Here is a 57671-nt window from a genome sequence, read left to right as displayed (position 1 = left end):
TGACTATATTGTTAAGTAGAATACCAAGAAGCTTCACTGAAGCAGAAAAGTTTGTAAAAATATTTTCAATTTATTCGCTTAGTATTGATGGTTTCGTTGTTGTTTGTCTTGTTATTTCTATTATTAAAGATAAATTACTTAAAAATAAAAGTAACCCCATAGGGAGGAATAAATGAAAGGTGAAAAAGTCATTTAAAATAATAGCAAGTATCATGTGTGTGTTTATACTAACAGGCTGTTGGGATCGAAAGATATTTGAAAGAATTGGATTTGTATTAGAAGTAGGCTTTGATAAGGGAGTAAGAAGGGATTTGTTAATAACATCTGTAATTCCTGTAATTGATGCTAATAAAAAAGGTGGCACAGATCTTTTAATAGTTGATGCGAGTTCTATGATGCAGGCTATTGATACGAATAATAGATTGTCTTCAAAGTTGTTACTTGGTGGTAAAATACAACAACTTCTTTTTTCTGATGAAATTGCAGAAAAGGGTATAATTAATTTAATGAATGTAATGAGCAGAGAACCTGAAAATTCTTTGCTCGCTTATGTGGCGGTGGTAGATGGAAGCACAAAAGACCTAATGAAAGCGGAGTTGCAATTTAAAAATAAGCCAAGACCAGGAATATACGTTAATCAACTTATAAAAGCAGCTGTTGAACACTCATATATACCAAATACAAGAATATATGATTTTCACATAGATTATTTTACACCGGGTAAGGATCCTGTAGCTCCTCTCTTGAAGCTGAGAAGAGATGGAATTGAGGCTATGGGAAGTGCATTATTTTCTGGAGATAAAATGGTTGGGAAAATGGGGATAAGAGAAACTATGATGCTAATTGCCATGCAAAATAAGCAAATACAAGATTTAAGAGCTCATTTTGAGAATATTGATAAGGCTGGAAGCGAGGGTAATGGAGAACATACTTTAACAGCAGCACTTAAAGTTAAAAAGAGAAAAATCAAGGTTGTAATTAAAAACAATAAACCAGTAGTTAATATATATATAGATTTTAGCGCAGTAATTGATGAATACAAATGGGATAAAAGTGATGATCCAATTGGGAAAAAAAGCTTGAGGAGATTATTAATAATGAAGTAAAAGGTAGTTCATACCAGACATTAAAGTACATGCAGAAGGTTGGCAGCGACCCTATAGGAATAGGTGAAATAGTTAGGAGCAAGTATAATTCATACTGGAAAAGCGTGGATTGGAAAAAAGCATATAAGAATGCCGAAATGCACTTTGATTCTAATGTAACAATTAAAGATATAGGAGACATCAAATAAGGTACAGAGTACAATGAATGATGATTTATCTTCCTTCACCCTGTGCTCTCTACTGTGTCTAAAAATTAAGTGTAGTTAAATGTAGTTTAGTCAGTTATTCCAAGGTATTCTTCTAGTGTTAAGCCCTTTTGCATTATATCTTGTGCAGCTGCTGTGCCAACATAGCGTATATGCCATGGTTCGAAGTCATATTTTGTAATTGATATTTTTTCCTTTGGATAGCGTATTATAAAACCATATTTAGCACAGTTTTGTTTTAACCATTCGTAAGCTTTTGTTTTCGCAAAGCCATCATCTAAATCAGTATATTCAGTTGAAAGTAAGTCCATAGCGAGACCACTTTGATGTTCGCTGCTTCCTGGTTCAGCTACATATTTATCAGCTTCGGTTTTACCGTCTTTTTTAACTTTTGCAGTATAGACTTCCTCCTGATAAGAATATGGTCTATAGCAAGATACACCTAAAAGAGTTATTCCATCAGTTTTGGCGGCACTGAATAACCCTTCAGCAGCATTGGCAGCATTTGCCCTCATCTTTCTAACATTTGAAGCGGCATAAGATGCGAATTTTACTTTTACAGTACGGAGATCTGATGGTATATAATTTTTAGATAGCTTATGAGTTTTATTAACAAGAACTACATCAGAGGAAGTGTCAGGTAAACTTTTTTGTGGTGTAGTAGTTTGTGAATTATCATTTTTGACTGAGGATTTTTTTGTGATTTTATTTTTCGATGAGATTTTAGGGTCACTGTAGGTTTTAAGAAAAAGTTTTGTCAGTTAAATATGTAGCACCAGACAATAAAATTATTGTGATTATCACAAAAAATATTTTTTCATTATATATGTATTCTCCTTCCAAATGTATAAAAAGCATATATGTTCAATATAAGATATTGTTTTAGAGTTTTATGTACCAAAGCTTATTATAACATAAAATAAATTTATTTTAGCTTGACAATCATTTTGTAAATGTGAATTTTCTTTAAAGATTACAATATAATGAAAAAATATTTTAGACTATATAAAACCTAAATGCTGTAAAAGGGTTTTAGTTCCTATTAATATTAGTATTATGCCACCAGCAATTTCAGCTTTGTTTTTGTATTTTTGCGCCAAAATAATTTCCAATAATAACTGCTATAAGAGATAAAGTAAATGTAGTACAGCCAATTAAAATTATAGAAGGCAAAATAGATACTTTTAAAAATGCAAAAGTAATGCCTATTGCGAGTGCATCAATGCTAGTTGCAACAGACATAAGAGTAAGTTCTTTTAAATCTAATTTTTCTGAAGAAACAGGACAAGAATCTCCTTCATTGCTGAGACCTTCTTTTATCATGTTACCTCCAATTATGGCAAGTAAGGCAAATATGATCCAGTGATCTACGCTTGAAATATACTTTTGAAATTGTTTTCCAAGTAGCCAGCCGATTAGGGGCATTAAAGCTTGAAAACCTCCAAAAAATAAAGCTATGATTATTGTATGTATATAATTAATTTTTTTCATGTTCAAGCCTTTACAGACAGCAACAGCAAAGGCATCCATTGATAAGCTTATGCCTATCATAAATACTTCAATAAGACTCATATTTATATTATTCTCCTTTGTTATTTATTATCATTTTATAATAAGTTATTGATAAAAAGATGTCAATACACATATAGAGGCTTGGGCGAAGCCCATTAGAATCCTGAACCATAAATTAGCACTTACTATAATATAGAGGCTTGGGCGAAGCCCATTAGAATCCTGAACCATAAATTAGCGCTTACTATAATATAGAGGCTTGGGCGAAGCCCATTAGAATCCTGAACCATAAATTAGCGCTTACTTATAATATAGAGGCTTGGGGATGTTGCACTAAATAGAAATATTGCGAAGTAACAGTGACTTATAACATTAAAAAGAATCCATAAATCTAAGTGGTTATTTAAAAAAAGTGGTTGCTTTGAGTTCTAGAAGGATAATGGGCAGAGCCCCATAGCCATCAACCTAAGAAAAACAAAAATATGCATATATGATATAATTTTAGAAAAAAGTCTAACAAGGAAGGATGTTTAAAATACCATTATGCATACAAAAATTCAATTATTAAATAAACACTTAAAAGATTTATTTTTAATTGAAACAATAAATAAATTAGCACGCAAAAGTGGTTTTACTCTTTTTAATTCAATTAATTCATCCATTGTATACCCATGTAAATTTTCTACTGAAACCATTTTCCTACTCATAAAGTTATCTTCTCCTTAGTTTTTTATTAACTATAGTTTAAGTAGAAAAATACTAGAAAAATTCATCTTTTTAATTTTAATATTTCAGCTTGTTTATCTATAAACAAAAAAGTACAGGACCTCAATCCTGCACTTTTTACATGTATTCATATTCAAATAAATTTCATAGATAAAAATCAGACCAATAGCTTGTCTATCTTTCTACTCCACTGTATAAATTTCTTTTATCTCTGTACAAATCTGCAAATAAAATTAAAAATAGTATAGAAACAATAACCTTATATGCACCCATATTGTAGTAAGGCGACATAACATTCCAAACAAATGCTGCTATAATACAAAAATCTAACACACCAAGTACCTTTATATACAACTTTTCATAGTGCTTTCCTAAATCTTCATCCTTACCTTCATAATCTTTATTGACATGACTTCCATAAAATATTTCCAGTACAAATCCAACATTTATAATCAAGCTTAAAATTCCTAAATGGTTTATGATTGTAAAAGCAAGTGATAATAAACTTATTATTATAGTGAAACTTTTTACTAAAACAAGTTTTCTCATATCAAATTACTCCTATTTTTTATATATTACATTTATAATATCACTTTTTCACTACTATTTAAATATAATTTTCTTATTTTTTTGAATAATTATTTAAATTTATATATACTTATACCCTAAGTCTTATATAACATCATATTAACAATTATTTAGTATTAATGCAGCATCATCTTTATTAAAACTGATTTTTTATAAAACTACGAATTAATTCCCAATTCTATAAGCAAATTGCTCAGTCTCTTTTTTTCCTTTTCTGCTGCTTCAAAATTTATATTGTATAAATAGTGATGGAGTAAATCCGCATCTTTGAGAACTTCATCATAAGCACTGTCTACACTATGATGCGCTATAGAATTACAAATAATATCAATCTCCTACTCATAAAATCCCCTTCAAACTAAAAATCTACATATCAAACGCAAGTTTATAATATCTATCTATTTTATCATTTATTTCTTTCATATTTATATACCTTGCTTCTCTTATAAACTCTTTTCCATCAATAAATACCAAAATGGCTGGAAGTGTAAAAACATTATAAGAAGCAGATAGTTTTATATTATTTTCTACATCTACCTGAACACTTGTAATTTTCGGATATGCTTTAAGGATTTTTTCTAGTTCTGGTTTTATAACCTTACATATGCCGCAGTCTTTGCTTCCAAAATATATTAATAAAATCTTATTTTCATTTATTAATTTTTCTATAGTATCTTTTGAATAAACTCGGTTCAATTAGAACCACCTTCAAACCAAAGACATTCCTTGTGCCAAGAACAAGTACCACAAACTTCATTAGCTGAGTTTTTATTAGATATTTTTTTATTAACTAAATCAAAAATTTCTTTTGGCATCTTAATTTCACCACTTTTTAAATTAAGCTTTTCAAGAACTTTTTTATCCATAAAATCAACTTTACTTGAATCGGCACATTTTCCTCCCTTTCTATTGCTGCAAGGTCCACATATATCATCACAGCTATCTATAAGCTTTATTTTTAAATCTTTATTATCTTTTATATATTTTATTATCTTGTCCATATTTTTCACAAATTCTTCATTGTAGCCATAACCTTGAAATCCCTGCATACATAGAAAATGATGAGCTCTTATTCTTAACATAAATTATTCCTCCGCTTTACGTATTATAATTTTTTATTATCATTTCCTAAGCTTTAAACATATTAAATTTTTTATAAAAACCTACTAACATATATATTAGCACAATTAATTAAATTTTTCTTCAATTCATTTTCAAATATACCATATACAACTGCCGAAGATTTTATATACGCTTTAATTCCAAATGCAAAAACACATTTTTTCACACTTTACATACTTCATATATACTATATTGCTGCATAAAATATGTAATTATACTGCCAAAGTCAAAATGCTGAAAAGTTCCAGCATGAAAATGCATAAATGTTGCATTGTAGAGGTATATTCATACCTATTTGCTATAAGTTGAAAAAATAAATCACTATAACTTATTTTTTAAGTATACTTTCCTAATTTTCGTCATTTCTAAACTATAGGGTTAGTTTTGAGACTTTTTTACTTCCGCAACAAGTTCTTTTTGCTTTCTATTTAAAAAGCAAAAATCACAGCATTTATTTCCCATACCCAACGTTCCTGTTCGAATAAACTTTACTTTTTTCATTGAACCATAAATTACATGGTCTGTTTCACAGAAAATTTTGCAAAGTTCAAGACAAGCATTCTCTACACATGCATCATACCAGAGACATTTGGTTATGTTATATTCTACAGATGTTCTGTCATTTTTTATCACTTCAGTTATCCAATTATCACTCTTATTAACTACACCAACCATCATCTTTCTAAATATATAGAAGTATCCCGGTATGAATTCAAACATTGAATACTGCTTATTCAATTTTTGTCCTACAATAGTAAACATATACTTTTCAACCGTATCATACGCTCTTTTCTGCTCACCTAATTCCTCTTGCAATACCTTATATAATGAGATCCTTGGAAGAATTGTTTTAGTCAATGTTGCCATCTGATTATTACTTTTTCCTGTCGTCAACTCAAGTATTGTTTGTAATTTGCTCTGTTGTAAATCATAAATTTTATTGCCTAAGCTTTGACCAAATTCCTTTATCAAAAATTGTTGCATAATGCTTCCTCCTTATCTTTTACAATATTAGGTAGTATCTTTATTCCTTCCATATATAATATTTGAACGTGCCATAGTTATGCTCTCCTGCTATTGAATATGGTATAATTTAATACATTCACAAACTTCAATATTGATTTAAAATATAGCCTTAGCCTTAATAGTATTATAGAGGTTCAAGTCCTCATAGGTACTCTAAAAACCGGACGATTTTGGAAGGCTTGAAAGAATAGATGTAATGTTTCAATTCCTCATAGGTACTCTAAAAACTAAGGGATTATGATGGCAAAGATTTAACTGATTTAAGGTTTCAATTCCTCATAGGTACTCTAAAAACTTTAGTATTCCATTTATCTAAATCCACAGGATCACGGTTTCAATTCCTCATAGGTACTCTAAAAACAGTCCAGCATCACCATTACCAAAAGAAGTGTATATGGTTTCAATTCCTCATAGGTACTCTAAAAACGCAAGTCTTCTAGCATAGAAGTTGCATGTGCTTCTGGTTTCAATTCCTCATAGGTACTCTAAAAACGGAAGTTATAAAGGGTTTGATTTATCATCATCATTGTTTCAATTCCTCATAGGTACTCTAAAAACGTATCTGTTTCTACTGTAATAAGCTTGTTGCGTGGGTTTCAATTCCTCATAGGTACTCTAAAAACTTTAAAGGCTCTAAGCCCTGTTTCATGATTTCACCTTGGTTTCAATTCCTCATAGGTACTCTAAAAACAATATATTGAGCACATCGATACAAATTTACATTGGCTGTTTCAATTCCTCATAGGTACTCTAAAAACCTTTGAGTTTTAAATATATGATGAATAACCACTTTTGTTTCAATTCCTCATAGGTACTCTAAAAACAAAATAATAAATATTTAAAGGTCAAAGGAGAATTAGAGTTTCAATTCCTCATAGGTACTCTAAAAACTACTGAAACATCTTACTACGTGGATGAAGTACCTTTGTTTCAATTCCTCATAGGTACTCTAAAAACTTCGATTTTTTATTAGCCATTTAAATCAATCCTTCCTGTTTCAATTCCTCATAGGTACTCTAAAAACCGGAGTTGAAACTTATGATACAGCCGTAAACCAGTGTTTCAATTCCTCATAGGTACTCTAAAAACTACAGGGAAGGTACTCTCTAATACAGAGGCTATGAAGTTTCAATTCCTCATAGGTACTCTAAAAACGGAGAACTATTCTAAAAGGCTTGAATTTCAATTTAAAGTTTCAATTCCTCATAGGTACTCTAAAAACTTTATACCGCTTTCCAACAACTCAACCTTAGTTCGTGGTTTCAATTCCTCATAGGTACTCTAAAAACCCATCGAATATAGGATACATCAGCTTCCCTAAAAAATCAATATTTAAGAAAATTCATAAAAAAATGCTAAAAATCAATCTTGGTCCGCTATTTTCCCATAAACTTAAAAATCGTCGACCCCCGGGGTTTTTTACGCTATTGGAGGTCGACGACAATTTTTCAGCTGCGCTGCATATCGATCTATTAAATCTTTGTGTTGATAATTTTATTCATTCTATGAACCTAACTATATTTTTCACTTGTTCCTTAATTTTTTTATCTCATCAATGGAAAGTCCTACCTTAATTGATATGGTTTCATCATCTAATATATCTAAAAGTTTCTTTGCTATATCTACCTTTTCTTGTATTTTACCTTTTTCAATACCTTTCTCCATGCCCTCTTTTATTCCTTCTTTTTTTCCTTCTATTCTTCCATTTCGCTCTGCCGTTTTAATTTGTGCTCTATAATCCATTAGCGCCTTTAAATCATCTTCATATATTTCTCTTTCCTCTTTGCTTAAATACATTATATCTAACTTTTCTATAGCTTTTTTTACTTCTTTATCCTCTGCCAGCTCTTCTGGAATATTGTCTTTATCAAGTTCATATGCCCTACTCAAAAATGCTATCCACCTATCTAAACCTGTTTTTAAATCTTTATAATCTTTATTAAATTTATTTAATTCTATAAAATGCATTTCGAACATATTTGAAAATTCTTTTAAGGTTTTTGTGTTGTATATTTTAAATTCATTATGAAATTCTTTTTCTTTTAAATAATTAAAATCAAGAATATTTATTGATATAGTTTTCCTTAACTTTTCATAATCTTCTCCACTTTCTATTTGGCTTGAATATACCTTTGACCAATAATAAAGTGCTCTCTTATCAAAGAAATCCTGCTGTGATATCTGCATTTCTATGTCATACCATACATATTTATCATCCACTGCTTTTATATCAAGTATTGTCATTTTGCCTTTTCTATAGTCTGATATATTGTATGGATTTTTTAGTTCTATATCTTTAATTTGTTCATTTTCATCTATTATTGAATTTATAAATGCTATTAATATGTCTTTATTTTCCTCACTGCCAAAAAGCTTTTTAAATGCAAAGTCAACCTTTGGGTTTAGCCTGCACATATTTTTTCACTCTCCAACCTTTTTATTTTTATATTATATTAACACAAATTTGTGAATTTTGCATATTAAATGTTTTAAAAGATGTGAAGTTTAATATTGAAGATGATTTTTTTCCTCATAGGTATTCTAAAAACCTTGCAAGCTCTGCCTGTGTCATTCTTTTTTCACCGTTTCAATTCCTCATAGGTACTCTGAAAGCAATCTTACCCGGGGTTTGGGTCTCTGACCCATTATCCTTCTTAACTCTATTGTCATCTCTTTTTTCATTCAAAGTCTATTTCAATTCCTTATAGGTATTCTAAAAACATAAATAGGCCTGACTTTCAAAGAGATGCAATTAGGTTTTAATTCCTTATAGGTATTCTAAAAACCTCAAGTTCCAACAAAGCTATCTCCAAAATTAAGCCAGTTTCAATTCCTTATCTGTACTCTAAAAACTAGCTCATCTTCTTCAAAGCCACTTGCTGTACCTCTGTTTCAATTCCTCATAGGTACTCTAAAAACTAGAGAGGGCATTTAAGCCCTCAATTAATTAAACCGGTTTCAATTCCTCATAGGTACTCTAAAAACTTGGGCGAGTAGTCAAGTTGAAGCTTTCCAAGCTGGGTTTCAATTCCTCATAGGTACTCTAAAAACTTTGTATCTTTTGTCCTATGTTAGGGTTATATGGAGTTTCAATTCCTCATAGGTACTCTAAAAACGTTTATTAACTTGGAGTCGTGCTTATTTGAGAGATTAGTTTCAATTCCTCATAGGTACTCTAAAAACGCAGAGTTAAAAACAAGATATATAAAATCAAAAGAGTTTCAATTCCTCATAGGTACTCTAAAAACCCTAATTTTCTTCTATCAAAGAGCTGCACTCTCTGAAGTTTCAATTCCTCATAGGTACTCTAAAAACTCCAAAACAGCAAAGAAGAATATATTGCACAGTATGGTTTCAATTCCTCATAGGTACTCTAAAAACAGGGGATGGTCCTTTAACAGTTAGCGCAGCACACAAGAGTTTCAATTCCTCATAGGTACTCTAAAAACGTATGTTTTGTAAATAAAATGTATTTTTCTCAAGCTTGTTTCAATTCCTCATAGGTACTCTAAAAACATAGCAAGCCAAGATTATCAAAAATTAGTTAATGAAAGTTTCAATTCCTCATAGGTACTCTAAAAACATAGTGACTTACTTATAGAAGCCTTTAATAATACAGAGTTTCAATTCCTCATAGGTACTCTAAAAACTTAATGCAAGCTGTGGTTGGTTATATTGATGTATTAAAGTTTCAATTCCTCATAGGTACTCTAAAAACTTTATCAAGAAGAAAAAAGCCAATTAGTAGAAAAGGAGTTTCAATTCCTCATAGGTACTCTAAAAACTTTACAGTGTTCAAAGCAAGGTTAACATCATAGATAAGTTTCAATTCCTCATAGGTACTCTAAAAACGAAGGAAACTACAGCATACGTGAGGCTTGCATAAAGGGTTTCAATTCCTCATAGGTACTCTAAAAACGTAGGCAGTGCAATAATAAATGGTATTATTTCTGGTATGTTTCAATTCCTCATAGGTACTCTAAAAACCCATTGAGTATAGAATACATTAGCTTTCTTAGAAAAGCAACTTTTAAGAAAATTTTCGTAAAAAATACTAATAATCAATATTAGCCCGCTATTTTCCTATAAACTTAAAAATCGTCGACCCCCGGGGTTTTTTACGCTATTGGAGGTCGAGACAATTTTTCAGCTGCCTTGCATATGGATCTGTTAAAGTTTTGTGTTGATATTTTATAGTTTACATCAATCTGCGAATAAATTCCTTATAGGTACTCTAAAAACGAACTGGGGGTAAAGGTTTTGCAGACCTTCAACCTCCAAGTTTCAATCCCTTATAGGTACTCTAAAACCTTTTTAGCGCCTTCTTTCTTGCACTTGTCATCTGCGTTTCAATTCCTTATAGGTATTCTAAAACTTGATACTACGGCTTTGGATGCCGCTTTTTCTGGAATGTTTCAATTCCTTATAGGTATTCTAAAACCGACTTTCATCATATTTATTTATTACTTTCGATTTTTTGTTTCAATTCCTTATAGGTATTCTAAAACCATTTTCAAAATAATATAGGCTGGCAAGATTTATTAAGGTTTCAATTCCTTATAGGTATTCTAAAACCTTACCTTGTTTTCTATCTAATCGCCAGCCACTATTTAGTTTCAATTCCTTATAGGTATTCTAAAACCCCATCGAGTATAGAATACATCAGCTTCCCTAAAAAATCAATATTTAGGAAAATTCATAAAAAAATCAATCTTAGCACGCTGTTTTCCTATAAATTTAAAAATCGTCGACCCCCGGGGTTTTTTACGCTATTGGAGGTCGAGACAATTTTTCAGTTGCCTTGCATATCGCTCTGTTAAAGTTTTGTGTTGATATTTTATAGTTTGCATCAATCTACTAATAAATTCCTTATAGGTACTCTAAAAACAATATGGGAAATGTAAAAGGAACTATAAAAACTGAAAAGTTTCAATCCCTTATAGGTACTCTAAAAACATAGCCAACTAATTAACTTGGTCGTAAGTGAAAATGAGTTTCAATCCCTTATAGGTACTCTAAAAACTTATCCAGATACAAAACATTTGGAAGTGACACACAAAGTTTCAATCCCTTATAGGTACTCTAAAAACCAAGACCAGTGCTTATGGGTGTTAATTTCAAAGGCAAGTTTCAATCCCTTATAGGTACTCTAAAAACGGTCACACATGAACACAAAGACCACTCAAAGGCTGGTTTCAATCCCTTATAGGTACTCTAAAAACGCATATGCCAATCACTAATATGCCCATCCTCCTGCCAAGTTTCAATCCCTTATAGGTACTCTAAAAACGTATCAGCTTAAAATCAATTTAAAGTGTAATTACTCCAGGTTTCAATCCCTTATAGGTACTCTAAAAACAGTGCTGCAATTAATTCATCCTTTTTCATATTTGAAGTTTCAATCCCTTATAGGTACTCTAAAAACGCAAAATACTTGGAAAAAGATATATGAAGATACGCTGTTTCAATCCCTTATAGGTACTCTAAAAACGAAAATATTCAGTTGCTTAATCTTTATCTAAAATCAAGTTTCAATCCCTTATAGGTACTCTAAAAACAGAGGATGATGAATATATAATTCTTGACCAATGTGTTAGTTTCAATCCCTTATAGGTACTCTAAAAACTGCTTTAGGCGAAAAAGTTGAAAGAGTGTTTTCACTGTTTCAATCCCTTATAGGTACTCTAAAAACGTAAATGAAATAATACCAAGTGATTCACAGATAGTGTTTCAATCCCTTATAGGTACTCTAAAAACCAAACTGCTATGAAAGTTGATTTAGAAACAGGGAAAGGTTTCAATCCCTTATAGGTACTCTAAAAACCAGATGATCAGCTAAATGGCTATCTTGCATTAAATAAGTTTCAATCCCTTATAGGTACTCTAAAAACAATAATGTAATCTATGTCTCCGTTAACTTTATTATGATGTTTCAATCCCTTATAGGTACTCTAAAAACTATAACTATATTGAGATGCTTGAACTATAAAATTGAGTTTCAATCCCTTATAGGTACTCTAAAAACTCTAAAAGTGGTTAAGTATAATTATGTTGATTAGTAGTTTCAATCCCTTATAGGTACTCTAAAAACGTTTTCAATTTGGGACTGTAATATTTTATCCATTTCTTGTTTCAATCCCTTATAGGTACTCTAAAAACGAAGTGGTAGCAGTGGAAACTGCTATCTACTTCAAAAGTTTCAATCCCTTATAGGTACTCTAAAAACCCATCGAATATAGGATACATCACCTTCCCTAAAAAATCAATATTTAAGAAAATTCATAAAAAAATGCTAAAAATCAATCTTAGCCCGCTGTTTTCCTATAAACTTAAAAATCGTCGACCCCCGAGGTTTTTTACGCTATTGGAGGTCGAGACAATTTTTCAACAGCCTTGCATATCGCTCTGTTAAAGTTTTGTGTTGATATTTTATAGTTTACATCAATCTATGAATAAATTCCTCATAGGTATTCTAAAAACCCGCACCAGAAATACCTCTTATATCTATGTCCTCAACGTTTCAATTCCTCATAGTTATTCTAAAAACAAAAGGAATAACACAATTAACATAGAATTATTACAGTTTCAATTCCTCATAGGTACTCTAAAAACGCGCTAAAATTCTTAAAAATGCTAATCAAACTATTGAGTTTCAATTCCTTATAGGTACTCTAAAAACTAACATGTTATTTTGGATAGGAGTAGATAAAGCGTAGTTTCAATCCCTTATAGGTATTCTACAAACAATTAGTACCTTTTTTCTATACTACTATACGTAAGGAGTTTCAATCCCTTATAGGTATTCTACAAACCCGCAGTACAAAATAAATTAAATAGCAAAATAGGCTAGTTTCAATCCCTTATAGGTATTCTACAAACGGAATTGTCTTTTTCATTGTATCAGTTTCTTTGTGAGTTTCAATCCCTTATAGGTATTCTACAAACTATAACTCAGGAGCAAAGAGAAATTGAAGCTTGTTTGTTTCAATCCCTTATAGGTATTCTACAAACCTAGGCTTTGATGAAAACTTTACTATTATAGAAAAAGGTTTCAATCCCTTATAGGTATTCTACAAACCAATTCATGGGTATTTTAAAGATGCTCTTTTAATTGTGTTTCAATCCCTTATAGGTATTCTACAAACTTAGATATTGCCAAAGACGCTATTTTTGAATATCTGGTTTCAATCCCTTATAGGTATTCTACAAACCAGAGTTTTGCGAGTTCTTTTTGTGTAATTTCAGATTGTTTCAATCCCTTATAGGTATTCTACAAACGGATACTTGGAGGTTACCACAGTAACGCATATAAAGAGTTTCAATCCCTTATAGGTATTCTACAAACAGACTTTATTTTTTGGCATCCACCGTATGATGGAAGTTTCAATCCCTTATAGGTATTCTACAAACTCCAATATTTATCAGGCGTATTAGTTGCTTTATTAAGTTTCAATCCCTTATAGGTATTCTACAAACAAGACAGGCATAAAAATATTAGGTGGCTATCGTAGGTTTCAATCCCTTATAGGTATTCTACAAACGGAAAGCCAGCTTTAGAAGTATGTACTAAAAATTCAAGTTTCAATCCCTTATAGGTATTCTACAAACCCATCGAGTATAGAATACATCAGCTTCCCTAAAAAATCAATATTTAGGAAAATTCATAAAAAAATATAAAGAATCAATCTTAGCCCGCTATTTTCTTATAAACTTAAAAATCGTCGACCCTCGGGGTTTTTTACTCTATTGGAGGTCGACGATAATTTTTCAACAGCCTTGCATATCGCTCTGTTAAAGTTTTGTGTTGATATTTTACAGTTTACATCAATCTATGAATAAATTCCTTATAGGTACTCTAAAAACAGACCATAAAATAATAGAAGAAGCAAAACCTATTATGTTTCAATTCCTCATAGGTACTCTAAAAACTTCTTGTTTTCATATTTATCAATTATCTCTTCCCATGAGTTTCAATTCCTCATAGGTACTCTAAAAACTTACAAGTTACTTTGCAAGGTAGCAAAAGATGAATGTTGTTTCAATTCCTCATAAGTACTCTAAAAACTGCTAGTAGCTTTGTATTTAGAACCTATTGCTTTATTGTTTCAATTCCTTATAGGTATTCTAAAAACTTCAATTTATCTTGTTCTAGGATATTATAGTAGAGCTAGTTTCAATTCCTTATAGGTATTCTAAAAACAATATGTGTTGACATGTGTACACGAAAGATATATAAGTTTCAATTCCTTATAGGTATTCTAAAAACATAATCTTTTCACATTCAAAAAAAGATGTTATTAAAATGTTTCAATTCCTTATAGGTATTCTAAAAACTGTAGACAGTGGAAATAAAGTTGTTGGGTATAATAGTTTCAATTCCTTATAGGTATTCTAAAAACCCATCGAGTATAGGATACATCAGCCTTCTTAAAAAAGCAACTTTTAAGAAAGTTTTTGTAAAAATACTAAAAATCAATCTTAGCCCGCTATTTTCCTATGAACTAAAAAATCGTCGACCTCCGGGGTTTTTTACGCTATTGGAGGTCGACGACAATTTTTCAGTTAGATTTGCTTATTTCTTAATTTTTTTACTTCAGCAACAGAAAGTCCTATTTTCATTGCTATTGTTTCATCATCCAATACATCTAAAAAATTTCTTGCTATACTTATTCTCGCTTGCAAATCCCCTTCTTTTATTCCTTCTATTCTTCCACTTCTTTCTGCTGCTTTTATTTGTGCTCTATAATCCATGAGTGCTTTTAAATCATTCTCATATATTTCTCTTTCTTCTTTGCTCAAATACATTATATCAAGCTTTTCTATGGCTTTTTTTACTTCTTTATCCTCTGCGAGTTCTTCTGGAATATTGTCTTTATCAAGCTCATATGCCCTACTTAAAAATGCTATCCATCTATCCAAACCCATTTTTAAGTCTTTATAGTCCTTATTAAATTTATTTAACTCTATAAAATGCATTTCAAACATTGAAGTTTAATATTCAAAATAGTTTTTTCCTTATATGTATTCTAAAATCACATCGAATACAGCATACATCAGCTTTCTTAAAAAAGCAATATTTAAGCCAAGATACCAAAAAGCAATCTCAACGCGCTATTTTCCTATAAACTTAAAATTCGTCGACCCCTGGGTTTTTTACTCTATTAGGGGTCAACGACAATTTTTTAGTTAACTTGCATATTAAGTATTAAAATCATTTCAAGTATATAAACTTTTATATTATTTATTCCCAATTGCTATTATAAAACTTTTTTAACTATACTTAATTTAAAAGTAACAGCGGTATATGGTTCTACTCTTCCAATTTTAAATGTTCTAATATCTATCAAAGGAATTTTTTTAGCTTCACTTTCATTAAAATCACATTCACAGACCTTGTCTAAATTAAGTCCAAACTTTATAGACGCATTCTCAACTGGATTTTTAGAAGTATTATAAATTCTTAAAATCAAATCGTCTCCATCTTCAGCTTTTTTAATAGCACTTACAAGCAATCTATTATCGCTAATATTTATAAGAGATAACTTTTCACACTTTATTTTATTTATTTGATTTTCTACATGATTTGTAAGAGTATATATATTGTAATATTTTTATCCTCATCGGCTTCATCAACTATCAATTTATTTTGTACACAATATGGTTCATAATTAAATTCGTCAGCTTTTTGCACACTTCATTTAAAGTATTTGATTTATTGAACAATACTATGGAATACTCCGATATGTTTGTCCCACTGCACTGTGCTCCGCTGCATTCCATTTCTATTCCAGAAGCTCTTCCAGGTCTTATGGCTAATTCTCTTTTTCCAATAAAGCCTATCCCTCTAACCAAAGTAAGCGCAATAATATTATCATTTACACCCTCATAAATCTCATATTCTGTAATATCTTTATTTAACACGGCTAATCCATCGTTCCCCTCCGTTACGGCTACAAATTTTTGATTATGGTATATAGGCATAGGCTTTTCGGACCACTTCTGACTTACCCACATAGAATCATCCAGCTTATTGCTTCTTTTTATTACCCCAAATTGAGTTCCCGATAAAGAAAAATCATTTTTAACATTAGAATTAAACAAAACCCTTACTCTATGATCCATAGCCGTATTTTCAACAGTTGTTTTAACGTCTATTCTATTTATTTCACTGTAAAGCTTTATTTCCATTTCAATCGGCATTTTAACTTTTTCATTACTCCTCTTGCCATTATCACAAAGTTTTGCCGGAACTATCAAATTGTAATTAACCTTATAAATAGTTTGCACTTTCCCATCTTCTACAAGCTTTATCTCACCACCATTCAAACCAAGTGACGTTACAGCAAGGTCATCCTGAACAGGTGAAAAATTGTAGGTATCTCCTGCATCACCACAGTCCTCAAGAATATTAAGTTTATTATATTGAAGCCTTGCTTCCTTATCAAAAACATCCATTGTTCCATTAGAATAAAGCTTGATATTAAAAAACTTATTTTCAAAACAAACATTGTCTTCTTTTATAGTGCAACTTTGATTTTTTATTCTAATGTTATCGTTAGTTTCTCTAACTTCATACAGTAAAAATCCAAAATTATCCTTAAAATCTGCATAAAACGATATTTCAAATTTATTTAAAGTAGATGACAATTTACTCATTGACGCCCATATACCAAGTTTAGCAGAACTAATTTTTTGAAATTTGTTTACTTGATATTCAATGATTTTTCCATCTCCATCAAACAGTTGGAATTCATCAAAAGGTAAAATAATTTCAGCTTTTACTAACTGTTTTCCTTTAACCGCAGCGTTATTAAACGCAACTAAAACAAGTTTATCAGAATTAAGTTTCCTTACTATTGCTCTAGAATAAGTTTTAAGTAATGTTGTCCCTATATCCCTACATGAAGCAAATCTTTCATCTATTTTCTTATGAACATCATCTGTGCAGCAACCGCATATGCTGTCATGAGCTTGATTTTCTATTAAGTATTTCCATTGAAGTTTAATAAGTTCAGAAGGATACTCTGCGCCCAAAAGCCATCCTAAAGTGCATATAGGTTCTACATATCTCTCTATCAGTTTTTCTTCTCTGCCATTTTCTTTTTTTGATACATCCTTGTAGATGCCATACTTGTATGTGTCCTGCTGTCCTCAGGAGTTATTAATTCTCCTGTAAGCTCTGGAAGCTTATCCTTATTTGCTCTTATATCAAAAACAAAATCTTCCAAATTAGAATGAATATAATTTATATTTTTGTCTATTTTATTTAAGTGCTGCATATAATCTGGCATTTTAGGCTGAGGCCATTGATGGTCTATACCATTCATAACTAAAACACTCTCAGTACTTGCTCTCTTTTTTAATTTATTCATAAGTGGCAAAATTCTTTCATCAGCTGTATTATAATCATCTGGCAAAAAACAAGCATTAAAGTATCCTTCCTTAAGGTGGATTCCAATTATTGAACACCCATTAATACCTTTCCACATAAACTCATTGCTTTTTATTTTATATGAAGGAATTCCCCTCATTGCAACTAAATTATCTATGCCAAATCCCTTAAGTATCTGCGGCAGTTGGGCACTATGTCCAAAAGAATCAGGAAGGTATCCAACTTTCATGCACCTGCCAAATTTCTCTGCAGTTCTAATGCCAAGCATTAAATTTCTAATTAAAGCTTCACCATCTGGTGTAAATTCATCTGGCTGAATATACCAGGGTCCAACAATTATTCTTCCAGACTTAATTAGTTTTTTTAGCCTTTCCTCATTTTGAGGTTTTAACTCAAGATAATCATCAAGTATTACAGATTGAGCATCAAATAAAAATGACTTATAATTTTGATTCTTTTCCATAAGTTCTATAAGATTATCCATAAAGAAACAGAGTCTTACCCTAAAATGCTCAAAAGATTTGTACCATTCTCTGTCCCAATGCGTATGGCTAACGATATGTGCTTTTATCACCATTTTTCCTCCTTTTACCTGTAAAAATGTATTTAATTGTGTTATAATAATTTAAACCTAATTTTATTGTTCTAGTGGTACTTCTTTTTTTAATAAATTAGCTATAACCGCTGTTGTCACTACGCCTAAGACAATAGCTATTATATGAAGCAATGGTTTATTAACAAAAGGTATTACTAGAACAGTTTGTAAAAGAACTTTGCTTTCAACTCCGAGAGCTGCTGCAAAACCTGTAGTAAGCGCTGTTCCAATCATACATGCCGGTATTACTCTTAATGGATCTGCTAACGCAAATGGCAGTGCACCTTCTGTAATTCCACCTATACCAGTTATTAACGCAGTTTTTGCTGCCTCTTTTTCTCCTTCACTATATTTCTTTGGAGCAAGAAATGCTGCTAGAGCTAAACCTAATGGTGGTATTGAAATAGCTAAATATGCAGCCGATGAAGCACCATACAACTTTTGTGAATACAAGGCCACTGCCAAAGTGTAAGCAACTTTGTTTATAGGACCACCCATATCAAAAGCCATCATTCCACCAATAATAACCGCAAGCAGTACCTGGTTTCCACCGCTCATTCCTTTAAGCCATACTGTTAGAGTATTCATAAGACTTACTATAGGCGTTCCAACTACATACTGCAAAATAATTCCACAAATAAGTGTAGAAATTACAGGAATTATAACAAGTGACATAAGCGGCATTATACTATCTGGAGTTTTAATTTTCTTTAACTGTTCAACAAGAAAGCCCACCATAAGACCTACAACTATTCCTCCAAGAAAACCTGTACCCATCTTATTAGCCATAGTTCCTACAATAAAACCTGGTGCTAGCCCTGGTTTATCTGCAATTGAAAAAGCAATATAAGCAGCAATTACAGGAACAATAAGTCCTAGCCCAGCTTGCCCAAGATCTCTTATAAAAGATAGAAATGTGTTTTTCTCTGTCCATATGTTTTGTCCACCAAAAATAGTTGCTATTGACAATATAAGTCCGCCAGCAGTTACAATAGGTATCATGTAAGAAACACCTGTCATTAAATGCCTTCCAATTTTAATTTTTTTCATTGTACTTCCCCCTTAATAATTATTTATTTATGAGCTTTAAAGCATCATCAATAACTTTTTTAGGATTTCTAACTGCATCAGATACTCCAACTTCAAATACTGGCTTGTCTTTGAATCTATCTGTGCCATTTATTCTAGTATCACAAGCCAAAATAACTAAATCTGTGTCTTTTAAATCTTCTTCTGTAATTTTATTTTTTATTCCCAAACTTCCTTGAGATTCTACTTTTATTTCATATCCATCTTTTTCAGCTGCCTTTTTTAAAGCTGAAGCTGCCATATAAGTATGAGCTAATCCTGCTATACAAGCTGTTACTGCTGCTATTTTCATAATAATCATTCCTCCATTTTTATAAATTTAATATTTTAAGTAATTCTTCTTTTTCGCTTACATTTAATAAGTTCTTTACAAAATTATCATCTATAAGCTTTTCAGCTAATTTGGAAATTATAACAAGATGATCTGTACTAGCCTTTTCTTTTGGAACTGCAATAAGCATTACAATTGTTACAGGTTTACCATCCAAAGACTGCCAATCAACGTCGCTGCATTTTCCTATTGCTACACACGATTCCTTCACATAACTTGACTTTCCATGTGGAATTGCAATCATTTTTCCAAAACCCGTTGTACACTGGTTTTCTCTTTCAAACACATCTTCTGCAAAACCACTAATAGAATCAATTTTCCCTTGATCTTTTAACATTTTTACTAATTCTAATATCACCTCTTTTTTAGTTTTTCCTTTCAAGTTTAAATTTATCAATTCCTTGCTTGTTATGTCTGATATTTTCATTGCACTCTCCTCCATAAAATTAACTTATTGACGAAATTAACATTTTTAATAAACGCTTGCTTTCTATACCGCTGTACAATTCTTCAAATATACTTTCTGAATCATTATCAACACTTAAGTCAAATGCGCACAAAAACACTGTAGTAACTTTAAATCCATCCCATGCAATAGGTTTGTCCAGTGAAATTAATGCTATACATGGTTTTATTACAAAATCAGAACTTCCATGTGGTACAGCTACATCGTTAGAAACATAAGTACTTGACATCACCTCCCTTTTAATTACTGATTCTTCAAATTCTTTTGTAACATATCCTTTTTTTACAAGGTCACTTGAAACAAATTTTATAAGCTCATCTCTTGTCGCAAATTTTGCATTTTTATAAGTAACATCTTTTTTTATATATTTTTTTAAAACACTTTTCTTTTCCTTATGTGTTTTAATAAATGTAATTTCTTTCACTGCACTATCTATCTTTTCTATATCTTTTTCTGATAAAATTGGATTAACCTCTACAACTGTAATATCAATATTTATTTCAACAGGTACAGCTGCTATTATAAGCTCTGGTCTTTCTGCTTTATGAGAATTTTTCAGTTCACTTGCAAGCTTTTTTTGTGAAGTTAATTTAACTATATTAATTTCATTAAATCTTTTTTTTATTTGTATAGATAATAAATTTACTAAACCCATTCCACTGTTACATACCAAATAAGTGTTTATACTTCTTAAGCTTTTGTATTCGTTTTCTTCCATAATTCCCTGAATAAATAAAGCAATATATCCTGCATTATTTTCATCCATATTCAAATTGTAATTTTTATTTATTTCTTTTATAATTTCCAGTGACATATTAAAAGCATATGGATACGATATTTTTATTTCATTTAAAAATGGATTTACTATTTTAACTCCAAGCCTTACGCTTTTTACAGTAGATATTAAATGAAGTTTTAAGCTCAAAGCAAATTTATTATTTTCATGAAGATTTATATCGAATTCGTTTTCAATATAATTTATAACCAGCTTTGAAATTTCATAATATTCTTCTTCAGCATCATTAGAATCATAATTTCCAATAAAAATATCACTAGATTTAAATCTGTTGCCAATCAATATACGCGCTAAATTATACATTTCATTTTCATTGTAATTTACATGAAACTTTTCTTTAATTTTGGCAAATATGCTGAATGCAATTTTAAACTCATTCAAATCTTTTAGTTCTTTCTTTTCAACTTTTTTAATGAACTTATTTTTCTTTAGTCTTGACAGTATAATTACAAGATTAATCACAACATTTTCATGTTCCCTGCTTATAAGCAAATCATTATTAATTTCATATATCCCATTAATCACTTTTATGAGATAATGCACTTCTAATTTATTAATGTTGTCTAAATATGAATAAATATATTCTACACTACTGCCAATACTAAAATTTTTAGAGCTGCTTTTGCTTATCTGCGAAAACATAGCATATCTTATATTTATCTCCTCACCATCGAGCTTAATACCAACCCCTTTCTTTCTAGTTATCTTTAAATCATATTTGCAAAGCCAACTTTCTACAAATTCTAATGTTCTATAAGCAGTGGCATTTCCTATTATAAGCTCATCAGAAATGGATTTTATAGTAATTACGGAATCACTGTTATTGAGTAATTTAGCAATAATATATTCCTGTCGTTCCTTTGCCTCACTAAGATCTTTATCACCTTCCATAAACCGAATTATTTTTTCTTTATTACCGCTTGAATTTTCAATCCAAAAACCAACATTGGACTTTGAACTTAATTTGACATTAATTTGTTTTAAAAAGTATTTAATATAACTCATGTCAGTTTGAATTGTCCTAATAGAAACTCCAAATTTTTTACTTAGCTCTGAGGAACTTACAGGATTTTCATAATTCAATAAAGCATTTAAAATATTTTTTTGCCTTTTTTTCATACTTATTTTCATCATACAAATTACTCCTAACTTTATTTACAATTAAATTTTAACATAGCTTTAATTATATGAAAAATGATATAATTTCATCAATGTAAACGAAATAAATGAAAAAGCTTTTGCTTTATTTTTAAGCAACTTTGTTTATTATATAGATAAACCGCTTCAACTATTGAAATTTATGTGCACCATAATGCCCAGAAGACGGTATTTTGTTACAAATAAATTTCAAGTTTCAAGGTGGTTTATCTTTATTCACTGCTTAACCTTGAACCTATATTATCATTACAAAAATGGGAAACAGCCTCTACATGCTGTTTCCCATTTACAATATCTTGATAGCTAAAATACTTAATCTGCTGTACGTTCCCTTGATTACTTTAAAAGCATTGAAATCCCCATATTCATAGCTTGAATAAGGACAGTACAATAAAAGAGAAAATCATTGAATAAAAGCCCAAAATTGATGTAATGTAATCAATATTAATGCCAAGCATTACCCTAATTGAAGCTGGATAATTACTAAGAAGCTTTTTAAATGCAAAGTCAACCTTTGGGTTTAGCCTGCGCATTCTTCAATCTCCAACCCTTTTTTATTTTTATATTATATTAACACAGATTTATGGATTTTGTATATTGAATGTTTTAAAAGATGTGAAGCTTAATATTGAAGATAATTTTATTCCTTATAGGCACTCTAAAAGCAATCTTACCTGGGGTTTGGGTCTCTGACCCATTATCCTTCTTAACCTTATTGTCATCTCTTTTTTCATTCAAAGTCTATTTCAATTCCTTATAGGCACTCTGAAAGCAATCTTACCCGGGGTTTGGGTCTCTGACCCATTATCCTTCTTAACCCTATTATCATCTCTTTTTTCATTACAAGTCTGTTTCAATTCCTTATAGGTACTCTGAAAGCAATCTTACTCGGGGTTTGGGTCTCTGACCCATTATCCTTCTTAACCCTATTATCATCTCTTTTTTCATTACAAGTCTGTTTCAATTCCTCATAGGTACTCTAAAAACTTCCTCATGAGTTTCTAATTTATCAGAAGTTTTAGTGTTTCAATTCCTCATAGGTACTCTAAAAACTATAGTTAAATAAAAAATGACTTAGAGCCATTATGAAGTTTCAATTCCTCATAGGTACTCTAAAAACATATAAAGCTGTTGTGTTGTTCCTACTGCTTCTTGCGCGTTTCAATTCCTCATAGGTACTCTAAAAACTGAAGGAAATAGAAAAGACTTTACAATCTCAAAAGGAGTTTCAATTCCTCATAGGTACTCTAAAAACGTCTCATGTCCATGTATATTAACTATAATTCCTCCATAGTTTCAATTCCTCATAGGTACTCTAAAAACCTCCTTCAGTTTCAGTAACCCAATTAACATCAAACGTGTTTCAATTCCTCATAGGTACTCTAAAAACGTGGACAAGTGGATATCGTTCACAGGCAGATTTTGAGTTTCAATTCCTCATAGGTACTCTAAAAACTTAAATATTCCACTTCCCATAGCCTTAATACCAGAAAGTTTCAATTCCTCATAGGTACTCTAAAAACTATACCCTTCAAGTTTTTTAGCAGCTGTATTAGCATAGTTTCAATTCCTCATAGGTACTCTAAAAACCATCATATGTAGAATTTATAGTTATATGCTCTGGATAGTTTCAATTCCTCATAGGTACTCTAAAAACCGGTTGGGCTGGTTGTGGCTATCACTACTTTGTAAAGTTTCAATTCCTCATAGGTACTCTAAAAACATATGATTCCAAGGAAGTAATAAAAAGGAATTGTAGTTTCAATTCCTCATAGGTACTCTAAAAACACATCGAGTATAGGATACATCAGCCTTCTCAAAAAAGCAACTTTTAAGAAAGTTTTTGTAAAAATACTAAAAATCAATCTTAGCCCGCTATTTTCCTATGAACTAAAAAATCGTCGACCCCCGGGGTTTTTTACGCTATTGGAGGTCGAGACAATTTTTCAGTTAGACTTACTTATTTCTTAATTTTTTTACTTCAGCAACCGAAAGTCCTACTTTCATTGCTATTGTTTCATCATCCAATACATCCAAAAGTTTCTTTGCTATATCTATTTTTTCTTGTAATTTACCTTCTTTTATTCCTTCTATCCTTCCAATTCTTTCGGCTGCTTTTATTTGTGCTCTATAATCCATTAGTGCTTTTAAATCATTCTCATATATTTCTCTTTCTTCTTTGCTCAAATACATTATATCAAGCTTTTCTATGGCTTTTTTCACTTCTCTATCCTCTGCCAGCTCTTCTGGAATATTGTCTTTATCAAGTTCATATGCTCTGCTTAAAAATGCTATCCACCTATCTAAACCTGTTTTTAAATCTTTATAATCTTTATTAAATTTATTTAATTCTATAAAATGCATTTCGAACATATTTGAAAATTCTTTTAAGGTTTTTGTGTTGTATATTTTAAATTCACTGTGAAATTCTTTTTCCTTTAAATAATTAAAATCAAGAATATTTATTGATATAGTTTTTCTTAACTTTTCATAATCTTCTCCACTTTCTATTTGGCTTGAATATACCTTTGACCAATAATAGAGTGCCCTCTTATCAAAAAATCCTGCTGTGATATTTGCATTTCTATGTCATACCATACCTCTTTATCATCTACTGCTTTTATATCAAGTATTGTCATTTTACCTTTTCTATAATCCGCTATATTGTATGGATTTTTTAATACTATATCTCTTATTCGCTCATTTTCATCTATTATTGAATTTATAAATGCTATTAATATGTCCTTATTTTCTTCGCTGCCAAAAAGCTTTTTAAATGCAAAGTCAACCTTTGGGTTTAGCCTGCACATATTCTTCACTCTCCAACCTTTTTATTTTTTATATTATATTAACACAAATCTGATAACTTTGTACATTGAATGTTTTAAAAGATATGAAATTTAATATTGAAGATGATTTTATTCCTTATAGGTGTTCTAAAAACAATACTACTCGGGATTTGGGTCTCTAACCCATTGTCTTTCTTAACCCTATTGTCATCTCTTTTTTCATTCAAAGTCTGTTTCAATTCCTTATAGGTACTCTAAAAACATGGCAAAATTGCTATTGATACTGCTTTTTTAGCTGAATTTCAATTCCTCATAGGTACTCTAAAAACCTTATATGAGTAGACCGCGAAAAAATCCCGATGATGTGTTTCAATTCCTCATAGGTACTCTAAAAACATAGTCTCTATGATAAATGAACAATTAAAAGATGTGTTTCAATTCCTCATAGGTACTCTAAAAACCCATCAAGTACAGCATACATCAGCTTTCTTAAAAAATCAATTTTTAAGAAAAATTTATAAAAAAATATAAAAAATCAATCTTAGCCCGCCATTTTCCTATAAACTAAAAAAATCGTCAACCCCGGTGTTTTTTACTCTATTGGGGGTCGACGACAAATTTTATTTTTTATTCATTTTTTATAAAAATTTCAATAAGATCTAGAAAATTATAAAAAGATAACAAGAGCATATTATTTCTTAGTTAACCGGTAACTTTTCAGATAATATTTCACAAATTCTTTTAACTTTTTTTGATTTTTTATCAACCTTACCTTTTTTAGAAACCTTATATTCCCACTTATCTTCTTCTTTAAAATATTTCTTAACAAATTTTGCAAGTACTATTTTATCTGAATCCTCTAATATATCAACATTTTGGTCATAAAATTTTATAATTTCATTATACTTTTTAGTTTCATCTTTTATTTGATTCAGCTTATATAATTTTATCTCAAAGCTACTCATACCTTCCGTTTCCTTTTTTAATTTTTCTTCTTCTTGTAACCTCCTTTTTAATTCCTCTGCTTCTTTCAATTCTCTTTCTATTCGCAATTTTTCCATTTGCTCTTGTCTTTCTTTTTCTTCTCTTAATTGCTTTTTAACTTCTTCTTTATCTATGTCAAAATATCCATATCCAACTGAAGTTTTGGCACCTATTCCATGAAAATTTAAAGCATCAATAAAATTATCTATCACAAATTCTTCTATAGTTTTTTTATTATGTTGATCATTTTCTTCCCATGCTACATTTAAAATACTTTTATCTATTGCTATATTAAATTGAAAAAGCAAATCTTCATTTTTATTTTTTTCTACTACCAAAAATGGTATCGGATTTGGCTCCTCTGAATCTAAAGGTTCAATTTCTCCATTATAGTACTTTCCATAATGCGGTGTCATGATATCTCTTTTTATTTGAAAATCATTACACGGAAAAGAATCCATAAAAATTACTTTTCCCGAAAGATTTTTATTATTCTTTAATTTTCCACCAAATATTAACAAGAACTCCTCTTTTGATATATCACTGTCTCCTTTTGAATCAAAATATTCTTGTATTACATAATTTCTAAGTATTCCCTTAATAGCTTGCCCTGGAATATATGGTATACCATACGTATGATGGAGTGTAATACCTGTTTCAAATACAGATTGATTTCCAAGTCCGACTATTAATTTGTCATTTACTTTCCCTTTAAAACTTATGCAATAAAATTTCTCATTTAAGCTATCCTTTATACTATTATTATTATTCTTTATATTTTTTAATATAGTTCTTTCATTTTCATTCATGCAATAGCTTTCATCTAAATTAAAAACATTAGTAAATTTATTTATTAAAAGAGATTTGTTCATATCTTTTCTTCTTGCTTGATTATCATATAAATAATTCATCATATTTCTATAAACATGATATTCTTTCATTTCAGGACGATCTTTATCTGCTTCCACTAAAACAACATCGTTTTTCTTATATTGTAAACTTTTTTTTAGTATTTTCTATATTATCACCATGCACAAAAGATATAATGTTTTTATTTGCTCCTTTTACTATTCTAACCTCCATTTTATCCTTCTCCTTCAATCATTCCATCAGCAAACCTTTTAATCCAGCCAAATAAGCTCATCATTTCCTTAGTTATTAACTTATATTGTGATTGATTTAATTCTGTAACTGCTTGTATATATTTTGCAATATTAATAGTGTTATATTTATCATCATTATCATTGATATCTATTTCATACTTTTCAAAATCTATTAAATTATTGATTTTATCATTCTCATAGTTCCATTTTATTATGTCATTTAAAATTTTATTATTATACTGTTTTTTTATAATATCTTCTTTTTTAGGATTTTCAATATTACTTTTAGATAAAACAAAAACCAAAGTATTTATAAAGCCGTTTTTCTGAATTAATGTAGATATCTTTTTTACTAAAGTTTTATATTTTTTATTATCAATATATTTATCATCTTTACCTTCTTCTACACATTTCATTGCAAAACTTGCTACATTAAGACTAGCATTCCTTAGATTTGACATCTTTATCGCCTACCTTACCTAATCTCTTTACAAAACCTTTTCCAATAGTAGCATCTCCACCGACTTGAAATACTTCATCTACAGTATTATTAAAATAGTTTAATATGTCTTCTGAGGTTTTCTTATTATTTTCATTGAAAGAAGGTGCTCCCAAAACCATAAAATACATTATGGTTTCAGCTGGCAAATATTCTTCTGTAAAAAGTCCTGTGCCTTCAGCTGCCCCTGTATTCACACTTATTTTATTTCTAGTAATTATTTCAGTATACATAGTAACCAAATCAATAAAATCTGAATCATTTAATATTACTATTCTATTAGTATCTAAATCATTTATAGTTTTAAATAGATTTTGCAAATTTATATTCATAGAACTTGCAGATTTTTCAAATATATATTCCTCTAAAATTATTTTTTCTTCCTCCGTATTATTAATGTATTCTGCAGAATTTACATTTATATTTAAGTCTACAGTAAATTTTTCATTTTGGAATTTTAAATCTTCTATCCATCTTTTTATAATATAAGGACAAGTTGCTAATTTAAATATATCTGTAGCTGATTTAACAGGGAAAAATAGCAATTTTGCATCTGTAAATCCTATTGCACTTGAATAATCTTCTCCATATTCTGGTCCAAATATAGTATATAAATCTTTTTTTAAATTATCATGTATTGTATTATCATTACTTTTAAATTTATTATATAAACTATGCTTTATTGATCCTTTTAAACTTGATGCCTCTATTTTAGGTATATTCGAATGTTTCTCCCTTTGTATCGGCATGTCCACACTTTCAAGCCCATCTCCTGCACCTGCATGAACTGGTGTAAGTGCTTTTATATATATGATTTCTTTATCTTTATACATTTTTATTTCTCCTCACATAATTGTATATTTTCTATTCAAGTAACCTTTTAATTTTTTCTTCACTTATTTCATCTATTGCTATAACATTTAGTTCCGCTGCTTCTGCCTCTCTTACAGCTTGTGATTGTTTTTTTAATTCATCATTTAGGCTTTCTTTATTTTGAATCTCACATCTATAGAGTGGTGATAATAATATTGGCATTCCAAATACACCAGCTAATCTATAAGTTGTATACTTGTTACTTTTGGCATTATCACCCTTCATTCCGCCCGATTTGCACTCAAAGTTTACAACCTTACCAGTATCCGTTAAAAGCACGACATCTAATTCATCTATGATATTACCATTTTTAGTTTTATCATCATCATTATCATATTTTTCAAAATAGGTTTTCAGGCTTGTCTCCATCTCTATTACTTTAGAATTATTTTTTACAATATCATATATTCTGTGAGCCGTTAATTTTTCAAATATATATCCTGCTGGATATGAACCGTAAATTTCATGAGATTCCAATATATCATATTTATTTCCTTGTATATCCTTATACTTTTCTTTAACTTTCTTAAATAATTCTTTTACATACTTAATTCTTTCTCTTGTATTATCTTTAGTATCTTTAGTATTTTTAATTGCATTTGAACCTAACAATAAATTTCTAAATGAGCCTTCATAGTCCTCGTTATCATATTTAAATTTTATTATTTCACATTTCTTATCTATAGTTCTGTTTGCATCTAATTCAATAATCTTATATAACTTTTGATAAAATTCATGTTCTTCAATGAATTTTTCATTAGTATCAAGACACAATTTACCTTTTTGTTTAAATTTAACTGTACTCTTCTCAAGATCTTTTGTTTTAAAACCAGTTAAATTTAATGCCGTTTCAAAAGTAATATCTTGTTTTCCATAATTAGAGCCAGTCTCGGATAATAATTTACCATCACAATCATTAACAATTAATTCTTCAGTATTTCCTTCAATGTATATCAACCTATCTTCTTCACGTTTTAAGCTTTTATCTTTAATTAACTCACTTATTGCTAAGGCTATTGTCCTTTGACCTCCTGTAACATGCCAATATATCTCTCCTTGAGACTTTTTTATTATCTGTGCATTTAATTTTTCCTTTAGTTTTTTTAAATTTTGTATATCTTCAATAGAAAGATTTATATCTTTCCATGAAGCTTTAACCTTAAATTCCTTGCATTCCTTCTTTAAATAGTCATCCCACTTATTTGGTTTTATATTAATATTAAATTTTTTATAGTATCATCGTTAAACGTTATATTAAATATTTTTTTAGGTTTACATGTTCTTATAATAAGAAAATTAGTTATTTGATTTAATGTTGAACATACAACCAAATTTTTAACTTCGTGTTCCATTTAGATACCTTCTTTCACTACTATATGTTCATTGAATCCTTTTGAATTTTCAGACTTTATTCTTAATTGTGAATTTTCATTTATAACTTCTATTAAAACAACTGTTCCTGCAGCATAACCTTTATACATTTTTCTTATTCCTGATTCCATATCAAATCCACCAATATAAATTGGTTTATCACTTGCTATTCCTAAAATTTTGATATCTTGTCCAAATGCTTTTTTAATATCTTCTTTAAAAAACGTATCACTTGTAAATATTACTTTATAAATACCTTGATTTAACTTTGTTACTTTTTTTTTTCAGTAAAATTTTTCATAAAATCATTTTCCATTTTTTCAAATCTACAAACTTTATTTTCTCCACCAAGTTTTAAATATCCCTTGTCCAGTTCTTGTATTTCTATTCCATTATAATTATCATTTAAATAGTTATAACAAATCTCATATTCAACCAAATATGACCAATTGTTATTTTCTTTAATATCATCTAAAAATTCTGTTTGTTCAATTTTGTAAAGCATACCTTCTTCTACAGATTTTGTTGCCTTGTCGATTTTAATTCCAACCTTATTATTTTTTATAAACACATCATTTTCATTTATTAATTCAATTTGTTGACTTATCTTATTTGAATACAAATCATTAATATCTTCTATATTTATATATTTATTACTTACCCTTTTATAATCACTATCTTCAGGTGATTGTAAAATTCTTTCATAAGATATAGAAGCTAATAATGCATTATCTACTTTCTTAAATTCACCAAAAACTTTTTTTTACCTTGCGAATTTATAAATAAATCCTTTGGTGCTGAGATGTATGCCATTTCAGTTGTATTGTTGTACAAATATACTTGATGTAACTCTAATAGCTCTTCATGATCATATTTTCCTTTCTTAAAAAACTCACTTCTAAATTCATCATTCTGACTTAAAATTGATGTAAATATAGCTCCAAAAAATACAGATGGGTAAGGAGTATTCTTACTTCTTATAAAATTATTCATTCCAAATTTAAATTGATTTCCATCTCCAAAAAAGTATTATCACACGGTTTTATATTTAAAAGCTTCATTGTATCACTACCTTTAATTTCTTATTCAAATTTAATTGAAGATAATTTTTCATTTATTTTAAGTACATTCATTATATTTTTGAAATCAACATATTCTTCATTAGATTTCATTTCTATACAATTTTCACTAATAACATTCTCTAAAAAATTAATTATTTCATCTATATATTTATTAATTTTTTCTTTTATATCTTTACTTTTATCTTCAATCATTTTACTTCTTAAAATCAATCGTTTAAATTCACAACTTACTATAGCACGAAAATCCCGTATTTCTTCAAAAGTAATATTATTAAAATTAAATTTTGACATTTCATTTTCAAAATTATTTATATATGAAAATGAAATATGCTTCTTTACAGAATCAAAATTTTCAACAATTCAAATAACATTCTTAATTTATTTTTCTTTAAATAACACGTTATTTCTTTTCCGTTATTTATTATATAATTTATGGAAACACCATTTTTACAAATATTATCTTCTTCATATCTTTTTTTAACATTCTCAAGTTCAATTCTAGTTTTACTTAAAGCATAACTCATAGGATCTTTACATTGTGCAATTGTAATGCTCATTGAATACGTCATTTCTTGATTAATTTCCTTATATTCTTCTTTAATTTTGCTTTGAACTTCTTTTTTAAATAAATCATCTATTATTTCTGCAACATTTATAATATCTTCATTAGGCAAAATGCCTAAAAAATCATCCCCACCAGAATATATAACATCACAACATGTGTCTCTTAATGCTTCTCTTAAACTTTTACCAAATATAATTAACTTTTTAGATATATTTTGCTGATAATCTTTTAACTGAGATCTGTCCTCTAAGTATTTTCCGCTTATCCATTTTCCCAAATTATCAATATCAAATTGGATAAAACAATACTCGTAACTTGGACATTTTATCTTTTCGCTTACTTCCTTGCCATCATAATAGAGCTTATTCATTTTTTCTTTGATACTTTTAAATATTCCGACACTTTTTATTAAATCTAATTCATCATTTTTCAAATCATCTTTAACTTGTATAAACTTCTTTGATTTCTTATTAACATTATCTAAACTTAACATTTTAATAATACTTTCTATTGTAACCTTGCTATAATATTTATCTTGCTGCTCTTTTTTAAATACTTCTCCTAAACTTTTAGTTATATTTTCTAATTCTTTTCTATTTTCTTCTTTCCACTTTTTTATAGCTAGTGAATAAATAGAAGATATACCTTCCCCGCTATATTTCCTCTTAAATAAACATAATGGACATAGTTCTTCATCTACGCTTAATCTATATTTCTGCCTTTCCTTATAATTAAAGTTTTGAGTGCAAATATTATGTTTTCCACATATCAAACATTTTTCACCACTATCTTGCTGATTCTGTTCAAATTCATATGTATTTTTTAAGCTTCTAATTAATCTTGTCAACTTTTCATAAGCCTCAACATATTTGCCTTCCTCTATTTTCTCTATTCCCCAAAACAAATAAAAATTTTCTTTAATATTGATCTTATATTCTACTTTTTCATTAGTAATAGGTATATTAAAGCAATTATATATTTTATTTTCTATGCTCTTCATATCAATCATTTTTTCTATATCTTTTATTTCGATAACCATATAATTTGAATAATCAACGCCACTTATATCTTTATGATTTGGATATATAAATTCACTTTTTGCATTTTCTTTAATGAGCTTAAATATTTTTTCCATAATATCAGATATAATTTTGCTGCTGCTTCGTAAATCTAAAAGTTTTCTTGATTCCTCTATATAAGTTTGTACAGGTCCTATTGTTATACCTAATAAATAATTCATCATTTTTTTCCTTTCCCTATTTTTATTAATTCTTCAACATATTTATTCACATAATCCTTATTAGCCTGTTGCTCATTTTCTCCTCTTATATTCAATTTGTTATATATATAATTATAATTTAATTCCTTTATAATCATGTATTTATTATCATCATTTTCCCAAAATGACACACATATTGGCGATGCAAATCTTTTTAATTGTTTATTACAATTTCCTAATACATTTTTATTAATCTTTTCTTTATTATCTATTTTTCAGTAAATCATTATACTCATATACTCTATCATGTGTTAACTGGGATATATTGCTTATTAATTGCAAATAATCTCTATCATTTTTAATATTAATTAATATTAATTTTTTTATTATACGGATAATTTAATTCATTGTTGACTTCTTGAAATTTCACCTCTAGCTCTGATATTTCAATTTTTCTCATTGAATATTCTCCATTTTTATATGTATCTTTTAATATATCTATCGGGTTTTTCTTTAACGTATCTTGATATTCATTCTTTCCATCTATCTTTATTTCATTAATTTTAAAAGAACCAAACCTTTTCTTGAGCGTCTTCCTATAGCCCCCATTATAGATACTTGCAATAGCAATTTTATATATATCTCTACATCGATATTTTTTTTACAAATCATATTTAACCAAACTTTAGTTGAACCCTTAATACACTTGATTGGATTAATTTTATCTTTCTTATGTGGCAAAATACATTCTTCATATATATTTTCACGTTTAATATTATCTTTAATCACAAATGATACAGGTGATTTTATAGAACTTTCTTTTTTAAAACTTTTATCTATATTAGATGTTGTACCAAATAAATATCCTTCTTTATTTCTCATATCATCTAAATTTTCAAAATAATATATTTCCCTAAATATACTTCTCATAAGTGATTTTAATTCTGTTATTCTAAATTCAACTACTTTTCTATCCCCATAACTAAACATTGGAGTTAAAACCTCTAATTCGATCTCTACTCTTTTCAATTACTTGATCCCACCTTTTTATTTGTCTGGCGTTGAAAAATCCATCTTCCACAATTAAACTTTTCTCACCGTTCCAACTTCTTGCACATTCATATCAACATTACTTATATCTTTCTACACTTTCCTAAATATTCCTCCAATTTAATTCAAATTATTGAAAATTATTTATATTACTACCAAAATTTTTAAAACTAAGATAATTTATAACATACAAATTCGACATAATACTTAATCATGTTATATTATTTCACACAAAAAACAAACTCCACTAATCTAAAATAATATTTTCATATTACTAAAGATTAGCAGAGTTTTTTTATCCACTTACGGTGAATAAAAAATTTAACGACTAATTCATTTTTATTCTCATCTATTCAATTTTTTCTCATATAATCCAGATGGTTCAGACATACAGTCAGTATCCATTCCCATTAATAATAATTTTTTTACAATTAAAATTTCTTTTTGCTGCTCTCCTTCTTTTATTCCTTCTATTCTTCCATTTCTTTCTGCTGCTTTTATGTCTAGAACTGTCATCTTACCTCTTCTATAATCCGCTATGTTGTATGAATTCTTCAATTTTATATCCTTTATTTGCTCATTTTTGTCTACTATTGAATTTATAAATGCTATTAATATGTCTTTATTTTCTTCACTTCCAAAAAGCTTTTAAATGCAAAGTCAACCTTCGGGTTTAGCCTGCACATACTCTTCACTCTCCAACCTTTTTTTATTTTTATATTATATTAACACAAATTTATGGATTTTGTATATTGAATGTTTTAAAAGATGTGAATTTTAATATTGACGATGATTTTATTCCTTATAGGTGTTCTAAAAACAATACTACTCGGGGTTTGGGTCTCTAACCCATTATCTTTCTTAACCCTATTGTCATCTCTTTTTCCATTACAAGTCTGTTTCAATTCCTTATAGATACTCTGAAAGCAATCTTACTCGGGGTTTGGGTCTCTGACCCATTATCCTTCTTAACCCTATTGTCATCTCTTTTTTCATTCAAAGTCTGTTTCAATCCCTTATAGGTACTCTAAAAACAAGAGTGCTGCCCTTGGTCCACTTTGCATTCTGAAAAGTTTCAATTCCTCATAGGTACTCTAAAAACGTAGATTTATACATACCATGTGCTAATGTTTTCTTTGGTTTCAATTCCTCATAGGTACTCTAAAAACCGGAGCATACAAAAGTAGATATAGTTTATTGCTAGAATGTTTCAATTCCTCATAGGTACTCTAAAAACTTTCATTCCATGTACGTTGTGTGCCTTGACAATCCAGTTTCAATTCCTCATAGGTACTCTAAAAACGGAATCTATACGGCAATTCTTTTGCATGGATAGACTAGTTTCAATTCCTCATAGGTACTCTAAAAACACTCTTTACAAAATGGTATGGCAAGCAAAGGAGTGATGTTTCAATTCCTCATAGGTACTCTAAAAACTCCAAATCATTTTTTATAGGCTGTGCATAGCTGCTATGTTTCAATTCCTCATAGGTACTCTAAAAACCAAAATAATTATTTTTATGGCTTTATAATTTTAGACAGTTTCAATTCCTCATAGGTACTCTAAAAACTTATTCAAATCAGAGTTTAACATATGGTTCACATACAAGTTTCAATTCCTCATAGGTACTCTAAAAACTAATTTATGTAAGAAATTTGTAGATTGGATACAAGGTAGTTTCAATTCCTCATAGGTACTCTAAAAACCAAACATTGTTTATTTTGAGTAGAAGAATCAATTAAGTTTCAATTCCTCATAGGTACTCTAAAAACAATCAATATCTAAAGTCATTTCATTAGGGAATCCTAGTTTCAATTCCTCATAGGTACTCTAAAAACTTTACTCCATTCATAGTTTCAATATATGAAATTTCTTGTTTCAATTCCTCATAGGTACTCTAAAAACTTATTTTTATTTATGGAAGTGAGAATATGAAATCAAGGTTTCAATTCCTCATAGGTACTCTAAAAACCCATCAAGTACAGCATACATCAGCTTTCTTGAAAAATCAATGTTTAAGAAAATTTATAAAAAAATATAAAAAATCAATCTTAGCCTGCCATTTTCCTATAAACTAAAAAATCGTCAACCCCCAGGGTTTTTTACTCTATTGGGGGTCGACGACAATTTTATTTTTTAATATCTATTGTGTTCAAAGCATTTTTCTACGCAACCAAAACCTTGAGAATTTTTAGAACCAAAGCCAGAATTATAACCTATGTTTATAAGCTCTTTTGAACCAGTTAGAATAAATTCACCATTCCATCCCTTTATAATTGTGCTTTTATAAACAATTATTTTTTCCTTTAGTTTGGAGTTTTTTAATGCCTTTATTTCAAAACTATCATCTGCTGGCATTTTGCCAAAAGCAGCTTCATATTTCTTTATCAGATTTTTTCTTACAAGCTCTGTAAATTCATTTTCATACGGACTGTAATAATAAGTTTTCTTTCTATCATCATTTTCAAAGGTACTATATATTACAATAGGTGATTTTGTATAAACTCTAACACCAGACTCAAGAATATTTTTTTCACATTTTATATCCTTTATGTGAACAATATTATTTCCAAGCCTTACTTCATCACTCATAATAATTCCATTAGCCAAATACGAAAGAAATTTATCATCCTGAGCTGCAACTTCAAGTTTCACTCTATCTTCATATGTTATTGTCTTTTCATTTCTATCTATAGAAAATTTACCTTGAAGCCTTGAAAAAGTGTAAAGTTTATAGGTTCGATTTCCAGCTTTATAGCCAAAGTCATGTATAAATTTTTGATAATTTTCATCACTTAGCCAATTTAAAATAACTGCTTGAACAATATGATTGTACTGCTGCGGTAATCTTAAAGGATTGTTAAATTCAAAGTTTATTGTTAGTCTCATTTTGCGCCAACTTTCTAAATAATATAAAAATATTAATTTTAGGCTTGTACTAATATTTTACTCATAAATCTATTGCTATTTATAATTCTTTCTATACCTAAAACTAATTTTTAATTTTTTATCATTAAAATCTTCTCTAATAACCCCTGCGTTTTTATACGAGTTTGAAATCTCGATTGCTTCCTTTAAATTTCTTATATGTACTCTAAAAACTTAATCAAGATTTGTGATACCATAGTTCAAGCATCATGTTTCAATTCCTTATAGGTACTCTAAAAGCATTGATGTTTGAGCTGAGAAGCCAGCTAACAGAGACAGTTTCAATTCCTTATAGGTACTCTAAAAACATTTACTCAAAAGAAAACAGAACTATTAGCAAAAATGGTTTCAATTCCTTATAGGTACTCTAAAAACTCTCACAGGAGTTGATTCAGATGGACAAGTACTTAGTTTCAATTCCTTATAGGTACTCTAAAAACCTCCTGCCACCTCATAGTCCTCACCATAGCTTTTCAAGTTTCAATTCCTTATAGGTACTCTAAAAACAAACTATAGCCTAAAAGAAGCACCAGAATTTAATAGTTTCAATTCCTTATAGGTACTCTAAAAACATTTTGCTGATCAACAACAAACTGTATGGCTTGTGTGTTTCAATTCCTTATAGGTACTCTAAAAACTGCTAAAATAGCAGTTGGAAATAGTGAACAGTTATTTAAGTTTCAATTCCTTATAGGTACTCTAAAAACTTAGCAAAAGAAGATGAGATTCCAGTATTAGGAGTAGGGTTTCAATTCCTTATAGGTACTCTAAAAACGTATCTACGCTAGGCTATGGCATGACAGGAAATGAAAGTTTCAATTCCTTATAGGTACTCTAAAAACAGCTTCATCATACTGGTTATCTCTCATGGATTGTTGGTTTCAATTCCTTATAGGTACTCTAAAAACTGAAAATTTATCTAGCTTACATAAGTTTGGTATTCCTAGTTTCAATTCCTTATAGGTACTCTAAAAACCCACCGAATATAGGATACATCAGCTTTCTCAAAAAAGCAACTTTTAATGAAACTTTCGTAAAAATACTAAAAACCAATCTCGGCCTGCTATTTTCCTATAAACTTAAAAATCGTCGACCCCCAAGGTTTTTACTCCATTAGGGGTCGACGACAATTTTTAGTTAACTTTCATATAGTATAGTTCTGTTAAAGTTTTTTATTAATGTTCTTACTCATTTTATCAATCTAACTACATTTTTTACTTATTTCTTAATCCCTTTATTTCATCAATAGAAAGTCCTACCTTTATTGCTATAGTTTCATCATCTAATACATCTAAAAAATTTCTTGCTATACTTATTCTCGCTTGCAAATCCCCTTCTTTTATTCCTTCTATTCTTCCACTTCTTTCTGCTGCTTTTATTTGTGCTCTATAATCCATGAGCGCCTTTAAATCATTCTCATATATTTCTCTTTCTTCTTTGCTCAAGTACATTATATCAAGCTTTTCTATAGCTTTTTTTACATCTTTATCCTCTGCCAGCTCTTCTGGAATATTGTCTTTATCAAGTTCATATGCTCTGCTTAAAAATGCTATCCACCTATCTAAACCTGTTTTTAATTCTTTATAATCCTTATTAAATTTATTTAATTCTATAAAATGCATTTCAAACATATTTGAAAATTCTTTCATAGTTTTTGTGTTATATATTTTAAATTCACTGTGAAAATCTTCTTCCTTTAAATAATTAAAATCCAATATATTTATGGATATAGTTTTCCTTAGTTTCTCATAATCTTCTCCACTTTCTATTTGGCTTGAATATACCTTTGACCAATAATAAAGTGCCCTCTTATCAAAGAAATCCTGCTGAGCTATCTGCATTTCTATGTCATACCATACATCTTTATCATCTACCGCTTTTATATCAAGTATTGTCATTTTGCCTTTTCTATAGTCTGCTATATTGTATGGATTTTTTAGTTCTATATCTTTAATTTGCTCATTTTCATCTATTATTGAATTTATAAATGCTATTAATATGTCTTTATTTTCCTCGCTGCCAAAAAGCTTTTTAAATGCAAAGTCAACCTTTGGGTTTAGCCTGCACATACTCTTCACTCTCCAACCTTTTTTATTTTTATATTATATTAACACAGATCAATGGATTTTGTATATTAAATTTATTTTAAAGATATAAATTTTCACATATATAATGCCTTAATCCTCATAGCTTCTCTAAAAAACTTATGTGAGGAGAAGAAGGCTAAAAAGTATTTTGGTTTTAATCACTTATAGGTACTCTAAAGACAAAGAATAATAAACCTTACATATGACATTCTTATTGTTTAAAACTTCAATAAAAACCATGAATACTGACATTAACATAGAATAAAACAAGAAATCTTACACAAAATAACATTGGAGGTGTAATACTATGGAAATAACATTATCACAAAAAGAAAGAATGTTACTAGAAGATCAAAAAAAGCATGAACAAATTTTGCATAGAAAAATATACTAATTATGCAAATCAAACAAAAGACAATAACTTGAAACAAATATTTAATGCGAATGGACAACAGGAAAAAACCCATCTTGATAGCATCAATCAATTATTAAGTGGTAAGATTCCTCAAATCAATCAGCAGCAGCAAAATCAAAGTTCAGGTCAAAATGCAAGCACTCAAAACCCAAATATAAGTATGAGCAATACACAAAACCGTAATTCTAGCAAGGCTGATACCGACATGTGTACAGATTTATTAATGACAGAAAAATATGTTTCAGGTGCTTACGATACCAGTATTTTTGAGTTTAGAGACACTAACGCTCGTGATGTACTAAATCATATACAAAAAGAAGAACAAAAACACGGAGAAGCCATATTTAAATATATGGAGAATAACGGTATGTACAATATTCAATAATTTTATTATTATACTACTATCAATTATAAACCATAAGAAAATCACCATATACTATCAGTATGGTGATTTCTTATCCAATCATCATTTTTTTATTTAAAATGAATAATAAGCCTTCCATCCTTATAGCTCGCACTTGCAATTTCTTTTGAATGAAGTTTTTGAGGAAGTACAAAGTTCCTCTTTTCATTTTTTATGGATACACTAAGTTCATCGCCGCGCTGGTATAAATCCAGGTGTTTTTTGTCAATAAAGGGTATGCTTATGGAAAAATCATAACCATCATCACATTTTTCTATTTCAAATATTTTTCCTTCAAATAATATATCACTGGGATTTGAGTCATTATAAATACGACTTCCAAGGTAAAGAAGTTTCTCATATTCTCTTACCTCACTATTCATAAGCTCCACTTTAAAAACAGGAATTGGACTAAAGCTTTCACATATGTCAGCTATACTTTCATTTTGGATATTAAGCCACTTTTCGAAATATCCACTGGCACTCTCCTTCGAAAACACTTTATTTATTATAACGGCATCAACATTAAAATCAAATAAGTGAAGGTAAGAAAAGCTTTTTTTAGCTTCCTTTATAACTATTTTTTCTGGAGTGGTTACTATCCTTATGCTAACCTTAGTTTTATCTAACATAAGCTTATGGAGATCATCAATTTTAAAATAAAGCTGGTCAAGCTCATCGAAAGTTTTGTCATCTGGCATTGGAATTTTCACAGTTTTCTCCACTACTGGCTTTGTTACCTTTGCCATCCTTCTCTTTATTGGAAATATCTTTTCCATCCACCATTTAAAAAGTTCTGGGAATTTTAAAAGGGACATTGTCTCACCAGTTGGCGCACAATCTACGATTAAAACATCGTATTTTCCTTCATCACTTATTTCCTTTATTTTAAGCAAGGCAAGAAGTTCATCAAAGCCTGGAAATACAAGAAGTTCCTCATTTTCTATGCTTTTAGCAGCTTTTGTAAATATAAGCTTTTGCATATACTCTTTTATATTTCCCCATTGAGCCTCATTTTCTAAAACCGTATCTATTTCCATAGCAAATAAATTTTCTTCTATTTCAAGAGGGGTATTTGAAAGTTTCTCATTAAAGGAATCCCCAAGACTGTGGGCCTGATCTGTACTCATTATAAGAACTTTCTTTCCTTCCTTTGCAATTTTCGAAGCTGTAGCAGCAGATATACTTGTCTTTCCAACGCCGCCCTTACCCGTATACAATATAATTCTCATCTTAATTTCTTCCTTTCTAATTTATGTGAACTTTCTTACATTCCTTAAGCTCTGATTTTTCATCCAATGACTCAAAAGCAATGTCCTTTAAGACATTTAAGGCATCCTTTTCGAAATCATCAATTTTCTTTTTTAATCCATCTGGCAATATTTCCTTAATTGCACTATACCTTAAAGCTTCAGCTTTTATGATCTTTTTTATAAATTCCTTATTCACTTACTTCACTCTCCTCATTAAAGTATATGGTTAAAATTCCATTATCGAATTTTGCTTTACTTACAGAATATCTTCTCATAACATCCGGCATTGGAATATTTCTCTTAAAGTTTCCTATTTTGATTATTAGCTCGTTATCCCCCTCATGAAGGTTTAGTTGCTGCTTTTCTGTAAATGGAACCTTTATAGTTAGTCCATAACCATCATCTAGTTTTTCAAAAACTTCACTTTGAGTTGTTTTTAAAACCTTAAATATATTTTTGTCCTTAAGTGAATCTTCCACTATTTTGTATAGACACTCAACTCCATTTATATCAACTGGATACCATCTTATTTTGTAGATTGGCATATTTGAAAAGGTATCTTCCAAGGTTTGCACATACTCTTTTTGTATTTCCTTCCACTTGTCAAAGAAGTTATTATCGATATCTTGTGGCAAAATTCTATTTATATAAAGCCCATCCACATTAAAATTGTAGAGATTTAAATACATATAATTTCTTTTTGTCTCATCTACAACCATTTTTTCAGGTATAGTTACGAGCCTAAGGCTGCATACTTCTCTGTCCTTAAGGAGTTTTTCAAGCTCGCCCAATTTCACGTATAACTTTTCTATCTCATTTAATGCAGTAGTATTTGGAAGTTCAAGCTTAAATGCGGCCTTTGAGATAGGTCTTAAAACCTTCACAGCAACCCTGCCTATTGGAAACAGCTTTTCCATGTACCAAGATAAAATTTCTGGAAGTCTCAAAAGCGAAAGTGTTTCTCCTGTTGGAGCGCAATCTACTATAATAAGATCATAGATATTTTCATCATATATTTCCTTGATTTTTAAAAGAGAAAATAGTTCCTCCATTCCTGGGAATACTACTATATCATCGAAAGCCTCCTCATCCTTGCTGTTTTTAAAACTCATCATTTTCTTAACAGCTTCTGAAATAGAACCATAATATCTTTGCAATTCATAATTTGGATCTATTTCAAGTGCCCAAAGATTTTTCTCTACCTCTTTAGGTTCTTTTTCTAATTCCTTCATAAATATATCACTTAAGTTGTGAGCCATATCTGTGCTTACTATTAAAGTTTTCATGCCTTCCTTTGCTGCTTTAACTGCATGTGCTGCTGCTGTACTTGTCTTGCCAACTCCACCTTTGCCTGTAAAAATTATAATCCTAGACATATTATCCCTCCATTCATTCCTTTTAAGAATTGTTCTTGTATCGAAGTATTATTTTTAAAAACAACTCAGTTTCCTGAGCTATTCGATAGTGAAAACATTGTGAAACTTAAACTGTGTATGTTCAAAAATTCTAATGTCCAAGGAATTTTGGTGCATACATAGTTTTTTAGTTGAACTGTTTTCACAATATAGTTATCTTTTTAATCTTTTTTCTGCTGCTTTTTGTATCCTTAGAATGCATACCTTCCATCAAAACGCTTCTTACCTTATTAAAAATACTTACTGCTGCTGACTTTTCATCTCCTGTAAGCTTTTCATAAACTTTTTTAGTAAATCCTAATATTATATCTTTTTCTTTATCTATGAATTCACTGCCTTTTGAGGTTAAAATTATTTCTACAATTCTTCTATCCTCCTTGCTTCTTATTCTTTCAACCATATTTTTCTTTTCTAATCTATTTATTACCCCAGTAGTTGTATTAAGTGGAGCATTTATGTACTTTGATATTTCTGTCATATTGGCTGTTTTGCATCTATGCAAAAAATATGAGCACCATAATTTCATTTTTAGAGTAATCCATAAAGGCACTATTCCATTTGTCAGGAAAAATTAAAAATTTAAATTCATCAATATATGAAAAAATTATTCCTTCAAAATCAATATTTCCATTAGATTTCACAATGTCACTTCCTTATTTAGTTCTTCTCACGAAGTATATTTTTATTCTAGCATCGAAGCATTTTTTTGTCAACAATAAAATTACAAAAACTCATTTAAAATAAATATTTTATATAAAGGATATGCAGTTTTGTTAAATACAATTTCTTACTTAGGTGAGATTTTTGCATAATTTGAAAAATAAAATTCATATTTTCATTTTTTATCTGCAATTTTTCATGCTTATGTACAGATTTATAATATATTTTTGACGTGTTTTTTCTATCACCTTCATCATTGTTAAACACGCCTAGATTAAAAAAAGTTATAATTAATTGCAGTTTTAATTTTGCATTTATCAATTAAGTGTCTATGAAAACGTTTATAATTATTACATTGTTAAAAATATCATGTTATACTTAAATTAATTAAATATTTATCATAGTAGTTTTTACACTTTATATACAAAATTATGATTCTGATGTCAATTTTGCATATTTTCATTTATTGATAGAAATATAGTGACTTTTTTTCCTTCATTTATGTATAATAAAGCTAAAGAAAAACAAATAAATTTTTAAATAGATAATTTTAAAATAAAAGGAGTTGTTTAATATGTCATTATTTTTATTAATAGGTTTAGTATTATTATTCTCAGTTTTATTTTCTAGCAATTCAGATGTTTACGATATCCCAGAAGAATTTCAAGCTTGCCCTGAAGTAGCAGAAATGAAGGCTTTCTATAATGATAGATACGAAGTTTTACTATAAAATCCACTTAAATACCTTTTTACTTAGCATTTGATTAGAAATTTAAATAAGTTTCTAAAAATCAATGCCTTTAATAATGTTTTATACAAATTTTATAAACTATTTATAAAATTGAAATACAATATATATTCCTATAATGTAAAATATTTTATTATGATTAGTCAAAGTAATATTAACCCAAGGAGGTTTATATATTGAATAAAAAAATTGAATTTAAAAAAGATACCATTGGAATATCATTGATTTTAATATTATCTGCTGTACTTAACTTTACAAATTTAGGCATTGAGGGGTATGCTAATACTTTTTATGCTGCTGGTGTAAAAAAGTATGCTAATGAACTTTAAAAATTTCTTTTTTGCTTCCTTTGATCCAGCGGGCTTTGTAAGCATTGATAAACCACCTGTAGGCTTTTGGATTCAAGCTATATGTGCAAAGGCATTTGGTTTTAGTGGATGGAACATAATTTTACCACAAGCCCTAGCAGGTGTGCTTTCCGTTGCTCTTATATATTATATTGTAAAAAAGTCCTTTGGAATTACCGCTGGATTAACTGCAGCATTATGCCTTGCGGTAACTCCAATATCAGTAGCAGCCGCTAGAAACAATACAATCGATAATTTACTTGTGTTATTTCTACTTCTCGGATGCTGGGCTGCCCTCACAGCTGCCGAAAAAGGAAAACTGAGTTATCTTATATTAAGTTTAGTTTTTGTAGGCATAGGCTTTAATATAAAAATGGTAGAGGCATATATGGTAGCTCCTGCCATATATATAACGTACCTTCTTGCATCAAACATGAGTTTAAAAAAGAGAATAAAGAACCTTACTTTAGGCACAATTGTACTTTTAGTAATTTCGCTATCTTGGGCTATAATTACAGATTTAATACCAGCAAATAATAGGCCTTATGTTGGCAGCAGTACTAACAACACAGTTATGCAGCTTATAATAGGTCATAATGGATTAGAGAGAATTGGTCTCGGCAGAAGAAATGGAAACAAAATCACAATATCACAAAGGACAGTCGAAAACATGAGCAACTTAAATAACATACAAAAAAGATTGAGGCAAACAAAATATAGAGATGGATTCAATCAATCAAATAATGGTATGAATTTTGGACGTAATTCGAATGCCGGCATATTTAGGTTGTTCGGAAATGGCAACATGTCGGACCAAATATCATGCTTTTACTATTTGCCATAATTGGATTTGCTGCTGCTGCAATAAAAGAAAAATTAAGAACTCCTTTTAACACAAGAAAAAAATTATCTTTAATATTATGGATCACGTGGCTAATACCTGAATTTATTTACTTTAGTTTTTCAAGAAATGTAACACATACCTACTATTTGACGACAATGGCACCTTCCATTGCAGCTTTAGTTGGAATTGGTTTATCCGCCATGTTAGCATTTTATAAGCAGCGGGGATCAAAATCCTGGTTCTTGCCAATTTCCCTTATTGCTAATGCATGTGTTGAAATACTTATTTTATCTTACAATTACAATATCTCAAAGGGATATAAGATTATAATTATATTGACAGCTATTTTATGTATTTTATCTTCAATAATATTGTGCATAATTAGCTTAACAAGTTCCAATACAAAAGCTTTAGATAAATTATTGATTAGCATCGCCTTTATAGGAATTTTAGCAGCACCTACAGTTTGGTCATTTACTCCAATGTTTTATAAAATGAATGGAAGCAGTCCATCCGCCGGGTTAGAACTTTCACGAAGCAATTATAACACCGAATCAAGTGTTGGCGGCAATTCAAAGCTTATAAAATTTTTAGAGAATAACAGAAAAGATGAAAAATACCTTGTTATGGTTCCTTCCGCTACATCTTATGGCTCAAATTTAATACTTGAAACTGGTGAACCTGTAATGGCACTTGGTGGCTTTAGTGGTTCAGACCCAATACTTACTTTAGATAAATTTAAAGAATTGGTTAATAAAGGCGAATTAAGATATGCTTTGATAAATATAAGTAACAACCGAAGCTTTGGAGAAAGTAATTCAAACAATAGCATTATGAATTGGATTAAAGAAAACGGCAAGACTATTCCTTCTAATCAATGGAAAGACTCCAATTCTTCAAGAAATCAGAGGCAAAGCGAAAAGTTTGGTGTATCAAACAATTCCACTCAATTATATGATTTAAAATCAAAATAAAAAATTCGTCGATCTCTTAAATTTTCATATAGAGGTCGACAAAAATTTTTTTACTGCTATTTTTTCTTTCTATAAACAAGGAAATGAAATATGACAGCAACAAATTGAAATGCAAAACCAACCACGCACACTCCATTCCATCCGCTGTGTTCAAAACTTATAGATGCTAGGTATGATCCAAATGCTCCTCCTATAAAATATGAGACCATAAAAACAGTATTTATTCTGCTTCTAGCTTCATCATTTAGTGCTTGTATTCTAGCCTGGTTAGAAACTTGACCAGTTTGATTTCCAAGATCAAGAAGTATAACTCCTGCTATTAATCCAAACAATTTATACCCAAAGAAAAAGAAAATCACATATGCTAATGTAGAAAGCACAACTCCAATTCCAACTGCAAATTTTGGAGATTTCTTGTCAGCCACCCTTCCTATTATAGGTGCTGCCGATGCTCCTACAACCCCTATAAGTCCAAAAAGACCTGCTTCTCTTGTACCCATATTGTACACGTTTGATTGAAGTAAAAAAACAAGTGATGTCCAAAATATACTGAAAGAGCCAAACATAAGCGCTCCATTTATTGCAGACTCTCTAAGTACACGTTCTTTTTTAATAATACCTGATATAGAAAATATAAGTTCTTTATATGAAAGCCTAGATGTAGGTTTACTTACAGGCATAAGGTATTTTATGAATACAGCTAACAAAAGCATTAAAAGTCCTGCAATAACATATACAGTTCTCCAGCCAAAAGCTTGCCCAACTATTCCACTAAAAACTCTAGAGAGTAATATTCCTATAAGAAGTCCGCTCATAACTGTTCCTATTATCTTTCCTCTCTCAGAAGGCTTGGCAAGTTGAGCTGCAAACGGAACTATGAGCTGCGGAATAATTGTAGTAAAACCAATAAAAAAAGATGCCACAAGAAGTGCAAAGTAATTTGGTGAGAATGCTACTGCCAAAAGAGCTATTGCCACAAATATAAGCATTTTAGTAATCAAAGAACGTCTTTCCTTCATATCTCCAAGTGGTACAAAGAAAAATAATCCAAGAGCGTATCCTATTTGAGTCAAGGTTACTACAAATCCCGCGCTGGATTCCGATATATCAAAAGCTTTTGTCACTTGAGTTAAAAGAGGCTGTATAAAATATAAATTTGCAACAGTTACCCCACAGGTTACTGCCATTACTAATACCACAAATCTAGTCAAATTAAATTCTTTTTCATTGTCTATGTTTTCTTTATTAATCATTATCGAATCTCCTTCTAAATATAGGTGCAGCTTACTTTGTATAGATACTATACATTCAACTTAAAATAAAAATACCAGTGTGGTATTTTATATGTTGGCTTTGAATCTTCTAAAAAATTCATACAGAAATTTTCTATCTTCTGTAGTAGAATCCTTTAATATTTCTGCTATCTTATGCTCATATTCCTCATGGTATTTTTTATGATTAGAGTAAGCAATTTCACCTTTTTCAGTCAGCTTAATAAAAAGCTTGCAGCTATTATCTTCACATGCCTCCTTACATATAAATCCTTTTGCTTCAAGCCTTTTAATTGTTTGAGATACTGCTCCTCTTGTTATATTCATTTTACGCGCTATACCAGAAATATGAAGATTTTTAACTACTGTAAATACTTTGCTTCAAGTTGTTCTAAAAGCTTCATGTATTTTTCTTGAATATTATTTTTCGATGATTCTTTTTCGAATTCTTCACATTCCTTATCAATTGTAGTTAGTGTTTCTTTACTTAATTTTCGATTAGCAAAAGTGTATACTGTGTTGTCTTCCTTTTCTATATGCCTATATAAAAGTTGCGTATATGCAACTGCATTTGCTATAACATCAACCTTACTTTCATCATCTCCATTTTTAACCCTTGAAAGCGCATTTTCAAGTTCCATCATATGGAGTCTTCCAAAATCGTGTTCTACCAACATTCCATATTTAATTAGTGTTTCAGCAACTCCGCCTATTTCGTCTACCATGCGATTAAACAAAAACTTTTCTTCTTTTCCATGATGCTGTTTATCTGCATAATTTCTTACAAAATCTATCATCTTTGCAAAGTCATCATAATCAATTTTATCTTCCTTTAAAACTCTATAACTTGCCTTTCTTAAAACCACTAACATTCTTTTTATATTCTTATGTTCATCTACCATAAGTTGAATACCATCCATAATAAGCACCTTCTTTTTAATTATAACTTCACTATATATTATTTATTTTGTGCACTAAATTTAAACCTATAGTTTGTTAATTAATTCTTTCTTTTTACAACAAGTATTTGATTCTTTTTTAAATTTAAAGTCCCAGTTATATTTAAATCTTGATTATTTCCATCAGACGAATATATCACTTGTGCATTCATTGAAGGTAATCCTGTACATTTAGAATCTTGATCACCATTTATCATTGTATATATTTCTTCTTTACCACTGCTCCTCTTAAACGCAAAAATATTACTCTTACCTTCATCAATATTCTCAAAACTTCCATTTCTTAAAGCTTCATTATTATTTCTAATCTTAATAAAAGTTTTATAAAAATTCAAGAGAGAATTTTTGTTTGCTTCTTGGACATTTACAGCGACTAAATTTTTATCATTATAAATTTCTTCCCAATAAGTATTTTTATTTTTGTCTTTATTGCTCCAAATAAATGGCTGTCTAATATTTTCATCAGGTTTTGCGCCAGTCATTCCTGTCTCTTCGCCATAATATATATAAGGAGTACCTGGTAAAGTTAAAAGAATCGCCGCTGCTTCTTTACATTTATCAACCGAGTTTAACCTGCTCATAACTCTCTCAAAATCATGATTGGATAGGAAAGTACTGTCATTATAGTCCTTATTCTTAGACTTGTAACTTTTATATACATCATTTATTTCAGTTCCAAGTTCGTTAATATTGTCATTCTTTACAGTGTCCAAAATATCCGTACTCAACTCAAAATCAAAACATGAATCAAGGGAAGTCATATAATTTGCCACAACATCTTTGTTATCTGAAACTTCTCCTACAGCAAAAGCACTCTTATTTACACCCTTAATGTATGTCTCAAATTCTTTCCACCACTGGAGATTCTTATTAGTATTGCCGTCATATATATGCTTCGCCGCATCTAATCTAAATCCATCTACCCCCATATTTAAATAATATTTTGCTATATTTTTTACTTCAGCTCTTACATTTTTATTATCATAATTTAAATCAGGCATACCTTGATCAAACATTGCATATAAAAAAAAAAAAAACTGTTATTCTTATACACCCAAGGCATTGTACCTATAGTAGAATGTTCATTAATTACTCCTTTATCATTTGTCCAATTATAATAATTTCTATATTTACTTTTTTTATTATTTGCAGATTCAATAAACATAGGATTTTTGCTGCTTGTATGATTAATTACTAAATCCATAAATACTGCAATATCTCTTTTATGCGCTTCATTAATAAGATTATAAAAATCATCCATAGTGCCATAATCTTGTTGAATTGAATAATAATCTGATATATCATACCCATGATAGCTTGGACTTGCATTTATAGGCATAAGCCAAATCCCTGATACTCCTAAATCTTTAAGATAATCTAGTTTTTCTGTTACTCCTTTTAGGTCACCAATACGATCCCCGTTACTATCGTTAAAAGCTCTTACAAAAATTTCATAAAACACTCTATCATTATATTTTTTATTTGTTACATATTTTTGAGCCGTATAAACCTTATGTGATACATTTAATAATTTACTATTTTTATTGTTGCTATATGAACTTTTCTTATGCTGAGTTAAAAATGCTAATGATATAAGAACTAACAATATAAGTCCCAATCCCATTGTCTTTTTCTTCATACATATTCCCCCTTATGCAATCGATTGCACAAAATTGCGTAGCAATAGCCACTTTAATAATTTATATCGTACCATCCTTAACAGGCTTTGTAAACATTTTCTTAATTTTATTCACTAATATAATATCCATCTACTAAAAGCCTAATCATAGACATTTTATTAAAATCATAATTCCGCGGTTTGTGAAAATGTTTACAATTACTTTTTTTTTAATAAATTGCTCCTTTATTTAAATTAACTGTAATCTTTATGCAATAGTTTTAACAAATTATGTTACAAATTATCATTTGCTTATAAAACTTGCATTTTTAAATTTGTTTCAAAAAACTAATGACTTTTTTTCTTGCATTTATGTATAATAATTATTGAAGGGAGTTGGTTAATATGTCTATATTATTATTAATAGGTTCAGTATTGTTATTATCGGTTTTATTTCCAGAAAACATAGATGTTTATAAAATTCCTAAGGAATTTCAAGATTGCCCTGAAGTGCAGCAAATGAAATCTTATTATGATGATAGATATGAATATTTATTTTAAATAGAGGCGTATACATACGCCTTTCTTTTTTATTTGGCTATGTTTTAAAGGACAATCTTCTTTTAAAACATAGCCTTTTATTTAAAAGAAAATCTTTCTCAATTAACTCTTTTTCAGTAATAAGTGCCAATAATTAATTTATCCTCAATTTCCACATTTTACTTTTACCACTTTTAATAAACTCCAATAGAACAATTGGTATTATTGCATTTTTTAATTTATTTGTTAAAAACTAATGACTTTTTTCCTTCATTTATGTATAATATAAGTGTACCAAATAATTGAAAAGTTAGTACGAATAGTGATACTTATAAAATTATTTTTAGTAAATGAAAGGGGCTGACTTATATGTCTATGTTATTATTAATAGGTTTAATATTATTATTATCAATTTTATTCCCTGAAAACGTAGATGTTTATGAGATTCCTAAAGAATTTCAAAATTGTCCTGAAATAGAGCAAATGAAAGTTTTTTATGAAGATAGATATATTTATTTATTTTAAAAAGGCGCCACTTGGACGCCCTTTTTTATAGTGTTGCTAAACTTAAAAGTTTACTTCTAGTATAATTATATTTTTCTCTTGAAAAATCAAATATAGTCCCATTGCTTAAAAATACAGTGTTTTCCACGATAAGTGAAGGGTCTCCTTCATTTAAATGTAGAAGCAAAGCTTCATCTTTATTTAACTTTTCGCAGCTTATTATCTTATCCGCAAATTTAATTTTTAATTTAAGATCATTTATTATATAGTCATATATTGATTTTTTACATATATCTTCATTCAAATATAAAATTATATCCTTATTAAAAAATGACTCTTCTATGGTAAATGGCTCATCATTCATATATCTTACACGTCTAACGTGATATAGCTTAGTATGAATTTTACATTTCATTTTTTCAGCCAGTTCATCATTTGCCTCAATTAAACTTAAATCCAAAAGCCTGCTAGTTAACTTATCCTTAGAAAAAGTCCTTGTAAGCCCGCTCATGTCCCACATTGGCACACATCCGGGTTTAGAAAATTCTCTTAAAAACACTCCACTTCCGTGAACTTGATATATATATCCTTTACCAACTAAAACCTCTATAGCTTTCCTTATAGTGTTTCTGCTGACATTAAACCTCTCCATTAGTTCTTCTTCGGTTGGAAGCTTTTTATCATAATCAAATTTTCCATCTAATATTTCTCTTTCAAGTTCCTCAATAACTGCACTATACTTTTTTATAATTCTTCTCCCCTTGTTTCAATTATATTTTTGTACCAATAGAAGGATAACTTTTTCTTTCTTGCTAGATTATTCTTGTGATCTACATATATAAAACCATACTGTTTTTTGTATCCATTTAACCAGCTTAATAAATCAATAACGGACCAAGCGTAATATCCCTTAAGGTTTATTCCTTCTTGGATTGCCTTTTTTACAACCTTTAGATGTTCTTTTATAAAATTAATTCTTGGAACATCTGCTATAACATCTTCTATTATTGGATCCTCATCACCTAGTCCATTTTCGGTAATATAGAGTTTAACATCTCCATATCTTTTCTTAAGCATCCTAAGTCCATCTAAGAAACCTTCCGGAGAAATTTCCCATCCCCATTTTGTATATACTTTATCCTTCATCATTACTGTTTTATAAACTCCATCGAAGGAAGGATTACCTGGAGCCCCAGTAGAATTTTCTCTATTTGCTTTAAACTCTTCTTCGGAATCAATCTTCATAACTCTTTTAGGCTGATAATAATTAAGTCCAATAAAATCATTTTTATCAGCTGATTCCTTAAGTAAATCCAATTCTTCCTTAGTCCAATCTGGTGTTAATCCTTTTTTCTTTAGCTCATCAACTACATATTTAGGATACTCACCTTTTAATATTGGATCATAGTACCAAAAAGTATCATAGTAATTTGCATGTTTTGCTGCAAATATGTTTTCTTCTTTATCATCAACACTAAACGCAGGATTAAATACATGAGTTATCCCAATTTCACCGTATTGTTTTAAACTTTTATATTTCTTTACAGCCTTAGCATGTGCCACAAATACATTATGTGTTGCCTCAAAATACTTTTTAACATCGTTAACAATACCAGGTGGATGTGCTCCTGCTAAATAACCATGCCCACAAAAAACTATAGTTTCATTAAAAGTTATCCAATGCTTAACTCTATCTCCAAATGCTCTAAAACATACCTCAGCATACTTATTAAAAGCATCTATAGTTCTCTTATTAGTCCATCCTCCCGCTTCTTCCAAAGTCTGTGGTAAATCCCAATGATACAGGGTGACGAAAGGAACTATTCCATACTTTAAGCATTCATCAATTAAATTGTTATAAAATTCAATTCCTTTCTCATTAACCTCACCATCACCATCTGGTATTATTCTTGACCATGAAATTGAAAATCTATAAGATTCCAGACCCATTTCTGCCATTAATTTAACATCTTCTTTATACCTATGATAATGATCTACAGCTACATCTCCATTTGTTCCCTCAAATGTCTTCCCTGGTATTTTGGAAAATACGTCCCAGTTGCTAACACCTTTGCCATCTTCATTCCATGCACCCTCTACCTGATAAGATGCAGAAGCAGCTCCAAACAAAAAATCCTTTGGAAATTTCATTTTCTTTCCTCCTTTAATTAGTATTAAAATTCATTGGTATGAATTAATTATATACTTATAAATTTTCAATGTAAAGCTTTTCTCATGCAAAAAAAATAGTTGAACAGGGGGACTATCCAACTACGATAAATATTCTTTTTAATTAATTCTTTGTTTTACTATGATTATATATTATCAGATTATTGTTACAATTTTATGAAGATAATAAATACAATTTATTAAATTGAAATTTACTCTTTTAAAGTACCCTTTCCAAAAAATCTTTAGTTCTTTTCTCTTTTGTATTTTTAAAGATTTGTTCTGGTGTACCTTCTTCTACTATTTTTCCTTCTGCCATAAATACAACTCTATCTGCAACCTCTCTAGCAAATCCCATTTCATGTGTAACAACTACCATTGTCATTCCTTCTTCTGCCAGTTCCTTCATTACATTTAGAACTTCACCAACAAGTTCAGGATCAAGAGCAGATGTAGGTTCATCAAAAAGCATTATATCAGGTTTCATACACAATGCCCTTGCTATAGCAACTCTTTGTTTTTGACCTCCTGAAAGTTTTGATGGATACATATCTGCCTTTTCAATAAGTCCAACTTTCTCAAGTAATTTTTTTGACCTTTCATATACTACCTCCTTGTTTTCCTTCTTAATAACTACTGGGGCTTCCATCACATTTTTTAAAACAGTCATATGGGGAAAAAGGTTAAAGCTTTGAAAAACCATTCCCATTTTTATTGTTATCTTTCTTAAATGCTCTCTATTCTTAAATTTAACTTCTTCTCCCTCTATAAAAACCTTACCACCATTTGGTTCTTCAAGATGATTAAGACATCGCAAAAATGTAGATTTTCCAGAACCTGATGGTCCTATTATTACAACAACCTCACCTTTTTTAACATTCAAATTCAAGTTTTCAAATACAGTTAGATTATTAAAACTTTTAGTTAAATTTTCAACTCTTATCATATAATCCTTTGTTAAATCATTTACTGCTTCCATTTTACTTCCTCCTATTCATTTGCATTAGTATATAGCCAATTTCTTCTCAATCATTCCATAAACTTTAGTAAATATAGTCGTTAATAGAAGATAAAAAATTGCTGCAAGTGAAAATGGTTCAACAAGCTTAAAAGTAGTAGAATATACCTGTTGTGCTTGTCTCATAAGTTCTGCTAAAGATATTGCAGATACCAATGAAGTATCTTTGAGCATGGAAACGGATAAGTTTCCTACTGCAGGAAGTATTACCCTTATAGTTTGTGGTAATATTATTTTCGTCATAGTCTGAACATATGTAAATCCAAGAGCTTTAGATGCTTCAAACTGTCCCGTATCTATTGAAATAATTCCACCTCTTATAGCTTCTGCCATATATGCAGCTAAATTTAAGCTTAGTGATAAAGCGCCAGCAGCAAAAGGACTAAGTTCTAAGCCAATACCAGGCATTGCAAAATATATAAACATTACCTGCAAAAGCAGTGGGGTTCCTCTGAAAAACCATATATAAAAGCTTGAAAAAAAGTTAAGTATCTTAATGTGTGATATTTTAAATAACGCTAAGAAAATTCCAATTAGTGTTCCAAATATAAGTGCTGAAATTGCCAATTCTACTGTAATAAGAGTACCTTGTAAAAACAATGGAAAAATTTTTGAGAAAACACTGAAATCCATATATTTTACCTCCTTAAAATACTTTCTCATGTTATTCTTTAGCTTTGTTTTAAGCAGGCGTACATTTTACACTTGTTTAAAACATAGCTTACTATTTAAAATATTCTCTCTTACTACTAAAATGTTTATAGTAAAAGAGAATAAGGGGAAAACTTTTTTTAATTTTACTTGTACAAATCAGTTCCAAACCATCTTATTGAAAGCTTTGAGAAAGTTCCATCAGCTTTCATTTTATCTAAAACTTTTTGAACTTTGTTATTTAATGCTGTATTTCCTTTAGTATATGCAATACCAACATTTTGAGATGCTATCGGCTTATCTAAAATCGCATCAAAACTAGCATCATTTTTCTTGTAATATGCAGCGATAGGACCTTCTGTTACAACAGCATCGAGTCTTCCATTTTTTAAATCAGTGTAGGCATCTGTTATTTTATTATAAGTCTTTATTTCCTTTAATCCACCCATTTTTTCAAGTGTAGCTTGATTTGCTGCTCCTATTTGACAACCTACTACTTTTCCTTTTAGATCATTTGCTGATTTTATAGATGTATTTCCACTTTTAACTGCTATAATTTCATCTAATTTAAAATAAGGTTTTGAAAAATCTATTTCTTTTTTTCTTGCATCTGTAATACACAAGGTTGATAAAATCGCATCATATTTCTTGGCTTTAAGTCCCATCATTATTCCATCCCATGCTGTTGGAACCCATTTAACTTTTACTCCTAATCTTTTTCCAACTTCTTCACCCATATCAATTTCAAAGCCTACTAATTTATTGTTATTCTTTTGATCCCTATATTCCATAGGTGGAAATGTATCGTCTACAGCAAGTGATATTTCTCCAGATTTTAAATACCCTGATGACTTATCTTGAGAGTTACTTGCTCCGCTTTTGCTGCATCCTGTTAATGCAGTAGCTGCTAAAACAAAGGTTAAAGCTAAAACTATAATTTTTTTCATCCTTAATCTCTCCCATACTCTTTATTTATACTAATTTTTTCTTATATTCTGTTATTCCTGCTAATACATATAGTGCCATCCATGAAGCTACATGGCTTGAAACATTATTTGCATCTTGAGGTGGATATATTTCAACAAAATCAAATCCAGCAACTCCCCTTGCTGCAATTCCATGAAGAAGATATGCAAGCTCAAAAGTAGTTAATCCACAAAAATCTGGAGGTCCACCTGGGTTGCAGGCTGCATCAAGTGCGTCGCTGCAAACAGTGATATATACCGCATCGGTTCCGTCTTTAACCACTTCCAAAATTTTATTCAAGGTTTCCTGTATTCCATTTAGTTTTACATCGAAACTTGTAATTACAGTAGCACCTTTTTCCTTAGCAAATTCCTGCTGTTTGGGGTTATTTCTAGGTCCTCTTATTCCCACATGAACTACATTTTTAGGATCTACATTATCCATTTCATAAATCCTATAAAGTGGAGAACATCTAGCATATTTTTCTTCTCCATACTTATCAAGATTATCGAGATGTGCATCGAAATGTACTACTCCAACTTTTCCTTTTACATTTTCACATATTGCCTTTGCATCTGCTGAAGCAATAGAATGGTCGCCTCCAAATATAATTGGTATTGAGCCTTTTGCTACTACTTCAGAAACTTTTTCTCTTATACTATCTAAAGATTTCTCTATTTTTCCCGGATATACAACAGCGTCTCCATAATCAGCTGCCTTTATATAATCAAATATATCAAAACCTATCTCAGGTAAAAACCCACCATATCTAGTTGATGCTTGTCTAATTGTTTTTGTTGAAAGTTCACATCCAGAAAATGAGTTCCATGTAACAATACCTTCCCATGGTGCTCCAATTATTACAGCATCATATCCGTCTATCTCACTTTCTTCACTTATTACTGGAAGCCCCATAAAAGATGGAACCCCACTAAAAACCTCATTTATTTTTTTCCCCGGCACATAGCATATAGCTTATTCTCCATTAAAATTCCTCCTCATCTACTCTTATGTACTGCTCATACTTAAATTTTCTATTCAACATATTTTCCATTATTCATTCGATATTATCGAATTGCATTTTATAATATAAGATATCTTGATTACATTATACATTATTTTAGCGATTTTGCAACAATTTATTTTATATTTTATTAATTTATTATTTTTATGCTGCTTATTATTAAATATCATTTTTTTAAAATTTTAGTCATTATAAATTTTATTTCCTTTTTAAGCAAGAACATAGTATAATTATTTATTGAAATTAATTGTTTTAATGTGGATGTAATCACTATAAATAGAATAATCTTCATGAAGGGAAATGGGGAATAATGGCTGAAAAAAATTAATACAATCTATAAAAAGAGCATCAGATATACTGGACTGCTTTAATAATTCTAATAATGAAATGAGTTTAAAGGATATATGCGACAAAGTCGATTTAAAAAAGAGTACAGTATTCGGAATAATAAAAACTCTTGAAGAATGTTCATACATAATTCAAGATCCTCACACAAATAAATACAAACTAGGATTAAAATTTATAGAAAAATCAAGAATAGTATCAGAATCTATGGATATAAAAGCTATCGCTTTGCCGTACATAAAAACTTTAACTAATAAATTTAAAGAAACTTCTCATCTCTGTCTATATGAACAAAATTATGTATACTGTGTTGCCAATATTCAGTCAGATGAGGGTTTTTTGTTTATGAGCTCAAGGGAAGGCAATAAACTTCCTATATATGCTTCTGCTTCTGGAAAAGCTATTTTGTCTAACTTTTCTGATGAAAAAATTGCAGAAATTTTGAATAAAACTGAACTAAAAAAGCTTACTGAATACACAACTACAGATATAAAAAAGATAAAAGAGGATTTAAAAGATATACGTAAAAACTTCTATTCTCTCGAGGACGAGGAGACGGAGATAGGTGCATACAGTATAGCTGCCCCAATTAAAAATTATAATAATCAAGTTGCTGGAGCCATAAGTATGACGGGTCCTAAAACAAGGATGCAGGAAAAAAAGCTTTATATAATAGATGCATTATTATCAGCTTCTCTTTCTATATCAAAAGAGCTCGGTTATGATAATATAGAATAAATAAAAAAGGAGTGTCGCATTAAATTTATTTCTAACCGTAATTTATAAATATTGCGAAGTAACAATGCTTCGTCACATTAAAAAAATTCTATAAATCTAAACCTCAAAAATCATAAAATTCTAAGAGTTTTCAATAACTCACCTA

At 29.6% G+C, this 57671-nt stretch carries 55 protein-coding genes, 4 pseudogenes and 9 CRISPR repeat arrays (1 of these 68 running past the window's edge); of the genes and pseudogenes, 9 read left to right on the top strand and 50 right to left on the bottom strand.

The annotated features are described in order from the left end of the window. The 3 genes in view from AGR56_RS00240 to AGR56_RS22485 are tightly spaced (at most 3 nt apart) and all read left to right on the top strand, a layout consistent with a single transcriptional unit that may run on beyond the window. Positions 1-176, top strand: the end of a protein-coding gene (locus AGR56_RS00240) for a GerAB/ArcD/ProY family transporter (RefSeq protein WP_053240666.1). 934 nt of this gene lie to the left of the window's left edge; 176 of the gene's 1110 nt are visible here — the last part of the coding sequence; its start codon lies off the left edge, out of view; it ends in the stop codon at positions 174-176. A 3-nt stretch (positions 177-179) separates the two neighbouring features. After that, the gene (locus tag AGR56_RS00235) at positions 180-1106 is read left to right on the top strand and encodes a Ger(x)C family spore germination protein (RefSeq protein ID WP_053240665.1); all 927 of its coding nucleotides are present in this window, start codon (positions 180-182) and stop codon (positions 1104-1106) included. Further along, the gene (locus AGR56_RS22485) at positions 1088-1294 is read left to right on the top strand and encodes a Ger(x)C family spore germination C-terminal domain-containing protein (RefSeq protein WP_084756812.1); all 207 of its coding nucleotides are present in this window, start codon (positions 1088-1090) and stop codon (positions 1292-1294) included. Before AGR56_RS00235 ends, AGR56_RS22485 begins: the two co-directional genes overlap by 19 nt. A gap of 86 nt (positions 1295-1380) precedes the next feature. Here AGR56_RS22485 and AGR56_RS20985 read toward each other — a convergent pair whose 3' ends face one another. The 34 genes and pseudogenes from AGR56_RS20985 to AGR56_RS00100 form a co-directional block, all read right to left on the bottom strand. After that, positions 1381-1827, bottom strand: coding sequence for a M15 family metallopeptidase (locus AGR56_RS20985; protein WP_053240664.1), 447 nt, complete (start codon positions 1825-1827; stop codon positions 1381-1383). A gap of 486 nt (positions 1828-2313) precedes the next feature. After that, a pseudogene (locus tag AGR56_RS00225) lies at positions 2314-2884 on the bottom strand (manganese efflux pump MntP family protein). Between the two features lie 497 nt (positions 2885-3381). Further along, complete coding sequence (locus tag AGR56_RS19910) at positions 3382-3531, bottom strand: hypothetical protein (RefSeq protein ID WP_157055621.1); 150 nt, start codon at positions 3529-3531, stop codon at positions 3382-3384. 193 nt (positions 3532-3724) lie between these two features. Further along, positions 3725-4099, bottom strand: coding sequence for a hypothetical protein (locus AGR56_RS00220; RefSeq protein ID WP_053240663.1), 375 nt, complete (start codon positions 4097-4099; stop codon positions 3725-3727). A gap of 405 nt (positions 4100-4504) precedes the next feature. Beyond that, positions 4505-4834 carry a thioredoxin family protein gene (locus AGR56_RS00215; RefSeq protein WP_053240662.1) on the bottom strand — a complete coding sequence of 110 codons (330 nt, stop codon included), beginning with the start codon at positions 4832-4834 and terminating at the stop codon, positions 4505-4507. Next, positions 4831-5220 carry a DUF1284 domain-containing protein gene (locus AGR56_RS00210; RefSeq protein WP_053240661.1) on the bottom strand — a complete coding sequence of 130 codons (390 nt, stop codon included), beginning with the start codon at positions 5218-5220 and terminating at the stop codon, positions 4831-4833. The genes AGR56_RS00215 and AGR56_RS00210 overlap by 4 nt, the downstream gene beginning before the upstream one ends. Positions 5221-5291: 71 nt before the next feature. Then, the gene (locus tag AGR56_RS22480) at positions 5292-5426 is read right to left on the bottom strand and encodes a hypothetical protein (RefSeq protein ID WP_278279538.1); all 135 of its coding nucleotides are present in this window, start codon (positions 5424-5426) and stop codon (positions 5292-5294) included. A 212-nt stretch (positions 5427-5638) separates the two neighbouring features. Continuing rightward, the gene (locus AGR56_RS00205) at positions 5639-6244 is read right to left on the bottom strand and encodes an L-2-amino-thiazoline-4-carboxylic acid hydrolase (RefSeq protein WP_053240660.1); all 606 of its coding nucleotides are present in this window, start codon (positions 6242-6244) and stop codon (positions 5639-5641) included. Between the two features lie 173 nt (positions 6245-6417). Then, positions 6418-7575: a CRISPR direct-repeat array (repeat unit 30 nt; unit sequence GTTTCAATTCCTCATAGGTACTCTAAAAAC). Positions 7576-7810: 235 nt separating this feature from the next. Continuing rightward, positions 7811-8701: an Rpn family recombination-promoting nuclease/putative transposase gene (locus AGR56_RS00200; protein ID WP_053240659.1), complete on the bottom strand. Its 891-nt coding sequence runs from the start codon at positions 8699-8701 to the stop codon at positions 7811-7813. 276 nt (positions 8702-8977) lie between these two features. Next, a CRISPR array of direct repeats spans positions 8978-10273; the repeat unit is 30 nt; unit sequence GTTTCAATTCCTCATAGGTACTCTAAAAAC. A gap of 225 nt (positions 10274-10498) precedes the next feature. Then, a CRISPR array of direct repeats spans positions 10499-10929; the repeat unit is 30 nt; unit sequence GTTTCAATTCCTTATAGGTATTCTAAAACC. 215 nt (positions 10930-11144) lie between these two features. Then, positions 11145-12512: a CRISPR direct-repeat array (repeat unit 30 nt; unit sequence GTTTCAATCCCTTATAGGTACTCTAAAAAC). Between the two features lie 224 nt (positions 12513-12736). Next, a CRISPR array of direct repeats spans positions 12737-13894; the repeat unit is 30 nt; unit sequence GTTTCAATCCCTTATAGGTATTCTACAAAC. A gap of 225 nt (positions 13895-14119) precedes the next feature. Continuing rightward, a CRISPR array of direct repeats spans positions 14120-14685; the repeat unit is 30 nt; unit sequence GTTTCAATTCCTTATAGGTATTCTAAAAAC. A 163-nt stretch (positions 14686-14848) separates the two neighbouring features. Next, positions 14849-15271, bottom strand: a complete 423-nt coding sequence (locus tag AGR56_RS00195) for a PD-(D/E)XK nuclease family transposase (RefSeq protein WP_053240658.1) — start codon at positions 15269-15271, stop codon at positions 14849-14851. Between the two features lie 272 nt (positions 15272-15543). Then, positions 15544-15798, bottom strand: coding sequence for a glycosyl hydrolase-related protein (locus AGR56_RS00190; protein WP_053240657.1), 255 nt, complete (start codon positions 15796-15798; stop codon positions 15544-15546). Positions 15799-15922: 124 nt separating this feature from the next. After that, the gene (locus AGR56_RS00185) at positions 15923-17341 is read right to left on the bottom strand and encodes a glycoside hydrolase family 38 C-terminal domain-containing protein (protein ID WP_242851217.1); all 1419 of its coding nucleotides are present in this window, start codon (positions 17339-17341) and stop codon (positions 15923-15925) included. Between the two features lie 20 nt (positions 17342-17361). Beyond that, entirely contained in the window at positions 17362-18252 is an 891-nt protein-coding gene (locus tag AGR56_RS00180) for a hypothetical protein (RefSeq protein WP_053240655.1), read from the bottom strand. Between the two features lie 63 nt (positions 18253-18315). Next, a complete protein-coding gene (locus AGR56_RS00175) occupies positions 18316-19323 on the bottom strand; it encodes a PTS fructose transporter subunit IIC (protein ID WP_053240654.1) in 1008 nt (335 codons plus the stop codon). A gap of 19 nt (positions 19324-19342) precedes the next feature. Next, positions 19343-19654: a PTS fructose transporter subunit IIB gene (locus tag AGR56_RS00170; RefSeq protein ID WP_053240653.1), complete on the bottom strand. Its 312-nt coding sequence runs from the start codon at positions 19652-19654 to the stop codon at positions 19343-19345. Between the two features lie 19 nt (positions 19655-19673). Next, a complete protein-coding gene (locus tag AGR56_RS00165; protein ID WP_053240652.1) occupies positions 19674-20120 on the bottom strand; it encodes a fructose PTS transporter subunit IIA in 447 nt (148 codons plus the stop codon). A 19-nt stretch (positions 20121-20139) separates the two neighbouring features. After that, entirely contained in the window at positions 20140-22089 is a 1950-nt protein-coding gene (locus tag AGR56_RS00160; RefSeq protein ID WP_053240651.1) for a BglG family transcription antiterminator, read from the bottom strand. Positions 22090-22478: 389 nt separating this feature from the next. Further along, on the bottom strand, positions 22479-22646 hold the full coding sequence (locus tag AGR56_RS19220) for a hypothetical protein (RefSeq protein WP_242851216.1): 168 nt from the start codon (positions 22644-22646) through the stop codon (positions 22479-22481). 424 nt (positions 22647-23070) lie between these two features. Continuing rightward, positions 23071-23901: direct repeats of the CRISPR family, unit length 30 nt; unit sequence GTTTCAATTCCTCATAGGTACTCTAAAAAC. A 168-nt stretch (positions 23902-24069) separates the two neighbouring features. Beyond that, a pseudogene (locus tag AGR56_RS00155) lies at positions 24070-24923 on the bottom strand (Rpn family recombination-promoting nuclease/putative transposase). Between the two features lie 677 nt (positions 24924-25600). Beyond that, positions 25601-26854 (bottom strand): type III-B CRISPR module RAMP protein Cmr6, encoded by a 1254-nt coding sequence (cmr6, locus tag AGR56_RS00150; protein WP_053240650.1) that lies wholly within the window; start codon positions 26852-26854, stop codon positions 25601-25603. 116 nt (positions 26855-26970) lie between these two features. Next, positions 26971-27450 carry a type III-B CRISPR module-associated protein Cmr5 gene (cmr5, locus tag AGR56_RS00145; RefSeq protein WP_053240649.1) on the bottom strand — a complete coding sequence of 160 codons (480 nt, stop codon included), beginning with the start codon at positions 27448-27450 and terminating at the stop codon, positions 26971-26973. Continuing rightward, the gene (gene cmr4 / locus AGR56_RS00140) at positions 27428-28321 is read right to left on the bottom strand and encodes a type III-B CRISPR module RAMP protein Cmr4 (RefSeq protein ID WP_053240648.1); all 894 of its coding nucleotides are present in this window, start codon (positions 28319-28321) and stop codon (positions 27428-27430) included. Before cmr4 ends, cmr5 begins: the two co-directional genes overlap by 23 nt. Before the next feature lie 31 nt (positions 28322-28352). Then, entirely contained in the window at positions 28353-29318 is a 966-nt protein-coding gene (locus AGR56_RS00135) for a hypothetical protein (RefSeq protein ID WP_053240647.1), read from the bottom strand. Between the two features lie 251 nt (positions 29319-29569). Next, positions 29570-29713 carry a hypothetical protein gene (locus tag AGR56_RS19905; protein ID WP_157055620.1) on the bottom strand — a complete coding sequence of 48 codons (144 nt, stop codon included), beginning with the start codon at positions 29711-29713 and terminating at the stop codon, positions 29570-29572. Next, positions 29714-29863, bottom strand: coding sequence for a hypothetical protein (locus tag AGR56_RS19900; RefSeq protein ID WP_157055619.1), 150 nt, complete (start codon positions 29861-29863; stop codon positions 29714-29716). Between the two features lie 140 nt (positions 29864-30003). Continuing rightward, a complete protein-coding gene (locus AGR56_RS00130; RefSeq protein ID WP_278279542.1) occupies positions 30004-30429 on the bottom strand; it encodes a type III-B CRISPR module-associated Cmr3 family protein in 426 nt (141 codons plus the stop codon). Positions 30430-30464: 35 nt separating this feature from the next. Further along, positions 30465-30725: a hypothetical protein gene (locus AGR56_RS00125; protein WP_053240645.1), complete on the bottom strand. Its 261-nt coding sequence runs from the start codon at positions 30723-30725 to the stop codon at positions 30465-30467. An 89-nt stretch (positions 30726-30814) separates the two neighbouring features. Beyond that, on the bottom strand, positions 30815-31105 hold the full coding sequence (locus AGR56_RS00120) for a hypothetical protein (protein WP_157055618.1): 291 nt from the start codon (positions 31103-31105) through the stop codon (positions 30815-30817). Between the two features lie 44 nt (positions 31106-31149). Next, on the bottom strand, positions 31150-32622 hold the full coding sequence (locus tag AGR56_RS00115) for a type III-B CRISPR-associated protein Cas10/Cmr2 (protein ID WP_084756806.1): 1473 nt from the start codon (positions 32620-32622) through the stop codon (positions 31150-31152). Beyond that, positions 32619-32789: a hypothetical protein gene (locus AGR56_RS19895; protein ID WP_157055617.1), complete on the bottom strand. Its 171-nt coding sequence runs from the start codon at positions 32787-32789 to the stop codon at positions 32619-32621. Before AGR56_RS19895 ends, AGR56_RS00115 begins: the two co-directional genes overlap by 4 nt. A 358-nt stretch (positions 32790-33147) precedes the next feature. Next, positions 33148-33627, bottom strand: coding sequence for an RAMP superfamily CRISPR-associated protein (locus AGR56_RS00110; protein ID WP_053240642.1), 480 nt, complete (start codon positions 33625-33627; stop codon positions 33148-33150). Between the two features lie 366 nt (positions 33628-33993). Continuing rightward, the gene (locus AGR56_RS23115; RefSeq protein WP_347460324.1) at positions 33994-34242 is read right to left on the bottom strand and encodes a hypothetical protein; all 249 of its coding nucleotides are present in this window, start codon (positions 34240-34242) and stop codon (positions 33994-33996) included. 411 nt (positions 34243-34653) lie between these two features. After that, positions 34654-35621: a CRISPR direct-repeat array (repeat unit 30 nt; unit sequence GTTTCAATTCCTCATAGGTACTCTAAAAAC). A 164-nt stretch (positions 35622-35785) separates the two neighbouring features. Next, a complete protein-coding gene (gene cas6 / locus AGR56_RS00105; RefSeq protein WP_053240641.1) occupies positions 35786-36538 on the bottom strand; it encodes a CRISPR-associated endoribonuclease Cas6 in 753 nt (250 codons plus the stop codon). A gap of 183 nt (positions 36539-36721) precedes the next feature. Next, positions 36722-37627: a CRISPR direct-repeat array (repeat unit 30 nt; unit sequence GTTTCAATTCCTTATAGGTACTCTAAAAAC). Positions 37628-37791: 164 nt separating this feature from the next. Then, positions 37792-38646, bottom strand: coding sequence for an Rpn family recombination-promoting nuclease/putative transposase (locus AGR56_RS00100; protein ID WP_053240640.1), 855 nt, complete (start codon positions 38644-38646; stop codon positions 37792-37794). A gap of 325 nt (positions 38647-38971) precedes the next feature. Here AGR56_RS00100 and AGR56_RS00095 point away from each other — a divergent pair. Next, positions 38972-39464: pseudogene (locus AGR56_RS00095) on the top strand (spore coat protein). An 89-nt stretch (positions 39465-39553) separates the two neighbouring features. Here the strand turns inward: AGR56_RS00095 and AGR56_RS00090 are convergent. From AGR56_RS00090 to AGR56_RS20980, 5 genes are all read right to left on the bottom strand, one after another. Next, positions 39554-40714: an ArsA family ATPase gene (locus AGR56_RS00090; protein ID WP_053240639.1), complete on the bottom strand. Its 1161-nt coding sequence runs from the start codon at positions 40712-40714 to the stop codon at positions 39554-39556. Between the two features lie 16 nt (positions 40715-40730). Beyond that, positions 40731-40931 carry a hypothetical protein gene (locus AGR56_RS00085; RefSeq protein WP_053240638.1) on the bottom strand — a complete coding sequence of 67 codons (201 nt, stop codon included), beginning with the start codon at positions 40929-40931 and terminating at the stop codon, positions 40731-40733. Then, complete coding sequence (locus AGR56_RS00080) at positions 40924-42111, bottom strand: ArsA family ATPase (RefSeq protein ID WP_053240637.1); 1188 nt, start codon at positions 42109-42111, stop codon at positions 40924-40926. The genes AGR56_RS00085 and AGR56_RS00080 overlap by 8 nt, the downstream gene beginning before the upstream one ends. Positions 42112-42292: 181 nt before the next feature. Beyond that, positions 42293-42652, bottom strand: a complete 360-nt coding sequence (locus AGR56_RS00075) for a MarR family transcriptional regulator (protein WP_242851215.1) — start codon at positions 42650-42652, stop codon at positions 42293-42295. Beyond that, on the bottom strand, positions 42645-42791 hold the full coding sequence (locus tag AGR56_RS20980) for a hypothetical protein (RefSeq protein WP_242851214.1): 147 nt from the start codon (positions 42789-42791) through the stop codon (positions 42645-42647). Before AGR56_RS20980 ends, AGR56_RS00075 begins: the two co-directional genes overlap by 8 nt. 593 nt (positions 42792-43384) lie before the next feature. On the opposite strand from AGR56_RS20980, the gene AGR56_RS19885 reads away from it, so the two are divergent. Next, positions 43385-43540 (top strand): endoglucanase, encoded by a 156-nt coding sequence (locus AGR56_RS19885; RefSeq protein WP_157055616.1) that lies wholly within the window; start codon positions 43385-43387, stop codon positions 43538-43540. Positions 43541-43734: 194 nt separating this feature from the next. Beyond that, positions 43735-45723 (top strand): annotated as a pseudogene (locus AGR56_RS00070) (glycosyltransferase family 39 protein). A 56-nt stretch (positions 45724-45779) separates the two neighbouring features. Here the strand turns inward: AGR56_RS00070 and AGR56_RS00065 are convergent. From AGR56_RS00065 to AGR56_RS22470, 5 genes are all read right to left on the bottom strand, one after another. After that, positions 45780-46976, bottom strand: coding sequence for an MFS transporter (locus tag AGR56_RS00065; RefSeq protein WP_053240636.1), 1197 nt, complete (start codon positions 46974-46976; stop codon positions 45780-45782). A gap of 87 nt (positions 46977-47063) precedes the next feature. Continuing rightward, positions 47064-47342 carry a MarR family transcriptional regulator gene (locus AGR56_RS00060; protein ID WP_278279541.1) on the bottom strand — a complete coding sequence of 93 codons (279 nt, stop codon included), beginning with the start codon at positions 47340-47342 and terminating at the stop codon, positions 47064-47066. Between the two features lie 14 nt (positions 47343-47356). Beyond that, the gene (locus AGR56_RS00055) at positions 47357-47914 is read right to left on the bottom strand and encodes a hemerythrin domain-containing protein (RefSeq protein ID WP_053240634.1); all 558 of its coding nucleotides are present in this window, start codon (positions 47912-47914) and stop codon (positions 47357-47359) included. A gap of 80 nt (positions 47915-47994) precedes the next feature. Then, complete coding sequence (locus tag AGR56_RS22475; RefSeq protein WP_198149867.1) at positions 47995-48954, bottom strand: alpha-amylase family glycosyl hydrolase; 960 nt, start codon at positions 48952-48954, stop codon at positions 47995-47997. Beyond that, positions 48942-49592 carry an alpha-amylase family glycosyl hydrolase gene (locus AGR56_RS22470; protein WP_053240632.1) on the bottom strand — a complete coding sequence of 217 codons (651 nt, stop codon included), beginning with the start codon at positions 49590-49592 and terminating at the stop codon, positions 48942-48944. The genes AGR56_RS22475 and AGR56_RS22470 overlap by 13 nt, the downstream gene beginning before the upstream one ends. Before the next feature lie 384 nt (positions 49593-49976). On the opposite strand from AGR56_RS22470, the gene AGR56_RS19880 reads away from it, so the two are divergent. Then, on the top strand, positions 49977-50132 hold the full coding sequence (locus tag AGR56_RS19880; RefSeq protein ID WP_157055615.1) for an endoglucanase: 156 nt from the start codon (positions 49977-49979) through the stop codon (positions 50130-50132). A 348-nt stretch (positions 50133-50480) separates the two neighbouring features. After that, positions 50481-50636: a hypothetical protein gene (locus tag AGR56_RS00040; RefSeq protein ID WP_053240631.1), complete on the top strand. Its 156-nt coding sequence runs from the start codon at positions 50481-50483 to the stop codon at positions 50634-50636. A gap of 25 nt (positions 50637-50661) precedes the next feature. On the opposite strand, the gene AGR56_RS00035 is transcribed toward AGR56_RS00040, so the two are convergent. The 6 genes from AGR56_RS00035 to AGR56_RS00010 all read right to left on the bottom strand — a co-directional run bounded on the left by AGR56_RS00035 (position 50662) and on the right by AGR56_RS00010 (position 56382). Then, positions 50662-51342, bottom strand: a complete 681-nt coding sequence (locus AGR56_RS00035; protein WP_278279540.1) for a GntR family transcriptional regulator — start codon at positions 51340-51342, stop codon at positions 50662-50664. A 17-nt stretch (positions 51343-51359) separates the two neighbouring features. Further along, a complete protein-coding gene (locus AGR56_RS00030) occupies positions 51360-52766 on the bottom strand; it encodes a GH1 family beta-glucosidase (protein WP_053240629.1) in 1407 nt (468 codons plus the stop codon). Between the two features lie 238 nt (positions 52767-53004). Next, positions 53005-53763, bottom strand: a complete 759-nt coding sequence (locus AGR56_RS00025; RefSeq protein ID WP_053240628.1) for an amino acid ABC transporter ATP-binding protein — start codon at positions 53761-53763, stop codon at positions 53005-53007. Between the two features lie 24 nt (positions 53764-53787). Further along, positions 53788-54435: an amino acid ABC transporter permease gene (locus tag AGR56_RS00020; protein ID WP_053240627.1), complete on the bottom strand. Its 648-nt coding sequence runs from the start codon at positions 54433-54435 to the stop codon at positions 53788-53790. A gap of 164 nt (positions 54436-54599) precedes the next feature. After that, positions 54600-55400: an ABC transporter substrate-binding protein gene (locus AGR56_RS00015; protein WP_053240626.1), complete on the bottom strand. Its 801-nt coding sequence runs from the start codon at positions 55398-55400 to the stop codon at positions 54600-54602. A gap of 25 nt (positions 55401-55425) precedes the next feature. Beyond that, positions 55426-56382 carry an agmatinase family protein gene (locus AGR56_RS00010; RefSeq protein WP_198149866.1) on the bottom strand — a complete coding sequence of 319 codons (957 nt, stop codon included), beginning with the start codon at positions 56380-56382 and terminating at the stop codon, positions 55426-55428. A 388-nt stretch (positions 56383-56770) separates the two neighbouring features. On the opposite strand from AGR56_RS00010, the gene AGR56_RS00005 reads away from it, so the two are divergent. Next, complete coding sequence (locus tag AGR56_RS00005) at positions 56771-57526, top strand: IclR family transcriptional regulator (RefSeq protein WP_053240624.1); 756 nt, start codon at positions 56771-56773, stop codon at positions 57524-57526. Positions 57527-57671: the final 145 nt, after the last annotated feature.

The organism is Clostridium sp. DMHC 10 (assembly GCF_001270375.1).
Taxonomy (GTDB): Bacteria; Bacillota; Clostridia; order Clostridiales; family Clostridiaceae; genus Clostridium_S; species Clostridium_S guangxiense.
The sequence above is the reverse complement of the archived record's forward strand: the minus strand, read 5'-3'. Positions and strand labels throughout refer to the sequence as shown.

Coding starts and splice junctions, on each gene's coding strand:
- AGR56_RS20985 (WP_053240664.1), bottom strand. CDS start 1,827: ATGAGGGCAAATGCTGCCAATGCTGCTGAAGGGTTATTCAGTGCCGCC.
- AGR56_RS19910 (WP_157055621.1), bottom strand. CDS start 3,531: ATGAGTAGGAAAATGGTTTCAGTAGAAAATTTACATGGGTATACAATG.
- AGR56_RS00220 (WP_053240663.1), bottom strand. CDS start 4,099: ATGAGAAAACTTGTTTTAGTAAAAAGTTTCACTATAATAATAAGTTTA.
- AGR56_RS00210 (WP_053240661.1), bottom strand. CDS start 5,220: ATGTTAAGAATAAGAGCTCATCATTTTCTATGTATGCAGGGATTTCAA.
- AGR56_RS00205 (WP_053240660.1), bottom strand. CDS start 6,244: ATGCAACAATTTTTGATAAAGGAATTTGGTCAAAGCTTAGGCAATAAA.
- AGR56_RS00200 (WP_053240659.1), bottom strand. CDS start 8,701: ATGTGCAGGCTAAACCCAAAGGTTGACTTTGCATTTAAAAAGCTTTTT.
- AGR56_RS00195 (WP_053240658.1), bottom strand. CDS start 15,271: ATGTTTGAAATGCATTTTATAGAGTTAAATAAATTTAATAAGGACTAT.
- AGR56_RS00175 (WP_053240654.1), bottom strand. CDS start 19,323: ATGAAAAAAATTAAAATTGGAAGGCATTTAATGACAGGTGTTTCTTAC.
- AGR56_RS00170 (WP_053240653.1), bottom strand. CDS start 19,654: ATGAAAATAGCAGCAGTAACAGCTTGTATAGCAGGATTAGCTCATACT.
- AGR56_RS00165 (WP_053240652.1), bottom strand. CDS start 20,120: ATGAAAATATCAGACATAACAAGCAAGGAATTGATAAATTTAAACTTG.
- AGR56_RS00160 (WP_053240651.1), bottom strand. CDS start 22,089: ATGATGAAAATAAGTATGAAAAAAAGGCAAAAAAATATTTTAAATGCT.
- AGR56_RS19220 (WP_242851216.1), bottom strand. CDS start 22,646: ATGCGCAGGCTAAACCCAAAGGTTGACTTTGCATTTAAAAAGCTTCTT.
- cmr5 (WP_053240649.1), bottom strand. CDS start 27,450: ATGTCAAATCTAAGGAATGCTAGTCTTAATGTAGCAAGTTTTGCAATG.
- cmr4 (WP_053240648.1), bottom strand. CDS start 28,321: ATGTATAAAGATAAAGAAATCATATATATAAAAGCACTTACACCAGTT.
- AGR56_RS19905 (WP_157055620.1), bottom strand. CDS start 29,713: ATGGAACACGAAGTTAAAAATTTGGTTGTATGTTCAACATTAAATCAA.
- AGR56_RS19900 (WP_157055619.1), bottom strand. CDS start 29,863: ATGGAATCAGGAATAAGAAAAATGTATAAAGGTTATGCTGCAGGAACA.
- AGR56_RS00125 (WP_053240645.1), bottom strand. CDS start 30,725: ATGAATAATTTTATAAGAAGTAAGAATACTCCTTACCCATCTGTATTT.
- AGR56_RS00120 (WP_157055618.1), bottom strand. CDS start 31,105: ATGTCAAAATTTAATTTTAATAATATTACTTTTGAAGAAATACGGGAT.
- AGR56_RS00115 (WP_084756806.1), bottom strand. CDS start 32,622: ATGATGAATTATTTATTAGGTATAACAATAGGACCTGTACAAACTTAT.
- cas6 (WP_053240641.1), bottom strand. CDS start 36,538: ATGAGACTAACAATAAACTTTGAATTTAACAATCCTTTAAGATTACCG.
- AGR56_RS00100 (WP_053240640.1), bottom strand. CDS start 38,646: ATGTGCAGGCTAAACCCAAAGGTTGACTTTGCATTTAAAAAGCTTTTT.
- AGR56_RS00090 (WP_053240639.1), bottom strand. CDS start 40,714: ATGAGAATTATATTGTATACGGGTAAGGGCGGCGTTGGAAAGACAAGT.
- AGR56_RS00080 (WP_053240637.1), bottom strand. CDS start 42,111: ATGTCTAGGATTATAATTTTTACAGGCAAAGGTGGAGTTGGCAAGACA.
- AGR56_RS19885 (WP_157055616.1), top strand. CDS start 43,385: ATGTCATTATTTTTATTAATAGGTTTAGTATTATTATTCTCAGTTTTA.
- AGR56_RS00065 (WP_053240636.1), bottom strand. CDS start 46,976: ATGATTAATAAAGAAAACATAGACAATGAAAAAGAATTTAATTTGACT.
- AGR56_RS00055 (WP_053240634.1), bottom strand. CDS start 47,914: ATGGATGGTATTCAACTTATGGTAGATGAACATAAGAATATAAAAAGA.
- AGR56_RS22475 (WP_198149867.1), bottom strand. CDS start 48,954: ATGCCTGATTTAAATTATGATAATAAAAATGTAAGAGCTGAAGTAAAA.
- AGR56_RS22470 (WP_053240632.1), bottom strand. CDS start 49,592: ATGAAGAAAAAGACAATGGGATTGGGACTTATATTGTTAGTTCTTATA.
- AGR56_RS19880 (WP_157055615.1), top strand. CDS start 49,977: ATGTCTATATTATTATTAATAGGTTCAGTATTGTTATTATCGGTTTTA.
- AGR56_RS00040 (WP_053240631.1), top strand. CDS start 50,481: ATGTCTATGTTATTATTAATAGGTTTAATATTATTATTATCAATTTTA.
- AGR56_RS00030 (WP_053240629.1), bottom strand. CDS start 52,766: ATGAAATTTCCAAAGGATTTTTTGTTTGGAGCTGCTTCTGCATCTTAT.
- AGR56_RS00025 (WP_053240628.1), bottom strand. CDS start 53,763: ATGGAAGCAGTAAATGATTTAACAAAGGATTATATGATAAGAGTTGAA.
- AGR56_RS00020 (WP_053240627.1), bottom strand. CDS start 54,435: ATGGATTTCAGTGTTTTCTCAAAAATTTTTCCATTGTTTTTACAAGGT.
- AGR56_RS00015 (WP_053240626.1), bottom strand. CDS start 55,400: ATGAAAAAAATTATAGTTTTAGCTTTAACCTTTGTTTTAGCAGCTACT.